A 53,761-nucleotide genomic window follows, 5' to 3' on the forward strand; every position below is an offset into this window, starting at 1 on the left:
GAACGCCGGCGAACACCCCGCCACCGCCCAGAGCTGCACCCCCCGCACCGAAATCACGGCCATGGGGAAGGGGCTTGCCTCCCGCCCACATCGGTGAACGCAGCGGTGTTGATTACCTCTGAGGTAATCGATCTTTCGCACGCCGCCCGGCAGGGTGATCACGCCAACGCAGGGATCACGATGAGGAGTCGGCATGACGGCAGGTCAGCACATACGGCGCGCCACCACGGTGCTCGGGCGGAGCACTCTGGTCATGGCAGCGCTCGCCACCGCGACGGTGAGCGCCACGGCGATGGCGAACGCCACGGCGACAGCCGGACCGGGCGCGCAGGGCGCCGCGCGTGCGGCGGCCGCGACGGTGCCGGACGCGGAGACGCAGGGGAGCGAGTGCGCCGACGTACGGGAGAAGGTCGAGCGCCTGGAGGGCCGCATCACCCCGAACGCCTGCGCGTTCATCAAGCGGCAGATCGCCTTCGGTGAGACGCCGACCGGGACGCCGCCGGAGCCGGGCGAGTCCAGCCACCCCCGGGTCCGGGCGTACCTGGACATCTTCGACCCGGAGGCGACGCTGTGGGAGGCGGGCGGTGCCCCGCAGCGCGGGCACACCACGATCGGCAACTCCATCATCGGCTCCCTGCGCCTGGTCCCCGACCTGCGCTACCGGGGGACGGAGGTGGTCGCCGACGGTGCGGTGGCGATGTTCGGGCAGTGGAACGAGGTCACGATCAAGGGGCAGCAGGTGGCCTACCCCCAGATCGCGCGCAACGTACTGTCCGACGACGGCAAGAGCATCCAGGCACGGCGCTACTACGACCGCTACACCGTGTTCCGCTCCGCCGCCCCCGAGCTGCGCAACCTGTTCGAGGGCATCACCGACGCGGGCTCGGCGACAGGCGGCGCCCCGGAGCGCTTCCGCGCCGACGAGATCACGGCCCGCCTCGCGGCGTGGAACAACGAGGACACCGCCGCGCTGACCGAGCGGATGGGCGGCGCCCGACTGACGGCCCCCGGCCTGCCCCGGCCGCTGGCCACCGCCGCGGGCAAGACCGCCTACCTCCAGCGCCTCTTCGACCACGCCGACGTCCAACTCACGGCGGGCCAGGTCGCGTTCGGCGAGACCACCACCTACGTGGAGTGGCACGGCACGGCAACCAGCGCGAAGGGGACGGACGTACCGTTCGGGATCGTCGAGCGCTTCGGCCCCGGCGGCGAGTGGGAGCTGTCCTTTGACACACTCCCGCTGATCGCCGACAAGACCGAGATCGCCGCGCTCTTCCAGAGGCTGGCGCAGCCCTGACCGCCGGCGGTGCGGCGCCCCGCAGAGGCGCCGCACCGCTGCGGGAGGGGGCGGCCTCTGCGCCGTCCCGGTGCGTGTCACCCCAGAGGATCGCTCTGCGCGGGGTGGTAGGGGAGCGCGAAGGGCAGCCCGAGGTCGGCGGGCAGGAGGGCGCCGACCCAGGCGTCCCTCAGGCTGCCCCCGTTGGTCTGCGCCGCACGCAGGGTGCCCTCCCGGACGAAGCCGACCTTCTCCGCCACGGCCCAGGAGGCACTGTTCCCGGCCTCCGCCCGCCACTCCAGGCGCTGGACTCCCCGCTCGCTGAACGACCAGGCGGCCAGGGCGAGTACCGCCTCCGTCGCATAACCCCGGCCCCGGTGCTCCGCCACGGTCCAGTACCCGACTCCCCAGGTGTCGGCATGACGGTGCACATTGACCGACGCCACCAGCACTTTGCTGTCCCGGCCCTCCACCGCGAAGTGGTACATCGTGTCGTCGCGCCAGCCGCGCGGCACCACCTCGCGCAGGTAGAAGGCGGCGTGCTGGCGTTCGTACGGCGCGGGAAGGTCCGTCCACCGCCGAATGTCGGGATCCTGGCAGGCCGCGAGGACCGCGTCCTCGTCACCGGGATCATGCGGGCGTACAAGCAGGCGCTGCGTCGTCAGGGAAACAGGTTCCATGGGCGGTGATTCTGACGCCCACTCACCCGCCCGGCCATCGATTTGTGACGTACCCGGGCCCGCTGCCTAAGCGGATCTCGACGGCGAAACGATCACGGCCGTGGCCGCACGCTACGAGGAACTCGCCCTCCGCCGCGAAGCGACCGTCCTGGTCGCAGCCGTCAGCGGTGGCCCAGCACGTTGACCACCCGTCCGCTGGGATCGCGGACGAAGAACGGCCGCACGCCCCATTCCCCGTCCTGCAAGGGGTGGATGATCTCCCCCCTCACCGCACGCCGGCCCGCACCTCGCGCAGGAAGGGCCCGACCACGTCGAGGAACGCGCCCGGCGCGGAGGAGAACGGCAGGTGCCCGGTGTCCAGCACCGCGAGCCGCGCCCCCGGGACGAGACGGTGCGCGACCCTCCCGTAGTGCAGGGGGGAGACCAGATCGCGCCGCCCCCACACGACCAGCGTCGGCGCCGCGATCGCGTCCGCGCGCCCGCTCAGGTCGAAGTCGGGGGAGGCGAAGCTGCGCCACATCGAGCGGTACGTGGCCCGCCCGGCCGCCGTCGCCCCGGTGCGCAGGACCCGCTCGGCGACGGCGCGGTCGTGCTCCCCGGCGGGGCGCAGATAGGCGCGCACGACGTACGGCAGCAGCCGCCCGGCGGCCGGCGAGGAGGCGCACATCCGGTAGTAGGCCCGGGTGAGCGCGCTACGCCGCGCGAAGCCGCCGGAGTTGACCAGGACCAGGGCGGCCACGTGCTCGGGCCGCTCCACGGCGAGACGGGCCGCCGCATAGCCGCCGACGGAGTTGCCGATGAACACGGCCGGCCCCAGCCCGAGTTGGTCGACGAACTCGCCGAGCGCGCGTGCCAGGCGATCGGCGCCGACCGTGGTGTCCGTCCCGGAGGCCCCGTGCCCCGGCCAGTCGACGGCGAGCACCCGGTGCTCGCGGGCGAGGGCGCCCAGGACCGGATCGAAGTCGCGGTGGTCGTGCAGGTTGGCGTGGAGCAGCACGAGCGGCGGCCCCTCGCCCACCTCGCGCCAGGCCACCGTGCCGGCCGCGGTTTGCACCGTACGCATGCGGGACTCCCTGCTCGACGGGCGACCGGAGCGTTCACTGACCGTCCGGTCGGTCAACTAGTACGGTAAACTAGCCCAGTTGGCGACGGCAAGCACACGCAGGAGGGGAGCCCCCGGTTGAACCTCAGGCAGCAGGCCGCGGCCCGTACCCGCGCGGCCCTGATCGACACCGGTCTGCGCCTGACCGAGCGGGTCGGCCTGGCGGCCCTGAGCGTCAACGCCCTCGTAGCCGAACTCGGCGTCTCCAAAGGGGTGTTCTTCCACCACTTCGGCACCCGCGCCGGCTACCTCCTGGCCCTCCACCGCGAGTTCCACGACCGCCTCGAAACGGCGCTCGAGGCGGCGATCGCCGACCACCGGCCCGGCCCCGACCGCCTCCTCGCCGGCTCGTACGCCTACCTCGACGCCTGCCTGCGCGACCGCGGCGTCAAAGCCCTCCTCCTGGAAGCCCGCGCCGAACCGGCCATCGTCGAGGAGGTCCAGTCCCGCAACGCCCGCAGCGCCACCCTCGCGGAGGCGGACTTCCGTGCGATGGGCTGGCGCCACCCCGCGGACGGCGCCCGCCTGTGGGTCGCCATGGTCGCCGAAACGGCCCTCCTCGAACTCACCACCGGCCCCCGCCCCCAAACCCGCGACGCCCTGCGGCAGTTCACCATCCGTCCCGCCCACTGACGCCGGCGGGCGAGCCGACAGCAGCGACCCAAGCGACCGTCCACAGACCTACGCAGCCCTACACGGCCGTACGCAGCCGTACGCAGCCGTACGCAGCCGTACGCAGCCGTACGCAGCCGTACGCGAGCCGTACGCGAGCCGTACGCGAGCCGACGGGGAAAGGAGCGGACCGGATGGACCTGTCGGGGGATACCCCATGGCCGCGGCCCTGATCCAGGAGGGGACGCCGCCCCAGGAGGCCGCGTACCGCCTGGGCTACTTCGACCAGCCCCACCTGGCCCGCTCCCTGAAGCGCTACGCCGGCCGCACCGCCACGCAGCTGGCCGCCCCGGACCCGGCGCGCCCCTGCCGCTTCTGTACAAGACCGCGCTCCCGCCGCCCACTTAGAGTTCACGTCATAGCCGACGGGCCCGGGGCGAAGCCCCCGGACCGACACATCACGGAGGAATCATGCGCAAGGTTGTCGCGGGTCTGTTCGTCTCGCTCGACGGTGTCGCACAGGCGCCCAACGAGTGGCAGTTCGCCTTCGACGAGGAGATGGGCGCCGCGATGGCCGCGACCCTGGAGGCGGCGGACACGATCCTGCTGGGCCGGGTGACGTTCACCGAGTGGGCCGGGTACTGGCCGACGGTCACCGAGGGCGAGGACGCCGGCTTCGCGACGTGGATCAACGAGTCGCCCAAGTACGTCGTCTCCTCGACGCTGGACAGCGTCGACGACTGGTCGAACAGCACCCTGGTCACGGGCGACCTGGCCGAGGCGGTGGAGGAGCTCAAGGCCGGCGAGGGCAAGGACATCACGGTCGCGGGCAGCCCGACCCTGGTGCGCTCGCTGCTGGAGGCGGACCTGCTGGACGAACTGGTGCTGCTGATCCACCCGGTGGTGGCCGGCGAGGGCCGCGCGAAGCTCTTCACCGACGACACCCCCCTGAAGAAGCTGGAGCTGGTGAGCGCCCAGCCCACCAGCAGCGGCGTCATCATCGCCACCTACCGCCCGGCGCGCTGACCTACGCGGAGGCCCCCGGCCCACCCCGTAGAAGGGGTGATCCGGGGGCCGCCGCGCGCCTGCTACGGGCCGTCCCTACGGCTGCGTCGCGATCTGGATGAGATTGCCGCAGGTGTCATCGAAGACGGCGGTGGTCACGGGCCCCGTCACCACCGGCTCCTGGGTGAAGCGCACCCCCAGGCCGCGCAGCCGCTCGTACTCCGCCTCCACGTCCTCCACGGCGAACTGGGCGATCGGAATCCCGTCCTGGACGAGCGCGTCACGATAGGGCCTGACGGCGGGATGCCCGGCGGGCTCCAGCAGCAGCTCCGCACCCCCCGCCTCCTCGGGCGCCACGACGGTCAGCCACCGGTCCTGCCCGCCCACCGGGACGTCGTGCTTCTTCACGAAGCCGAGAACGCGGGTGTAGAAATCCAGGGCCTTGGCCTGGTCATCGACGAAGACGCTGGTCAGACGAATCCTCATGAGGTGCTCTCCTGCGGTCCAAAGGTGTCGGGTACGGGCCGCCGCTCGACGATCAGCCGCAGCGGAGCCGTATCCAGCGGATTCTGGCCCGAAAAGCAGAGCATCCAAGGGCGTGCGGGGGCGCGTGTCTACTTCCAGACGGCGAACGCCTCGTCGTCGCTGCTTCGCAGCAGGCCGCCCTTGACCCACTCGACCTTCTCGGGGGCCGCGCTGGAGCCCGCGTCGGAGAGGTAGATGGAGCAGGCCTCGTAGCTCTCGCCCGCCGGGGCCTTGTCGAACGTGCTGGAGTCGTGCTTGTCGAGGCACTTGTCGAACGTGGGCGCGTCCTTGTAGGTGAGCTGCCCGTCCTCGCCCACGACCGGCTCCGGGAAGGCGCTCATGATGTTCAGCCGGGTCAGCAGGCCGCTGTCCGCCGTGAGGTCGAAGGAGGGCCCCCGCACGCTCCCGGCCTCGGTCTTGGTCACCCGGTAGTGGACGTAGTACGGCGTACGGCCCTGGTACTGGTCGGCGTCCTTGAGGCCGGACAGGTCAGCGGAGGTGCCGGCGTCCACGCGCAGCACGCTGACCTCCAGGTTGTCCTTCTTCGCCGGGTCGCCGTAGGACAGCTCCTGGGTGTCGCCGGAGCAGCCGGTGAGCGCGAGCGCGGCGGCAGCGGCGGTGAGGGCGGCGAGTGCGGTACGGGTGGTCAAGGTTCCCCCTGGAGATGGTGGTCGTAAGGATCGGCCGGCGGTCAGTACGGGCCGCTGCCGGGCTGGTGGAGCGGGTGGGACCGGCCGGCCTCGGCTGTACGGGCCGCGCCGCGGGCGAGCGTCAGGTCCATGGCGGCGAACGCCGCCAGCCCCGCGAACGCGCCCAGGTGCAGCAGCCACCAGCCGCTTTCGTAGGTGCCCAGGGGCTGGCCGTCGAAGGCGTCGTTGCCCAGGAGCACCAGCGGGAAGGAGCCGGCGCACAGCAGGCCCACGACCCGCGGCGCGCGCGAGGGCGCGTACGGCGTGAGGGCGCGGTAGCCGACGGTGAGTGCGGCCAGGAGGAAGAGCAGCGACGGCCAGGTCACCAGGCCGCCCGGGGGGCCGCCGGGCGGGAGGTCGGACAGCGCGAGGACGTCCTCCGTCCTCAGGGCGATGCCGCCTGTCGCGCCCTCGCCCTCGTAGGGGAAGACCATGGCGATGTGCGGCAGTGCGGCGGCGAGCACCGCCCCGACCGCGAGGCATGCCAGCCCGGCGCCCAGCACGATGCCCCAGCGCGGGCCCGGTCCGGCGGGCGGCGCGGTCGGCACCATCCGTGGGCCCGCGCCGGGGTGCCCGGTCGCCGCGTAGGGGTTGCCGGCGAGCGGCTGCCCGGCGCTGTCCGCCGCGTTGACGATCTGCACGTGCCCCGGCGCGTACCGCCGGGCCTTCGCGGTCAGCTTGGCCAGGTGGAACTTCCGCCGCTCGACCGCCACATGGAGCTGCGCGGGCATCGCCGGATCGGCGGGCAGCGCCTCGGCGCCCGCGGGGATGAGCGCGCCGTCGCGCAGCCGCGTACCGAGGAGGACCTGCGGGCCGAGCGCGGGGGAGTCGGCGACGACGAGGGCGGTGACGTCGGCCCACGGCAGCCGGACGTTGCCGATGCGCACACCGGAGGGGTCGAACTGGAAGAGGACGCGCCGCGCGTCGAACCACAGGAAGACGTACGGTGCGGCCACCACGAGAACGGTGCCGCCCTTCACGTCCAGCACCCAGCCGCACAGCAGCGCGAAGCCCACGAGCGCGCCGATCAGACCCCAGAGCTTCGCGAGGTCGGCGGGGGAGAACGGGCCCGTCACCCGGTATCGCTCCCACCGCGCTCGGCGGCGCCGAACGGGCGCCCCCAGTACGGGAGTCGGCGGCGGATAGCTCACGGTCGGATCCCCTGGTGGACGTCGCGGACCAGCACGGCACGTCACCCCGTACAGGAGCCCCCGCCGCAACGAGCCCTGGTCGGCTCGCGGAACGTTTGTACCGCACCCGGGTGACAGATCATCTACCCGGCCCCCAACCGGAGATGAAGATCACACAGCGGAAGGCCGCCTGACGGGGACCCCCGGGCGTGGGGAGCGCGGCCTGCTTCGCGTACTGACGCGGGCACGGCCACGGGTCCCCGACCGGCCACGCGAGGCGGCCGGTCGGGGACCCGTGGACGTGGGGGCTGTCCGCTGCACCCGGCTGGGGGTCAGCGGCGCAGGTCGAAGCGGTCGGCGTCCATCACCTTGTTCCAGGTGCGGACGAAGTCGCGCAGGAACTTCGGCGTCGCGTCGTCGGCCGCGTACACCTCGGCGACGGCGCGCAGTTGGGCGTTCCAGCCGAAGGCGAGATCGACGCGCCCGGCCGTCCAGCGCTGCTTCCCGGTGGCGCGGTCGGTGCCGACATAGGTGCCGTCATCGGCCGATGACGGCTCCCACGACGTACGCATGTCCAGCAGGTTGACGAAGAAGTCGTTCGTCAACTGCCCCGGCTTGTCGGTGAGTACGCCCAGCGGCGAGTGCTGGTAGTTCACGTCGAGCACCCGCATGCCGCCGAGGAGCACGGTCATCTCGGGGGCGCTGAGGCCGAGTTGGTTGGCCCGGTCGAGCAGCATGTACTCGGGCGCCAGCGGGGCGCTCTTGGCGGCGTAGTGCCGGAACCCGTCGGCCTTGGGCTCCAGTACGTCGAAGGCCTCGGGGTCGGTCCACTCCTGGAGTGCGTCACCGCGCCCCGGCGTGAAGGGCACGCTCACCTCGTGGCCCGCCGCGCGCGCCGCCGCCTCGATCGCCGCGCAGCCGCCGAGCACGACCAGGTCGGCGAACGACACCCGCACATCCCCGCTCTGCGCGGCGTTGAACCGCTCCCCGACAGCCTCGATCGCCTGGATGACGTGCGCCAGGTCGCCGGGTTCGTTGGGGGCCCAGTCGCGTTGCGGCTCCAGGCGGATCCGGCCGCCGTTGGCCCCGCCGCGCATGTCGCTGCAGCGATACGTCGACGCCGCCGACCAGGCGGTGTAGATCAGCTGCCGGGGGGTGAGGCCGCAGGCGAGCAGGTCGGCCTTGAGCGAGGCGATGTCCTCCTCGCCGACCAGCGCGTGCACCACCGGCTCGATCGGGTCCTGGAACAGCTGCGGGGTGGTGGGCACCATGGAGCCCCGGTAGCGCACGAGCGGACCCAGGTCGCGGTGGATGAGCTTGAACCACGCCTTGCGGAACTCCTCCTGCATCTCCTGCGGGTTCTCCAGCCAGCGCCGGGTGATCTGCTCGTAGATCGGGTCGACGCGCAGCGCGATGTCGGAGGTGAGCATGCCCGGCTGGTGCTTCTTGGCCGGGTCGTCGGGAGAGGGGGTGGTGTCGGCGCCCGCGTTGTCCTTGGGCCGCCACTGCCACAGCCCGCCGGGGCCGCGCCACTTCTCCCACTCGTAGCCGTAGAGGTTCTCCAGGAAGGTGTTGTCGAAGGTGGTCGGGGTCGGGGTCCAGGTCACCTCGAGGCCGCTGCTCGTCGCGTCGGCGCCGACCCCGGTGCCGTAGGAGTTCTTCCAGCCCAGGTCCTGCTCCTGAAGCGGCGCCGCGGCCGGGGGCGGCCCCACCATGTCCTGCGGGCCGGCGCCGTGGGTCTTGCCGATGGTGTGGCCGCCGACGATCAGCGCGGCGGTCTCGATGTCGTTCATCGCCATCCGCTTGAACGTCTCACGGATGTCGGCCGCGGAGGCGAGCGGGTCGGGATTGCCGTCCGGGCCTTCGGGGTTGACGTAGATGAGGCCCATCTGCGCGGCGGCGAGCGGCTGTTCGAGCACGTGCGTGGACGAGAAGCGCTCGCTCTCCGGCGCCATCCAGGTGTGCTCGGGACCCCAGTACGTCTCGTCGCCCTGCCACCAGTCGATACGCCCCCCGCCGAAGCCCATCGTCTTGAAGCCCATCGACTCCAGCGCGCAGTTGCCGGCGAACTCCATCAGGTCCGCCCACGACAGCTTCCTGCCGTACTTCTTCTTCACCGGCCACAGCAGCCGCCGCGCCTTGTCGAGGTTGGCGTTGTCGGGCCAGCTGTTGATGGGGGCGAAGCGCTGCATGGCGTGGCCGGCGCCCCCGCGCCCGTCCTCGGTGCGGTAGGTGCCGGCGGCGTGCCAGGCCATGCGGATGAAGAAGGGGCCGTAGTTGCCGAAGTCGGCGGGCCACCAGTCCTGGGAGTCGAGCATGAGGGCCTCGAGGTCGCGCCGCACCTCGTCCAGGTCGAGGGTGTCGAACGCGGCGCCGTAGTCGAAATCCTCATCCATCGGATCGATGGCCGGAGGATTCTGCTGCAGCAGCTTCAGATTCAGCTGATCGGGCCACCAGTCGCGCACCCCGCCGACAGCCTCGGGGCGATTGATTCGACCGGCGTTGACGGGACAACCATCTGCGGATTGGGAGGACACGGCATTCCCTTCGAGAAACGAACTGCACACCGCTGGAATATCGCCCGGCCTCGCAGCGGCCGACGACAGTCCGATACGACGAAGAGTCTTACCCGAACCACTGAACAGACCCGGCATTTCCACGGCGCGCGGCTCCACGAACCCCCGACCACCCGACCGCACCGGGCACAGGATGTCGGGTCCGGCACAGTGGGACGCCCATAGCGTGAAGCCCAGTGAGGGAAGGACGGCCAGGAATGCTGGAACGGCTGAACCAGGCCATGGGCCACATCGAGGAGCATCTCGACGAGCCCATCGACGTAGCCGAGCTGGCCCGTATCGCCATGACGTCGGAGTACCACTTCCGGCGGATGTTCTCCGCACTGGCGGGCATCCCGCTCTCCGAGTACGTCCGCCGCCGGCGGCTGACGCTCTCCGGAGCCGAGGTGCTCGCCGGGGAGCGGACGCTGCTCGAGGTCGCGGTGCGGTACGGATACAGCTCGGGCGAGGCCTTCGCGCGTGCTTTCCGCGCCGTGCACGGGGTCGGCCCCGGCGAGGCGCGGCGCACGGGCGCGGCGCTGCGATCCCAGCCGCGGATGTCCTTCCGGTTGATCGTCGAAGGGAGCAGCAGCATGCGGTACCGGTTGGTGGAGAAGGACGCGTTCCGGATCGTGGGCAGGGGGACGCGGGTCCCGCTGGTCTACGAGGGGATGAATCCGGCCATCGTGGAGTTCGTCAAGGGCATCGGCAGGCAGACGCTGGGGCGGTGGGAGGAGTACGCGGACGGGGAGCCCGGCGGTGTCGTGGCCGCGGTGAGCAACCACTTTGCCGACGATGCGGAAGGCACCGAGATCGACTACTTCCACGGAGTGGTGAGCGACGCGGAGGTGCCCGGGGCCTCGGAGAGCCTCGACGTCGAGCCGGGGACGTGGGCGGTGTTCGAGTCCTCGGGGGAGTTTCCGCTGGCTGTCCAGCACCTCTGGCGGGATGTGTACACGCAGTGGTTCCCGTCCAACCCCTACCGGAGCCGGCCGGGTCCGTCGCTCTCGCGCACGCGGGTGTCCCAGGACGGTACGCACGCGGACGCGGAGGTGTGGATTGCGGTGGAGCGGACCGGCGGTTGAACCCACGGCCTGCGGTCGTACGGCCGCTTGTCCTGCCCTACGGCCCCGCGCAGCCGGGCTCGGCGGGCGTGAGCGCGAGGGTCACGGCCGCCTCGCAGTGCAGGAGGGTGGTCGCGAACACCGGGACCGGGCTGTCGTCACCACCGATGAGCAGCTCGATCTCGGTGCAGCCCAGCACGACGCCCTCGGCGCCCGCCGCGACGAGGTCGGCGATGACGTCCCGGAAGTACCGCCGGGACTCCTCCCGTACGACGCCGAGGCACAACTCCTCGTAGATGACCTCATGGACCCGCCGGCGCCCGTCGGCGCCGGGAGTGAGCACCTGGAGTCCATGGGCGGCGAGGCGGCCGCGGTAGAAGTCCTGCTCCATCGTGAAGGCGGTGCCCAGCAGTCCGACGCGCCGCAGGCCCTGCGCCCGTACGGCCGCCGCGGTGGTGTCGGCCAGGTGCACGAGCGGGATCCGCACCGCGGCTGCCACCTGGTCGGCGACCTTGTGCATGGTGTTGGTGCAGATCAGCAGCAGGTCCGCGCCGGCCGCCTGGACCGCGACCGCCGCCTCGGCCAGCACCGTGCCGGCCTCCTCCCAGCGGCCCGCCACCTGGAGCTGCTCGATCCGCGCGAAATCCACGGAGTACAGCACGCACGGCGCGGAGTGCAGCCCGCCCCGCCGCTCACGCGTCAACTCGTTGAGCAGCCGGTAGTACTCGGCCGTGGACTCCCAACTCATGCCCCCGAGCAACCCGATGGTCTTCATCACGCCACACTCTCACGACCGCCGATCCCGGGTGCCGGCCGCGCCCCCGTACCCGGCCCCTGCCTCCCTCCCGCTGTGCCGCCCCTCCTGCTGTATCGCCGCGCGGTCCTGCCGCGGCCGTACGGCGCCTCGGCACCGAGGTCGACGCCGATCCGGGCCACCCCTATTCCGAACCGATGGTGACAGCTATGGTGCGTAAATTGTTTCCACTGCTGAGACCGGAGGACCCGGATGAGCCGCGACGCACGTGCCGTGCTGACGGCCGGGGTGGGCGGCGCGCTCATAGCCGGCTGCACCATGGGCAACGTCGGCAGCAACGTGATGCCGGTGCTCCTCGCCGGGTTCGGGCAGCGGTTCGACCTGTCCGACACCGCGTCGGGCGTGGTCGCCGCCGCCCAGCTGCTGGCCACGGCCGCGGCCGCGCTGCTCCTGTCGCGGCGGGCGATGCGGGCGGGACGGGTGCGGATGGCCCGCTGGGGCCTGATCGCCGCCGCCGCGGGCCTGGGCGGTGCCGCGCTGGCGGACAGCATGGCGGCCCTGCTCGTAGCGAACGTGGTCGCCGGCGCGGGGCTGGGGGCCACGTTCGCGGTGGCGGCGGCCGCGCTGGCCGGGGCACGTGACAGCGAACGGGCCGCGGTGGTGGCCGTGTTCGGCAGCGCCGTGGTCATCGCGCTGCTGCTGATCGCGGTCCCGCAGGCGAACGCGCTGTGGGGCGGCGCCGCCGGGTTCGCGGTGGTCGCCGCGTGCTGCGCGCCTGCGTGGTGGCTGGTACGGGCCCTGCCCGAGGGCGGCGCGACACCGTTGGAGTCCGAGGCCCGCAGCGCGCCGCCGCGGTGGTTCCTGGCGGCGATCGCCCTGCTCGCCGTCACCGACCAGGGCGCCTGGTCCTACGCCGGGGTCCTGGGCGAGGACCATGCGGGGCTGTCCGCCGGCGCGGTCTCCGTGGTGCTCGCGCTCGCCGGTGTCGCGGCGCTGGCCGGGGTGGGTGCGAGCGCGGTGGCGGCCCGGCGGGTGGGGCGGGCGGCGACGTTGCTGCTCCTCCTGTGCCTGGCGGGGGCGGCCAAGTTCCTGGTCGCGTCCTGCCCGTACGCACCGGTGTACACGGCGGCGACGATCGTCTGGCAGGTGTGCTACCTGGGTCTGCTGGTGCAGATGCTGGCGATGGTGACCTGCGCGGACCGCAGCGGCCGGTGGGCGGCGGCGGCCGGCGGCGCGCTGGCGATCGGCGCGGGCGTGGGTCCGGCCGTGTGCGGATGGCTGCTGGACGTGAGCGGTGAGCCTGCGCTCGGCGTGTTCCTGGCGGCGGCCACCGCGGCGGCCGCGGTGCCGCTGGTGGCCACCGCGCGGCGAGTGGAGGCCGGGGTGGAGGAGGCTGCGAGCGAGGCGCACCAGCCGGGTTGAGCGCGTCAGGCGCTCAGACCGCGCGGGCCCGCAGGGCGATCGCGTCCAGGAGCAGCCCGAGCGTCGTCTCGAACTGGTCGTCCTCGTCGGCCTCGGCCAGGTACGGCGCCACCGCGGCCAGATCCGGATAGCGGCTCGGGGAGACCGCCAGGTACTCGCGCCGCCAGGCCCTGCGATCACCCTCCCGCGAGGCGCTGCCCAGCGCGACGACCGAGGCCTCGTAGGAGGACACGGCCAGGGCGGTGTCGACCAGGGACCGGTAGTAGCGGGCCGCGTCGCGGTCGGCGAACCCGGCCCCGCGCAGGGCCGCGATGACCACGTCCGCCCCGTGGAACTCCGCCTCGCGGCGCGCGACACGGGTGGCGACGAGGACCGCGACCTGCGGGTGGGCGACGCAGACCGCGCGCACCCGGCGGGCCAGCGCCTCCAGCGTGGGGCGCCACTCCTTGGACGGGGCGAAGCCGTCCATCGCCTTCTGGAGCAGCCGCTCGGCGAGCCCGAGCAGGATCTCGTCCTTGCCCGCGAAGTGCCGCAGCACCGCCGTGTGGTTGACGCCCAGCTCCGAGCCCAGGCGGCGCAGCGTGAGGGCGTCGGCGCCCTCCCGGTCCACCAGGGCCAGCGCCGTGTCCAGGATCAGGTCGGGGTTGAGCGAGGTGGACGGCGGACGACCGCGCCGCGGCCTGCTCCGCGGCGCCGCCTTCGCCCGGGGTGCGGTCATGCCCGTCATCCTATCGAGGGCCGCCGCATCTCCCGGGGGCGGAGAATCCGGCCTCAGCCGCCCGTCTCCAGGTACGTGACGAGGGCCGTCAGCGCGGCCACCGTCTCGGCGTCGCGGCCCTCGTCCTCCGCCGTGTCCCAGGCGCTCGTCTTGACCACCACCACGTCCGCCTGCGGATCGACCCAGAGGTACTGCCCGTGGATACCGATCCCGGTGAACGCACGCCGCGCGCCGCCCAGCGTCCACCACTGGTTCGCGTACCCGTAGTGCCTGGGGGCGTCCGCGCCGAGCGCGCCCACCGCCAGGTGCGCCAGATCCGCGCCGCGGCTGCGCTCGACCCACCGCGCGGGCACGATCTGCCGCCCGTCGAGCTGCCCGCCGCGCGCCATCACCAGGCCCAGGCGCGCCAGATCCCGTACGGCCGCGTTGAACGAACCGCCGCCCAGCGCGGTGCGCGGCCGGCCGCGGGTGAGGAAGTAGTACGCGTCGCGCTCCGCCCCGACGCGGCTCCACAGGCGGCTGTGCGCGTACTGCGCGAGCGCCGTGCCCGTCGCGGCCTCCAGGACCCAGCCGAGGACCTGGGAGTCCACGGTCGAGTAGGTGAACGTGGTGCCCGGCCGCGCCGCGCGCGGCAGCGAGCGCACCACCTCCAGCAGCGATCCGCCGCCCGACACCGCCCGTTCGAAGCGCGCGAACGACGAGGCGGGGTCCGCGTAGTCCTCCGTGAACTCCACACCGCTGCTCATGTGCAGCAGGTCCCCGACCGTCGGCCCGTCGTACGCGCTGCCCGCCAGGTCCGGCAGGTAGCCGGCCGCCTTGTCGTCCAGCGATCCCAGGGCGCCCTCCTCCAGGGCGATCCCGACGAGCATCGACGTGACCGACTTGGTCAGGGAGAACAGCTGGAACCTGGCCCGCGGCGAGGCGAACCGCCCCGGGTACTCCTCACGCACCAGCGCCCCGCGGTGCAGCACGGCGAAGCCCGTGGTGTGGGTGCGCGCGTGCAGCTGGGCGAGGGTGCGCCGCTCGCCGTCGTGCTCGTACGTGAACGCGCGCAGCGCCGGCCCGTACGGCAGCGGCCGGGGCACTGCCGCCCGGGCCACCGGCCGGGTCGGCAGTACGGCGGACATGTGCGTGAACGTCCACTCGTTCAGCGGCCGGGAGAACGCGAGGTCGGCCTGGTGGCGCCACAGCCAGCCGGCCCCGGCGCCCAGGCCGGCGACCGCCGCCCCGAGCGCCAGGGCGCCGCCCGCTCGTCTCGTGCCCGTGCCCATCGCGACCTCCAGCATCCCGCCGACCATAATTTCGGACCAATGGTGACACCAGAGTTCGCAACGAGCAAGGACGCGGCCCGCAGCGAGGCCGCCGTGCCCGTCCAGCGGCTGAACCACGCCCGGGACCGACCCCCGTACAGCCCCCGATCACCTCGGCCCGCGGCGCCCGGGCCGCCTCCTCCCGCCAGGCCACCAGGCCACCAGGCGCGGGCAGGCCCGGCACGTGATCAGCGCCTGGTCCAGCCCGCGCAGGGAACCCGTCCGCGATGCGGTCGCGGCGGGGAAGGCGTGCGCGTCCGGCACGGGGTGATCGCCGTCGTGCATGCCACGTTCCTTGCCGGCGAAGTCGGGGCGTGCGATGAGGTCGAAGCCCGAGCCGTGCCAGAAGCCCGCCGGCTCGCCGAGCAGGCCCGCCTTCCGCCGCACGCCGTCGCTGTCGGGGCTGCAGCGGGCCGATGAAGCCGGCACTGGGGTTCTCCCGCGCGGTCGTGCGGTGCGTTACGAGAGCCCCGTGCCGCGGCGCCCACGCCGGACGGGGACGGCCCCGGCCCGGGTGCTCGCGGCGGCGCGCTCAGGACGGGGTGGAGCGGACCGCGACGCGGTCGTCGGTGAGCTTCACTTCCCAGGACGGCTCGGTCACCGAGGCCGGGCCCCGGACCGGCTGGCCGTCCGTCAGGCGGAACTCGCTGCCGTGCCACGGGCACTTGATGCACCCGTCGCCGACGATCTCGCCCTTGTCCAGGGGGCCGCCCTCGTGGGTGCAGGTCGCCGAGAGCGCGTAGACGGTGCCCTGGTACCGCACCAGCACCACCGGTACGCCGCCCGGCGTGACCCGCGTCGGCTTGCCCTCGGTCAGATCCGACAGCGCGGCTACGTCCGTCCAGTCGGTGACCGGCTCCTGGAAGGCGGTGTGGTTGACGCCGATGCCCCGTACGAGCGACAGGTGGCCGCCCAGATAGGCCGCGCACGCGGCGCTGCCCAGGGCCGCCGCGCTCAGCGCGATGCCGGACCGGCGGCAGCCCCTGCGGCGTACCAGCCAGGAGGCCGCCTGCAGAGCGGTCGCCGTCAGGTTGCCCCACGCGTGGACCAGGCCGACCCGCTGGGTGGCGCCGATGGTGTCGGACCAGTCGCTGGCGCCGGTGGCCGCCGCCGGCAGCGCGGCGAGGACGCCCAGGCCCACCAGGCGGCGGGCCGCCGGGGCACCCGAGCGGCCCGCTGTGGCATCCAGCGCGCAGGCCATCGCCCAGGCGCCGATCGGCAGGGTGGTCGCGATGGGGTGCACGGGGTGCCCCAGCCACGTACCCGACAGCGCGTTCTTCACAGCGGTACGGGCCGTGACCTTGTGCACCCGGCCGGCGGCCAGGTGGCACAAGCGATCGAGCGCGTCGGCGTCGGCGATGCGTTCGATCGCGCTCTCGATCATCTTCGGCATGGTGCTCGCTCCTCGGCACAAAACGGCGGCCTGGCTCTGCCGCCCAGCGTCACACGCGCCTACGAAGTCGGCGACCGCACGCGCCGCCGCCTCCCGCCGACCGCACGCGGCGCCCGCTGCCCGACAGCGCGTCCGCTCCCGCGCGCCCGCCGCGCCTCCGCATCGTGAACCGTGCCGGCGGGTGCGGTACTCCAGCTCGGCGGTGGCCTTGAAGGGGAGCGGCGTGTGTCCGCCGTCGTTCTCCCCGACCCCTCAGGCGATCGCCAGGACGATGGCCAGTGTCGAGTCGTACTGGCGCTGGCGGCCCGCGAGGGATTCCAGCTGCTGGAGGGCGTGCTGCCACTGCTGGGGCTGCGCGGCGGCGAAGGCCGGCCAGCCGACGACCACGAGCAGCCGGCCGGGGACCTCGGGGCCCCAGCCCAGGGTGCCGCTCGCCTGCTGGAAGGCGTCCCAGTTGCGGGCCGCCGCCGGGGGCAGGCCCAGGGTGCTTGCGCACCGCTCCAGGAAGCCCTGCTCGTCGGTGACCGCGGCGAGGTCGAGGGCGAGGACCTTCCAGCCGGCGGACTGCACCGCCTGGGCGAGGGTGGCGTGCGACATGGGAGCACCGCTTTCAAGGTACGGAACGGGGTCGGGCGCCCGTACGGGACGGGGCGGTTCGTTCGTCCACCATGCCCCAGCGGCCGTGATCCCTCACGCCGAGCGCGGGCGGGCAGCGCCCCGATCCGCCGGCGCCCCTACGACGCCGCGTCGGCCGCCGGGCAGGGTTCGCCGGGTGATTCCGGCGAGGTGGCCGTCGTGGCTCTGGAGATCGCCATATGGATTTCACATTGGTTTCGTTGCGTGCTTGACCCGGTGGGCGCTAACGTCTCGGGCATGGCAGCTGGAATTGATCTGACTGCCCGGCGGCATGTCGATTTCGGTCGGCTCGCCAGCGGGCTCTGTAATAGCTGATCGCGCGTGATGGACGCGGGTTCTCCCCGCGCTTCCACGCCGTTTTCCTGTGGGATCCCCCTTCTCCGCCTCGGAACGGCGGCTCTGCTTCTGAGCTGCCGTTTTCGTGTGGTGAGTGGCTGCGGGCCGAGTTTCCCGTTTCTCTGCGCGCGGGTCCTCGGCTGCATAAGCGGCGCGTGCGCGCCCGCGTTTCCGAACGGCCCGCCTTTCTCGTTCCCTTGCGGCGTCCATGGCTTATTCGGGATGTCCGCGTACCTGAAAACAGGAGACAGTTCATGAGTGATCCCAGCCAGCCCTCCATCGGACGGCGTGGTGTGCTCGCCGGTGCTGCCGCGGTCGCCGCCGCGGCCGCGGTGCCCGCCGTCGGCGTCGGGCGAGCAGTCGCGGATACGGGCGCCGGCACGCGGCCCAACATCCTGCTGATCGTCACCGACGACCAGCCCAAGCACACCGAGTGGGCCCTGCAGAAGACCGTGGGGTGGATCGCGGACCAGGGCGTGCGCTTCACCCACGGGCACGTCACCACGCCGCTGTGCGCCCCGTCGCGCTCCTCGGTCTTCTCCGGGCGCTACGCCCACAACCACGGGGTGCGCAACAACGGCTCCTCGCGCGGACTCGACCAGCACACCACTGTGCAGCGCTATCTCCGCCAGGCCGGCTACCGTACCGGCCTGTTCGGGAAGTACCTCAACTCCTGGGCGCTCGCGGACAGTCCGCCGCACTTCGAGGAGTGGGCGCTGCTGCAGCCCGGGTACGTCGACAGCACGTACAACGTCAACGGGACCGTCCAGACGATCAACGGCTACTCCACCACCGTCATCAAGAACCGGACGCTGAAGTTCCTGGACAAGGCGGCCACCGACACGCGGCCGTGGTTCGCCTACGTCGCCCCGTACGCCTCCCACGGGCCCCGCACCCCCGAGGCCGCGTACGCCGGCACCGCGGTGCCGGAGTGGAACGGTCGCCCCTCCGTGCCGGAGGCCGACCGCAGCGACAAGCCCGGCTACGTCAAGAACGCCACCGGCACGCTGGCCGACGGCAAGCGCATCCGTGCCGAGCAGTTGCGGACGCTGCGGTCGGTGGACGACGCGGTGCAGGCGTTCAAGGACAGACTGCAGGCGCTCGGGCAGTTGGAGAACACCCTGGTCATCTACATCGGGGACAACGGTTTCGGTTGGGCCGACCACGGGTGGACGGCGAAGTCCGTGCCCTATTCCCCCGCCCACGAGGTGCCGTTCTACCTCTCCTGGCCGGCCGGCGGTCTGGGCGCGGGCGTCAACGACAACCGCCTCGTCGCGAACATCGACATCGCACCGACCATCCTGGACGCGGCGGGCATCACGCCGGACACCCCGCAGGACGGCCACTCGCTGCTGGGCCCGTACAGCCGCGATCACCTGCTGGTGGAGTGGTGGAAGCAGGGCAGCGCGGTGGGCGGGCCGCCCACCTGGTCGTCGTACGTGGCAAAGGACCGCCAGTACACGGAGTACTACGACCTCACCACCGACGCCGCGGGGGCCGTCTCCGGCAGCGGACAGGTGAAGTTCCGGGAGTACTACGACCTGGCCGGCGACCCCTACCAGCTCACCAACCGGCTCTACCAGGCGACGCCCGCCGACGAGGCCGCCCTGGGCGTTTCGGCGCTGGCCGCCGCGCTGGCGGCGGACCGCACCGCCTGAGGGGCACGCCGGCCGCGCTTCCCGAGCACGTGACCGCCTGACCGTCCGCGGCCGGGCGCCCCCTTCGCGGGCGCCCGGCCGCCGTGAAGGAGAGCAACCGATGCACTTCCGCGACTGCTGCGCCCCGGGCCGCGGCACGGACGGCGCCACCACCGCCGTGGCACTCACCGCCCCCGCCGCCGTACGCGCCGCGCGTGACCTCGTCCCCCTCCCCGCAGGGCGCTTCCTGATGGGGAGCGACGACCCCGAGGGCTTTCCCGCCGACGGGGAGGGCCCGGTACGGCAGGTCGAGGTCGGGGCGTTCTCCATCGCCGCCACCACCGTGACCAACGCCCGCTTCGCCTCCTTCGTCAAAGCCACCGGATACCGCACCCAGGCCGAGGAGTTCGGCTTCTCCTACGTCGCGGAGGCGTTCCTTCCCGCCGACCTCGCGCGCGTCTCGCCGCCGGTGGCGGGAACGCCGTGGTGGCGTGCGGTGGCGGGAGCGAGCTGGCGCCACCCTGCCGGGCCCGGCTCGCACTTCGCCTCCCGGCAGGACCACCCCGTCGTGCACGTCTCCTGGAAGGACGCGCGCGCCTACTGCGCCTGGTCGGGCACCCGCCTGCCCACCGAGGCCGAGTGGGAGTACGCCGCGCGCGGCGGGCTGGAGCAGCGCCGCTACCCCTGGGGGGACGAACTGCGCCCGCACGGGCGGGACATGTGCAACATCTGGCAGGGCGACTTCCCCCATCGCAACACCGGAGCGCACGCGCGGACCGGAACCGCGCCCGCCCGGTCCTACCGCCCCAACGGGTACGGCCTCTACCAGGCGGTGGGCAACGTGTGGGAGTGGTGCGAGGACCACTTCGGCGCCGATCACACCAAGGCACCCCGGGAGGGCAGACGGGTCATGCGCGGCGGGTCGCACATGTGCCACGACTCGTACTGCAACCGCTACCGGGTGGCCGCCCGCAGTTCCAACACCCCCGACAGCTCCACGGGCAACATCGGCTTCCGCGTAGCGGCCACCCGGGCATCCTCCCCCTCGTAAGAGGCTGTTGCCGGCCGGCGCCGCTCAGGCGCGACGGTGCGCGATCAAACGCCGTCGCCGGCAGGCTCCTACGGCAGCCGGTCGCGCCGCGCCGCCCGCACACCAGCCGCGTACGCGTCGACCCGCGGATCCTGCTCGGACCTGGGCTGTAAGGGTCGGCTCCGGACGCTGGGGGCCCGTCGGCCGGTCTTAGGGCTCCGCACCCCCTGATACTGGCGATCATGCGTATCGACTTCGATCCATCGGCCATGGGACGCGACGCCTTCTACCGGCTCCTCACCGCGGTGGTGGTCCCACGGCCGATCGCCTGGGTCTCCACCGTCTCCAAGGAACACCCCGACCGGCCGAATCTGGCACCGCACTCCTTCTTCTCCGTCGCCTGCGTGGAGCCGCCGATCGTGCAGTTCACCTCGGTGACGCGCAAGGACTCACTGCGCAACGTGGAGGAGACCGGGCAGTTCGTGGTCAATTTCGCACCGGAGGGGCTGTTCCGGGAGATCAACGACACCGCCACCGACTTCCCGGCCGAGGTGAGCGAGTTCGACGCGGTGGGCCTGGAGCCCGAGCCCTCCCAGCAGGTGAAACCCCCTCGGGTCGCGGCCTCGCCGGCAGCGCTGGAATGCGTACTGCACAGCCTGCTGACACTGGGCGACTCCACGGTGGTGTTCGGCCGGGTGGTGCATGCGGTGGTGAGCGATGGGGTGCTGGCGGAGGACGGACTCCCCGGCATCGGGCTGCTGCGGCCCCTGACGCGGCTGGGCCGCAACGAGTGGGGAACCCTCGGCGGGGTGCTGGACAAGCCGCGCATCCGCTGGAGCGACTGGCAGCGGGGCGAGCGCAGTTGACCCCTCCCCGTGCGCGTCGCTGCGACCAACTGATGGGCAGCCCTGCGGGTGGACGGGCATCGGGCGGTCGGTGGGCGCCGGCGGGGCGGCGACCGCATCGGCCGGGTGCTGCCGACTCCCCCGTAGCGGAAGACCGGATGGCCCGTACCCGACGCCGGGGATCCCTTCGCGCCCTCAGGCTTGGGCGAGGAGTTCCCTGACGCGCGGCACCACGCGCTCGCCGTAGAGCTCGACGCTCTTCAGCCGGGCGTCGGCCGGGAGCGGACCGAAGCCGTAGACGAGATCGAACCGGTTGACGTCGAGCTCGCGGACGGTGGAGGCGATCTTACGGGCGACGGTTTCGGGCGAGCCGACGTACAGCGAGCCGTGGGCGACCTCCTGATCGAACTGCTCGCGCGTCATCGGCGCCCAGCCGCGGTCCCGGCCGACACGGTCACGGTGGACCTTGAGCGCCGGCCAGTAGGTTTCGAACGCCTCCTCGTCGGTCTCGGCGATATGCCCCGGTGAGTGGATGCCGACCTCGCTGGGGTCCGTGCCGAACTCGGCCGCGGCGCGCCGGTAGAGCTCGACGAACGGCGCGAACCGCTCGGGCGGGCCGCCGATGACGGCGATCATCAGCGGGAATCCGTAGCGCGCCGCCCGGATCACCGACTCGGGCGAGCCCCCCACGCCGATGCTCGTGTGGATGCGGCCCGATGCGGTCTTGGGGTAGACGTCGGCGTCGCGCAGGGCCGCCCGGGTGCGCCCCTCCCACGTCACCGGCTCTTCCTTGAGGAGTTCGGCGAACAGGCCCACCTTCTCCTCGAACAGCTCGTCGTAGTCGGTGAGTTCGTATCCGAACAGCGGGAACGACTCGGTGAACGATCCACGACCGAGGATCACCTGGGCGCGGCCGTTGGACAGCGCGTCGACAGTCGCGAAGCGTTCGAACACGCGCACCGGGTCATCGGAGCTGAGCACGGTCACGCCGGAGGCCAGCTTGATGCGTTCGGTGCGGGTGGCGATGCCGGCCAGGACGGTTTCGGGGCTGGAGACCGCGAAGTCGGCCCGGTGGTGTTCGCCCAGGGCGATGACGTCGACGCCTCGTTCGTCGGCGGCGATCGCCTCGCGCACCACCTGGCGGATCGCCTCGGCGTGACTGAGGAGCTTTCCGTCCGGCCCGAGGGGCAGGTCCCCGAAGGAGTCGAGTCCGAAGGTCATGGGGGGTGTCGTGGAAGAAGTGGACATGGGGTGTCTCCTTCGATCGTCCGCTCCGGTCGTCAGCCCCGGTCCGCCGGCGGTGGCCTGCGAGGTGCTGTCATCGAACTGCCGCGGCCTTCCCCACCTCGCGCCTGGGCCGCACGGATCGCCGTGACGATGGGAACGGCTCCTTCGGGAGGGCGGCTATCGCGCCGTGGCCTCCGTCGCCGCCTTGTGCTCCTTCAGCTTCTGTACGTGCCTGTCGCGCCTGCGCACCACGAGTGCGGTTCCCGTGCCCACCGCGGCCAGTGCCACGGGGGCCATCCACGGGCGGTTGAGCACGTTGTGGAAGACGTGGTCGAGGGAGTAGCGGCCGGGGCCCGAGATGGCGAGGGCCGCGGCCGCGGTTCCCAGGACGGCCGAGAGTTCGAAGCCGCCGTTCTGGGCGAAGAAGCCGTTGGGCCAGGTCGTCGCGGTCGCGCCTGCCATGGAGCCGGTGGCCAGCGCACCGGCGGCGGGCGTGGCGAGGCCGAGGGTCAGCAGGGTGCCGCCGCCGCCTTCGGCGAGTCCGGCGGCGATCGCGCTCAGCTTGCCCGGCTCGAAGCCGACGGAGTCCATGAACGTGGCCGTGCTCTTGATACCGCCCCCGCCGCCCCAGCCGAACAGCTTGTGCGCGCCGTGCGCGGCCAGCGTGCCGCCGACCCCCAGGCGGAGCAGCAGTAGCCCCAGATCACGTCGTCGGTCGCTACTGGTCACGGTCACAGCGACTCTCCTAGGCGATGGCGGAAACAGGAAAGGCGGCAGGGAAGGAACCGCTCCCGCTGCCCGTACCCCCCACCTTCACACCGGAGGCATGGAACGGCATTCCAGCGCCCTTCCCGGGACACCGTTCGGATGATGCGCCGCGGCGGGCTGGGGGGCGGCGAAGGCGGTCGCCGAGGTGCTGGTCAAGGACCTGGAGCTGGACCTCTGCGAGAACGGCATCACGCACACCATGTGGGAGATGACGCCCAAGCGCACCACCCGCGAGTTCTTCGCCACGCACTCGGCCAGCGAGCTGTTCGAGTGGAACGACCACGATCCGGAGGCGCAGGGCCGGCTGGCGCAGCTCTACCGCGACGGCAAGAAGATCGTCCACATCAACCCGCTCATCGAGGCGGGCGCCACCCGCACGGTCATCCCGCACGAGATCCTGGCGATGGCGACCTTCCACTGGAAGAAGGGCCGTGTTGATCATCAGCATGAGGCCCCGGAGGAACACCTTGGTGCGTTCGCGCCCAGGACCGCGCGACCCTCGGCGAATGAGTACCGGCGCCCGTCCACCTGAGTACCCCGTACGGCGCGCGCTGCCCCGCGCTGCTGGTGGACTGCCGTCATGGACACGCAGATCCCGCGCCCCCTGCGCACCGCCACCGCCACCGCTACGGCCACCGGTTCGGCCCTCGCGGTCGTGCTGCTGCCGCTCGTGGTCGGCGCGCTCGTGGCGCGCAGCGCCGGCGGCGACCCGATGGCGTCGGTGAACGCCCTGATCGCGGGCGGCGGCCAGCGCGGCCGACTGTCCCGTACGCACCTGCGCGGCTGCGGGGGCCGGGCACTGGCGACGGCCCGGGGCACGTGGGCGCACTCCGCGCTCCGGAGGGGCGGCAAGGGGCCGCGCTGTCTCGCTGCGGCCCTCCCGGTCGCCCCTCGTGCGTCATTGACGCGCCGGCCGATCCCTCTGCGGTCGATCCCTCTGCGGTCGAACTGACGCTGCTCCAACACCCTCTCCGGGCGAGCCCCTTCCGATCGAATCGCCCAGCAAGCGGTCGACCTCTTCGAAGGCAGCGAGCTCAAGCAGCTGCGCGCCTGCCGCGTACCGGGCTGCGCCCTCTCCTGCCTCATGGACCGCCCCCGGCGGGAGTGGTGCCCGGCCGGCTGCGGAAACCGGGCCCGAGCGGCGCCCCCACCCGAAGGTGCCCCGCGTGAGCGAGGGTTGCCAGCTGACAATGAAAACGATTATCGTATCGTTTTGTGTCCGTGGGGACATGAACATGACCTGAGGGGGTTCGTTTTGCGTACCCGCAAACGACTGCTGACCGCTACCGCCATCACCGCCGCCGCGCTGACGACCGCCGGCCTCAACTCGGCGGCCTTCGCCGCCACCACCCTGAGCCGGGGACACGTCGACGTCCTGGACGCCGACTGGGACGGCGGCAACCTGCACCTGCACGCCCACGACGAGGAGACCGGCACCGAGTACGACCCCGCCGAGGTGACCCTGTCGGTGCCGGCGGCGGCGAAGACCGCCAACCCCGGCTACGGCTTCCTGGGCAGCGGCAGTCAGATCTGGCTGCTTCCCGAGAGCGAGGCCACCGCGAACGCGAAGGGCATCCTGTACCCGGGCATCTCCACCGAACACCTGACCAGCGGCGTCTTCGCGAACAACTCGGTGAAGTACACCCTCCTCCACGCCACCCGCAACGGCGCGGCCACCGAGGACTTCAGCGTCTACGCGGGCGCCGGCAGCCGCTGGTTCGACAGCAACACCGCCCTCACCGGCTACAAGTCCCGGACCTTCGGCGTCGGTACGCACAACCACGCCAACTGGGCCTTCGAGGAGGCCGGCACCTACAAGCTGACCTTCCGGGTCGAGGGCACGGCGAACAGCACCCTCGTGTCCGACACCGCGGTGTACACCGTCGTCGTCGCATGACGCGGGCCCTGACGCGCGGCAGGCGCGCCTTCACCGCCGCGGCCCTGACCGCTGTGACCGCGGTGCTCCTGGGCGCGGCAGGGCTCACCGCCGTCGCCGGCGGCGGCAGTGCCCGCGCCGCCGGCGCCGTCGTCCTGGACGGGGGCGAGCTGGACCTCGTCCCCCGACTGGTCGACGGAAAGCCGGAGTTGCAGATCGACGACCGCGGCGCGGGTGACCCGGTCGTACGCGAGCCCGGCGAGGTCGTCCTGCACGCGGACGCGACCACGCTGCAGCACACCTCCTCCCCGCTCGCCGAGGCGTTCGGGCTGGTCTCCCAGGACATGTGGCAGCTGGGCGGGCAGCGGGCCGCGGAGATCTTCGCCCCCGAGCCGGGGTGGAAGGACTCCCTGGCGGGCGGCGGCGAGGTGGCGCTGTCCGACTTCACGGGGCCGGGGGTCTTCGGCATGGCCGCCTTCACCCGCGACATGGAGATGGCGGACGAGCCGCCGGCCGTGTACCTGGGCAGCGGCGAGGGGGCCCCGCGGGCCTTCACCCTCGACGGCGGCGGCCAACGGCACACGCCCACCTGGCTGTTCAGCGCCGAGGGCGTCTACCGGCTCACCTTCACCGTCACCGCCGGCGCCCGCACCGACACCGAGGTCCTCGCCGTCGTGGTCGGAGACGACGTCGACCCGGCCACCGTGCTGCCCGGCGACGGCTCCACGCCGCCCGCCGAGCCCACCGCGACCGACACGCCGACCAGCCCGCCGGCGCCCACCCCGACGCCCGCGCCCACCGCCACCGCTCCGGCCGCGCACGTCATCGGCGAAGGGCACCTCGACCTCGCCCCGCGCCCCGTCGACGGCCGCTGGCAGTTCCAGGTCAAGGAGGGCTCACTGCTCGACCACCGGTGGTACGAGCCCGACGAGGTCGTCCTCCAGGTCAGGCCCGGCGCCAAGCGCAGGATCACCCAGCCGTACGACTTCCTGGGGGCGGTGGGGGAGCCCGTGTGGTGGCTGCCCGTCCAGCAGACGGCGGGCCTGGTGTGGCCCGGCTTCAGCACGGAGCAGTACGGGAAGGCGCAGATCGACGGGGACGTCGCGTACCGCCTCGACGAGGTCCGCGGTCCCGGCACCGTGGCGGTGTTCAGCACGGACGGACTGGGCGGCGTGGACGCCTGGTTCAACAGCGGCGACGGCCTGCCCGACACCTACGACCACAACTCCGGGGCGCACTCGCACGCCGACTGGGCCTTCACCAAGGAGGGCGTCTACCGCCTGACCTTCACCGTGAGCGCCACGCTCACCGACGGCACGAAGGTCAGCGACACCGAGACCCTGGCCTGGGCGGTGGGCGACGTCGACCCGGCGACGGTGCGGCCGGGCGCGGGCGGTGAGCCGACGGCCACCCCCAGCGCAGGCACCTCGTCCCCTGCCACGTCGCCCACCGCGTCGAGCCCCACGCCGCCCCCATCCGCACCGGCCGCCCCCACCCCGCCCGACCCCACCGCCACGGACGAAGGCCCAGCCCCCCGGGCGGCCACCCCCTCCGGCGCCCTCGCCTCCACCGGCGCGCAGCTCGCGGCCGTCGCGGGGATCGCCCTGGCGGCAGTCCTCGCGGGCGGCGCCGCCGTCCTTCTCGTACGGCACCGCCGGACGCCCCGGTGAGGCGCCGGGCGCGGCGCACCACCCCCCGATTCGCGCAAGGAGCCCCCATGCCCACCCCGATACGCACCACGGCCGCCCTGTGCGCGGCGGCCCTGCTCACCGGATGCGGCGGCGACACCGGCGCCGGCGAGGCCGGGCTGCGGGTGTCCACGACCACCGGGATCCTGGCCGACCTGGTCCGCCAGGTCGCCGGCGAGCGCGCGGAGGTCACCGCGATCGTGCCGCACCACGGCGATCCGCACTCCTACGAACCGAGCCCCGGTGACACGGCCGAGGTCGCCCGGGCCGACCTCGTCTTCAGCAACGGACTGCTGCTCGAAGAGCCCGGGATCATGAAGATGATCCACAGCAACGCCCGCAAGGGCACCCCGAAGATCGCCGTCAGCGAGAAGCTGGAGGAGTTCGGCGGCACGGTCATCAAGCTCCAGGAGGACCTCGGGCTCGACGTGCTGTGGCTGGGCTGGGCGGTGGAGGGCGCCGTCCCCGGCGAGGGCTCGCAGATCCGTATCACCGCCCGCGAACTGAGCGGACCGGGCGACCTGCACGTCTACCTGACGGACACCCTGGGCACCCCGCACAGCTACCTCGACTCCACGGACGGCCTGGACGCCGCGGACTCCTTCACCCTGCCGCCCGAGGCGCACACCCACGTCAACTGGGTGTTCACCGAGCCCGGCACCTACGAACTGACCGTCACGGGCGAGAGCGAGACGCTGGCCGGCAAGCGCAGGGAAGTGGCGAGGGGCACCGTCACCTTCGCCGTCGGCGGCCGGGGCGACCAGGGCGGCCGGGGCCGCGAACTGCTCGCCACCGGGCACGCCGACATCGCCCTGGACGCCGAGAAGGGCGAGGTCTTCGTACGGGCCGAGGAGGCGGCGACCGGCGAGAGCGTCCGCCACCCGCCCGGCTCGGTCGCGCTGTCCGTACCGGACAAGGCGCGCAAGACCGTGCCCAAGGAGGAGGCGTACCGCTTCCTCGGCGACGCCGGCGCGGACATCTGGGTGCTCCCGCAGGCCGTGCTCGGCAAGCACGTGCACGGCGAGACGGACCCGCACGCCTGGGAGGACGTAGCCAACGCCGAGGCGTATATCCGCCGGATCACGGCCGAGTTGACCCGGGCGGACCCCCAGGGCCGGGCGGTGTACGAGAAGAACGCCGCCGCGTACCTCGCCACGCTCCACGCACTCGACGCGGAGGTCGCCCGCACCCTCGCGACGATCCCCCAGGGCCACCGCAAGCTGATCACCACCCACGACGCCTTCGGCTACCTGGCGAAGGCGTACGGCATGGAGGTCGCCGGATTCGTCGTGCCCGTACCTAACCAGGAGCCCAGCGCCGCCGAGGTCGAGCACCTCGGCAGGACCATCCGCGAGACCGGGGTGCCCGCGGTGTTCCTGGAGCCGAACCTGGCCGCGCGGGCGGACGTGCTGCGCCGCGTGGCGCAGGACGAGGGGGTGCGGGTGTGCACCGTCTACGGCGACTCCTTCGACGAGAAGGTCCACGACTACGTGGCGATGATGCGCCACAACGCGAACGAACTCGCCCGCTGCCTGGGCGGGGAGGGGAGTTGAGCCCGATGAGGGACACACCGCGTACGTACAGGATCGCCGCGGCGGCGGCGCTCGCGGCAGCCGGGGTGCTGGCCGTGGGGGCGGCGCCACCGACGGCGCCACCAGCACCGACGACGGCGCAGGCCGGCCCGGGGGAGTGGGCCGGCGTCCCGAGGGCGGCCGGGGCGCCTGTCGAGATCGACGACACGCACCGCATCGCCGTCCCCGACGAGGAGGCGCTGCGCTTCCTCGGCGAAGCCGGCGCGCAGGTGTGGGTGGTGGCGCACGCCCCGTGGGACACGGGCACGGCGCCGGACGCCCCGGCGGACGGCGGCGGCGTACGCCGGTCGCTGACCGCCGTGGAGGGGCCGGGCGTGCTCACGGTGTACGACGTGGACGCCGACGGCGTACCGGCGGTGCGCTTCACCAGCGCCGACGGACAGGCGCAGGGCTACGAACTGCCCGCGGGCGGCCAAGGAGACGGCACCCGTTGGGCGTTCGGCGCCCCCGGCACGTACACGCTCACCGTCTCGGAGGAAGCCGGGCAGGTCCAGGACGCCACCTCGGGCACGCAGACGTCGTACACGGTGCTCGTCGGTGACGAAGCCATCGCCGCCGCGGCCGGTGCGACCCTGCCGCCGCAGCCCTCCGCCGCACCTGGCGCGCTGCCCTCGGCACCCGGGAACACGAGCGCTACGCCCGCATCGCCCGCACCCGCGTCCTCCCGTCCAACCGCCCGACCGCGCACCCTGATCGCACCCGCGACACGCTCCACCGCGGTGGAAACGGACCGGACGGTACTCGACGAGGGGCACCTCGACCTCGCGGCCCGGGTCGTCGACGGGCGGATGCAGATCCACCTCAAGGACGGCACGGTCGCCGGGAGGACGACGTGGCGCGAGCCGTCGTCCGTGGTGCTGCACGTCAAGCCGGCGGCGAAGCGGAAGATCCCCGCCAACGCGGACTTCGCGTTCCTGGGTAAGAGCGGCGATCCGCTCTGGCTGCTGGACCAGGTCCAGCAGGATGGCCTGCTGTGGCCGGGCTGGTCCACGGAGAACATCCCGGCCGGACAGACCAGGGGCGGTGTGGAGTTCTCCCTCACCAAGGTGGCGGGCCCCGGCAGGTGCGCACTGTTCACCTACGACGGACTGTCGGGCGCCGCGGTCCTCTTCAACAGCGGCGACGGCCTGCCCGACTCCCTCACGGTGGCGCAGAACACGCACGCGCACGGCGGCTGGGCGTTCACCAGGGAGGGCACCTACCGGCTGACCTTCCGGATGAGCGCCACACTGGCGGACGGCACCAGGGTCTCCGACACCGAAACGGTGGCGTTCGCGGTGGGCGCGGCCGACGCGGGCCCGGCCGCGCCGGGCGACGGCTCGGGTACGGGGCCGGCGGGCGGCGACGGCGGCTCGGACCCCGCAGGCTCCGCGGACCGGGGCTCGCAGGGCGGGTCGGACGCCCAGGACGACACCCCACCCGGCGGATCGATGGCGTCCACCGGCGCCGGAGCGGGCCCGGCCCTGGGTGCGGCGGCTGCCGCGCTGACCGCCGCGGGCCTCGGCTTCGTCCTGGCGGCCCGACGCAGGAGGCGCGCCCGTGACTGACAGGACCGGCCCTGCACCGGGCTCTGTACCGGCCCCTGCACCGGCCCCTTCGCGCGGGGGAGAGCCACTGCTGCGGGTGAGCGGCGCGACCGTCGTCCTCGGTGGCCGCACCGCTGTGGAGCGGGCGGATCTGAGCGTCGGGGCGGGCGAACTGGTCGGCCTCATCGGACCCAACGGGGCGGGGAAGACCACGCTGCTGCGGGCCGTACTCGACCTGGTGCCCCTGACCGCGGGCGAGGTGTTCGTCGCAGGTCCCGACGGACGGCGCCCGGGGCGCGGCATCGGCTACGTACCCCAACGGCACGAGTTCGCCTGGGACTTCCCCATCGACATCGCCGGCGCCGTCCTCGCGGGCCGCACCCGCCAGATCGGCTGGCTGCGCCGGCCGCGCCGGGCGGATCGGGACGCGGCCCAGGAGGCGCTGGAGCTGACCGGGCTGGCGGACCTGCGCCGGCGCCCGGTGGGGGAGCTGTCGGGCGGGCAGCGCCAGCGGGTCCTGGTGGCCCGGGCACTGGCGGCCCAGCCGCGCGTCCTGCTGCTGGACGAGCCGTTCGCGGGGGTCGACGTACCCACCCAGGAACTGCTCAACGACCTGTTCGGACGGTTGGCCCGGGAGGGCAGAGGACTGCTGATGACCACGCACGACCTGGCGGCGGCCGCCCGCACCTGCGACCGGGTGGTCCTGATCAACCGCACGGTGGTCGCCGAAGGCGGCCCCGCGCTCCTGGCCGACGCGGAGCAGATGCTGCGGGCGTTCGGCCTGGACCGGGCGACCGGCGCGGTCGGTGCGGTCGGCGCGGCGAGGGCGGCGGGCGCGGTGGGCGCGGTGGGCGCGTCATGACCGACCTCCTCGCCTTCCTCACCGAACCCTGGCAACTGCCCTTCATGCAGCGGGCGTTCGCCGTATCCGCCGTCATCGGCCTGGTATGCGGGGTGATCGGCGTGTACGTGGTGCTGCGCGGCATGGCGTTCATCGGCGACGCGGTGGCGCACTCGGCCTTTCCGGGCGTGGCCCTGGCCTACGCCTTCGAGGGCAACCTCCTCCTGGGCGGCGCCACGGCCGGCGTCACCACCGCCGTACTCATCGCGTTCGTCTCGCAGAACCGCCGACTGAAGGAGGACACCGTCATCGGCGTCTTCTTCGCCTTCGCCTTCGGCCTGGGCATCGTGCTGGTCTCCACCCGCGACAGCTGGACGACCGACCTGTCGTCGTTCCTGTTCGGCCAGATCCTCGCGGTCAGCGCGGGCGACGTGTGGACCGTGGCCGCCATCGGTTCCGCCCTGGTCCTCGCCGTCCTGGCCCTGGGCAAGGAACTCCTCGCCGTCAGCCTGGACCGCGAGGCGGCGCGCGCGGCGGGACTGCCGGTCCTGCGCCTCGACGTGACGCTGTACGTCATCGTGACCGCCACGATCGTGATGTCCCTGGAGGCCGTCGGCAACATCCTCGTCCTGGCCTTGCTGATCACCCCCGCGGCCACCGCGCGACTGCTCACCGAACGCCTGTGGACGATGACCCTGCTGGCCTCACTCATCGGCGCCGCGGGCGGCGTGGCGGGCCTGTACGTCTCCTACCACCACAACCTGGCCGCCGGCGGCTCCGTCGTGGTGGTCCTCACCGCGCTCTTCGCCCTGACCTGGTGCCTGTCCCCCCGCCACGGCCTCCTGACCAAACTCCTCCACCGCCGACCACCCCTCCCCCGACCGCACCCCGCCACCGCCCCCGGCGACGGTGGCGCCGGCAGATCCCTCCAGCCCCTCAGGCGCTGACCTCACCGAGGTAGTCCGTCGCGGCGGCCGGGTCCATGAACCAGTGGAAGTAGTCGCGCGGGTCGTCGAAGCCGTTGACGAAGCGGGCGGCGATACGGGCGTTGGTGCTCGCGGCGCCGAAGAGCTCCAGGACGTGCTGCGGCGGGGCGCCGAGCATCGCGTTGGTCCAGGTCGTCGCGCACTGCGCGGTGTCCCAGAAGCGGCCGAAGGCCAGCTCCATGAACGCGGCGTCGTACGGGCGCTCGCCGTGGTCCAGGATGGTGGCGAGGTAGGAGGCCGCGCACTTCGAGGCGCTGTTGGAACCCTGGCCGGTGATCGGGTCGTTGAGGACGACGACGTCGGCGAGGCCCAGCACCGGCGCGCCGGAGGGCAGCACGGCGACGGGCTTGCGGACGACCGGCGCGAAACGGCCCGTAAGGGTGGCGCCCGCGTCGGTCAGCGCGACATCGGTGCAGCGCTCGGCCTCCCACGGCACGTACGCCCCCAGCAGCTCCTGCGACTTCGCCAGCTGCTCGTCGGGGGTGAGCTTGTCGAAGCAGTCGAGCGGGCCGCCCGGGACGCCCTCGAAGAACATGATGTCGCAGGGGCCGCTGGTGGTGAGGCTGGGCATGGTGAAGTACTCACCCACACCCGGGACGACGTTGAAGCTGACGCCGGGCCGGTCGGGCAGCGGCGCCATACCGGTGACGTAGGCCATGGCCAGCGCGCGCTGCGGGGCGTCGTACGGGGAACGCGCGGCGTCACGCTCGAACAGCCCGGCGATCTCGCCCTTGCCGGCCGCGACGATCACCAGATCGGACTCGGCGGCGTAGCGCTCCAGGTCCTCGACGCCGGCCTCGTGGATGACCAGCCGGCCACCGCGGCGCGTGAACTCGGCCATCCAGAGCGGCATTTTGACCCGCTGGTCGACCGAGCGGGCGGCGGCGTCCAGGCGCGCACCGAAGGCGAGCGCCAGGCCGCCCTGCCCGTCGGCGATGTTCACGCCGAGCCCGGCGATGGGCGGGCAGTCCTCGCCCCAGAAGTCGAGGCCGAGACCGCGCTCGTGGGCCAGCGCGGTGGCGAACATGGCCTGGCTGGACATGACCCGGCCCTCGCGGATCTCCTCCGCGGTGCGGTTGGACACGACGGTGACGTCGTAACCGTGACCGAGCAGACCGAGGCCGAGCTGCAGACCGGCCTGACCGGCTCCGACGATGGTGATCTTTCGCATGGGGGGACCTCCGAGGTCGCGTGGCGGGGTGGCGAGCGGGGTTTCAGCGACGGGGCGGCGTCAACGAGCCGGTACCTTCCGCATCGTTGAGTCCCTGGTTCCTCTCGGTTCCGGGACGGCCGGGAACCAACCCTGGCACGAAAAGATGATCTGCGCTAACCGGGTCACACGAGCTGCTTTCCCGCAACGCACCTTTCGACGGCGGGGGTTCACCGGGTGCCCGGCGGAGGTCTGCTCTTCGACGTCGGCCGCCGGCGGATCGGGGCGCTGCCCGCCCGCGCTCGGCGTGAGGGATCACGGCCGCTGGGGCATCGTGGACGAACGGACCGCCCCGTCCCGTACGGGCGCCCGACCCCGTTCCGTACCTCGAAAGCGGTGCTCCCATGTCGCACGCCACCCTCGCCCAGGCGGTGCAGTCCGCCGGCTGGAAGGCCCTCGCCCTCGACCTCGCCGCGGTCACCGACGAGCAGGGCTTCCTGGAGCGGTGCGCAAGCACCCTGGGCCTGCCCCCGGCGGCGGCCAGTACGACTCGGCACCGGCCATCGTCCTGGCGATCGCCTGAGGAGACGGACAGCACGCAGTTCGAACAACGACAGCCGGCCCCGGCTCCCCACGCGGACCCGTGACTACCCGACGTACCTCTGCTGGAGCTGACTGCTCACGTTGTCCTCGAACAGCTGCGGGACGTACCCCCACTGGGCGGACACGCTGCTCGGCCGTGGCAGCATTCGGATGCCGGTAGGGAGCGCGGAGAGTGGGGGCATCGTGTCGCAGACGCGGTATTTCGAGAAGGAAAGCGGCGGCGGCGTGCGGCGCTGGCAGATCCGCCGCGACGGCATCCGCTGCCACCTGGCCTGGGGACGAGCCGGAGGCCGCACCCAGGGGCTGACCATGACTCTCGACGACGAGGAGCACGCCGCGCGCCACTTCGACAGGAAGATCCGCGAGAAGAAGCGGCAGGGGTACGTCGAGGTCGCCTCGGGCGCTGAGTCTGCGGCGGCCACCGACGGCACGGCGGACGCGACGCTGCTCGACGTGATGCGGGCGCAGGAGGACAAGCGCTACGCAGGCGCCTGGGACTTCTACTGGGGCGGCTACGAGCCGGTCGGGGGGCACGCGGGAACGTACGTCAAGTTCCACAACCTCCAGGGCGGGCCCGGCCCCTTCTACGACTACCTCGTCCTGAGCGAGGACGAGCGACGGGGTCTGGGCTTCGTCGTCAAGAAGCCCGGACACGACCCTGCCGCCACGGCGGCCTTCCTCGACTTCGTCCGCCCCCGCCTGGAGTTGGCCTTCGACGGCCGGTCCCACCGCAAGGTGCCCCTGCCGTCCCCCATCGGCCAGTTCGACCACGTACTGTTCTGCGCCCCCTCCCTGAACCATGACCGCTACGGCGGCCGGCTCGGCAAGGCCCTCCCGATCCTCGACTGCGAGATCGCCGACGAGGACACCGAAGTGCTGGTCGCGGCGCGGCTCCAGGGACGCGACGCCATGCCCTCGACCACCTGGGACCGCGAGCCGTTCCCCGTCATCGACCTGACCTTCGACCTGCGCGACCCGAACGGCTTCGCCGAACTCGGCGGCCGGCAGGACGTGCGGGAGAAGAAGTACAGGGTCTACCCCCGCACGATGGTGGAGCGGGGGCTGCGGCTGCTGACACAGGCGCAGCCCGGCAGCTGGCTGAGGATCCGCAACTACCGACGCGAGGTCCTGACCCTCACGCCGGCCGACCTCACGCACGCGACCCCGGCCCAGGTCGACCGGTTCCTGCGCGGAGACTGCGCCGCACCCTGACGGCTACGGGGGCGGCCGCATTCGTGGAATCAAGTTGACTGCCTTCATGGCCGAAAGGGGGGCCCCAAGGGCGGACATGATTTTTGAGCATGTTCAAATAAGAGCGCCCGGTCGAAGGGCCGGGCGTCCAGCCTTCTGGGGAGGGGTCTGTGAACATGCGCGCTGGGGCCGTGGTGCACAAAAGGACGAGTGTGGGGTGGCTTGGTGTCGTCCTGGCCGCATCCGTGATGCTGATCTCGGGGTGTATGGGCTCGATCGACCCCGACGAGGTGCCCGGCGTGTACCGCAACGACAAGATGGGCAGTGAGTTGCGGCTGGAGTCCGATGGGACGTTCGCCGCCACCAGCGTAACGACAGATGAGAACCCCGCCGACTTCCATGGCACGTGGGAGTACGTCGACAGTGGAGCGGGCGGCGACTTCATCTACCTGACGGTCGAAGACGATGGACTCGGGATGATCGCCGGTATCCAGCTCTACCCAAGCGGATCGGACACGGTGGAGTTCCGTCCCGATCCGGACGGCCCGCCGACCCCGAAGCTCACCAAAGTGGCCGCACCGTAGAGACCGACGCCAGCGGTAGGCCGTGCCGTCGACGACGATCCGACGTGAGCCCTTGCAGGCCGACCGGTACTGCCACCGACGCCTGCACGGCGAGACAGGCCACGTCCCACCCGTCGAGTACGAAACCAACCTCTACACGACAACCACGAAACCCCAGGCCACAACCACAAACTGAGATCTCTCCCGAACCCGGAACGGTTCAAGCTCTGAGAGGTCGGCCGGCCCCTTCCTAATCCTGGATCGGTTCCAGTGTCCAGTTGAGGTGGCGGGGAGGTCCTTCGTCCAGTTGGGGAACGCGCGAGTACATGCGCGAGTACGGCATAGGGGCGCTGGACTCCAGGGATTGGGCCATCAGGCCGATCATCTCTCCCAGGTCCTTCCAGCGCGGCGCTGCGCAGCACCCCGCCCGGCCTCTCGGCGGCGGTGGCCCGGGGCCCGGCGCCCGCGGGCAGCTGCATTCCGAGCAGCACGGCGACGGAGACCAACTGGAGGGCGGCGTTGGCGAGGACCGTGGCGTACAGGGCGGTCGAGGTGCCGGCCGCGAGATCGGCTCCGCCGCCCTGGTCGCCGACGGGTTGCACGCCCGCACCGACGGCTTCACCCCGTACCGAAGCTCACCGCCGCGCTCGTCCATGCCGACCCGGCCCCGCTGCCCGGCGCCCCGGACCCGCACGCGGAGCTTGCCCACCATGCGGCCTGGCAGGGATCCTGGCGCCGCGCGGCCGTGTACGCCTCGTACTGGGCGCGCAGGGCCGCGTTCGCGTCGGCGCGGTTGGCGGCGGCGCCAGAGCGAGGTGGCGGGCGAGCGGCTTGACGTACTGAGCGGCGAGGAGGTGCTGGCCCGGGCACGCGGACCGCTGCCGCGTGTGCCGCACAGTTCGTCGACACAATGTCGACACAATAAGGTCATTGCCCGGGAGGTCCGGGTGCGCCCTTGGTCGGCGCAGCGACGGCGCCGTGAGGGGAGCCGGCCGGGCCGAGGGGCCCGCCGCTACCGCACCATCGGGCTCCGCGTTCCGTCGCCGCCTCGGCGAGTGTGTGCACCAGTGGGGTCGCGCGGTCTGTGCGCCAGATCAGGCCCCATTGGACGGGCGGGGCATCGTGGATGGCCAGAAAGTCGATGTCGGGCTGTGAGTGGTAGCGCCGCCCCTCGTCAGGGACAGTGCACACCACATCTCCTGTCGCGACGAGGGCGAGGACCTCGTAGAAGGTGGCGACGGACGGGCCGCGGCGGATCGGGCGTCCCGCCGGTGTGTAGAGCGGCAGGACGGCGCTCACCCAGTAGGCGGGAAGGGAACCGGCCAGGCTCGGCACCTTGTGGTCGCCGAGCACTTCCATGCTCACCGTCGACTGCCCGGCGAGCGGATGGTCCGCGGCCACCATCAGGCGAAGCGGTTCCTCGCGCAGCACCACGCCGACGGTGAGGTCCGGCTCGCGCACCGGCAGCCAGGCGGCCACGGTGTCGACCTCGCCTGCCCGCAGTGCTCCGAACGGGTCGCTGAAGAACACCTCCCTGAACCGGAGTTCGACGGCGGGATGCCGGGATCGGAAGTGGTCGAGGACCGAGCGCATCTCATGCATCTGTGCACCCATCACCCCCACTGTCAGCGTGGCGGGAGGCCGACGGGCGATGGCCGTCACCTCGGCCATGGCCGTCTGGATGCCCTCATAGGCCGGCTTCAGCCTCTGGTGCAACTCTTCGCCAAGGGGAGTCATGCGTACATGCCGGCTGGTCCGCTCGAAAAGCTGTGCTCCGATGCGACGTTCCTGCTTCTTGATCGCCTGGCTGACGCGAGCCGGGGAGACCTTCAGACGTTCGGCGCTGCGGCCGAAGTGGAGCTCCTCCGCGAGCGTCAGAAAGATCTCTATGTCCCGCAGTTCCATCCCGCCCCGATCTCTCCGCGCAGCTCCGGATCCGGTCGCCGCATGCCCCCGGATCATGAACCTCTGAGTTAACAACCTTAACAAGATCGGCTGTTGTTCCCGAGCCTGGCGCTCCGCATGCTGGGACGGAGCCAGTTCGGCGGCTTCGGCCTCCCACGCCCTGCGCTGCCTGCCCCTTAGGAACCCACAGGGAGGGATTCCCGCGTGACGTATGACCGCAATTCTGTGCGCACACCCGATCCGGACACGCTCCATCCATTGCCGGAGCACGAACGGGTCGTTTTCCTCAAGCCGCTGGTCGCAGGGACCCATGTCGTGGCGGGCGACTTCACTTACTACGACGACCCCGACGGCGCGACGGACTTCGTGACCCGCAATGTGCTGTACGCCTACGGTCCAGAGCGCTTGGTCATCGGCAAGTACTGTGCGATCGCGACCGGCACGAGGTTTCTGATGGCGGGCGCCGACCATCCGTCGATGGGGACGTCCACCTTCCCTTTCACCATGTTCGGAGGCCGGTGGGCCGAGGAGACCCTCGACATCGTCACGGGCATGCCGAGCCGCGGCGACACGGTAGTCGGCAACGACGTGTGGTTCGGATACGGGGCCACGGTGATGCCGGGAGTACGGATCGGCGACGGTGCCGTGATTGCGGCGGGTGCGGTGGTCACGACGGATGTGCCGCCTTACACCATCGTGGGCGGGAACCCGGCCAGGGCGATCAGACGGCGCTTCGACGATCAGGCCGTCGAGCAGCTCCTGCGCGCCGCCTGGTGGGACTGGCCCGTCGACGTGGTGAGCGCCAACGCGCGCACCATCATGGCCGGTTCCCCCCAGGACATCGCCTGCATCGCCGCCACCGAAGGTCTGGGACAACAATGACGGAACGGACCTTCGTGGAGTACATGGTGTCCGATCCCGCCAGCGGCCCGTACGCGATCACCACCGGTCCGGACAGCGCCTTGTGGTTCACCTTGGTGCACAGCGGCCGGATCGGACGACTCGTCCATGGGCAGGAACCGATTCATCATCAACTGGCCCGGGACAGCGGTCCGACCGTCATCTGCACCGGTCCGGACGGCGCCTTGTGGTTCACCCAGTACCGTGCGCACCGGATCGGCCGGATCACCACCGCCGGCGAGGTGACCGAGTTCCCCCTGCCCACCGAGGAGTGCGGTCCCTTCGGTATCGCGGTCGGGCCGGACGGGGCCTTGTGGTTCACCGAAACCGCCGCCGACCGCATCGGCCGGATCACCACGCAGGGCTCGGTCACCGAATACCCGCTGCCACGCACCGGCGCGTTCCCCTCCGCGATCGCCGCGGCCCAGGACGCGATGTGGTTCACGATGAACCAGGCGGGCGCCATCGGCCGCATCGCCATGGACGGCCGCATCACCGTCCACGAGCTGCCCACCGATGCGGCCGCACCGGTAGGCATCACCGTGGCCCAGGACGACACCGTCTGGTTCACCGAGATCGCGGCAGGCCAGATCGGCCGCAGAACACCTGACGGCCAGATCATCGAGTACCCGCTGCCCGACCGGAAGGCCCGGCCGCACGCCATCACCACCGACGCCGACGGCAGCGCGTGGTTCACCGAGTGGGGCGGGAACCGAGTCAGCTCGATCACCGGTGACGGCATCATCACCATCCACGACCTGCCCACCCCGGCCTCCGAACCGCACGGCATCACCGTGGGCCCGGACGGCGCGCTGTGGACCGCGCTCGAGACAGGTGCACTGGCACGCCTCGCCCCGGCCCCCGCCGTTACCGAAACCACCAATTCCGCTGTACCCACCGAGAAGAGGAACCTGTCATGAAGTACGCCCTCGTCATCTTCGAGACCGACGCGTCACGCGCCCGCATCCAGGCCGACCGCGACGCCCACCGCGCGGCCTATGAGAAGTGGATCGGCGAGCTGGCGGCCGCGGGCAAACTCGCGGGCGGCGACGCCCTCGACACCGAGCAGAAGGGCCCTGTCACCGTGCGCACGGCGACCGACGGAACCGTATCGGTGACCGACGGGCCCGTACACGCCGGCGAGGAAACCCTCGGCGGCTGGTTCCTGTTGGAAGTGACCGACCATGCCGAAGCCATCGAACTGGCCCGCAGCTTCCCCACCCCAGAGGCACTCGAACTCCGACCGGTCCTCGAATCGGCCTGATCAGCGTCTCTCTGCCCACAGGTTGGGGCACGGGTCACTAGTGCATATACCGAATGTGCTGGTCGCAGTCGCTCGTCGCGTGGGCCGTACGGACGTAAGGCCGAGCACTTCCTTGTCCCCTCATCAACTACCGTGCCTTCGGAGGCATTCCTTGTCAGTCGAGTTGAACCACACGATCGTCCACGCCCGGGACAACCGGGAGTCCGCGGAGTTCTTCGCGAACCTGCTCAACCTTGAGATCACCGCCGAGTGGGGCCCGTTCATCGCGGTCGGCCTGGGCAATGACGTCACGCTGGACTTCGCCACCGTCCCCGCGGACAGCATCACCCCCCAGCACTACGCCTTCCTGATCTCCGAGGAGGAGTTCGACGCGGCGTACGCGCAGATCAGACAGCGCGGCATCGAGCACTACGCCGACCCCCAACGGAAGCAGCCCGGCACGATCAACCACAACGACGGTGGCCGCGGCGTGTACTTCATGGACCCGGCGGGCCACGCCATGGAACTCATCACCGTGCCGTACGGCGGCTGGAGCTCCTCTCTCCGCCGGCACGGGACTGTAAAAAATGATCCGCGCTAACCGGGTCACGCGAGCTGCTTTCCCGCAACACGCCTGCCAGCGGCACAGGTTCACCGGATGCCCGGCGGCGCCCCGCAACTGGGACGCCTTCCAGCAGGCGAGCGGCACCCTGGGCTGGGGCCCCGAGGTCCCCGGTCGCCTGCATGTCCGGCCCCTGGCTTCCTCCTCGTTTAACGAAGCGTGAAAGGTCCTGGCCCTTCTGCGGGGGTGCTGGGCGACCGCCTTCCGGCCCCGTGGCGGCCTGCCGCACCAGGCATGCCACCCGCTTGCCCCAGTACCCCCGCCCAGCCCCCGCCGCTGCCCTGTGCGACCACCGCGCCACCTACCCCCCACCACGAATCGACGCAGGCAGCATTGCGGTTGGCGAAGAAGTGACGCTCACGGGCTCGTGCCTCAGCGGCGCCGCAGTGACGGGACGAGCAGCGCGGGCGGTGTGTCGTTCTTCTCGTGAGCGGCGAGGTCGGTGCCGGGGGCGACGATCGCGTCGATCGCGTCGAGTACGTCGGCGGAGAGCACGGTGTCTGCGGCGGCGAGTTGCGAGTGCAGGTGGTCCAGTGTGCGGGGGCCGATGATCGCGCTGGTCACGGCGGGATGCGCGGTCGCGAAGCCGAGCGCGAGCTGGATCATCGTGAGGCCGGCCTCGTCGGCGACCTTGGCCAGTTGTTCGACGGCGTCGAGCTTGGCGCGGTTGGAGGGGATGGTGGTGTCGAAGCGTTGCGGCATGAACGTTGAGCGGCTGGTGGTGATGTCCCGGCCCGCGCGGATCGCACCGGACAGCCAGCCCGAGGCCAGCGGGCTCCATACCAGCACGCCGAGCCCGTACTCCTCGGTCACGGGCAGGACGTGGGTCTCGATTCCCCGCTGCAGGATCGAGTAGCTGGGCTGTTCGGTGGTGTAGCGGCCCAGGCGGTGCTCGCGGGCGGCCCACTGGGCCTGCACAATGCGGTATGCGGGGAAGGTCGAGGAGCCGAAGTAGCGGATCTTGCCCGCGCGTTGCAGATCGGTCAACGCCGACAGCGTCTCCTCGTCGCTGGTGCTCGGGTCCCACCGGTGGATCTGGTAGAGATCTACGTGGTCGACGCCGAGGCGGCGAAGGCTGTCGTCCAGCGCGGTGACCAGCCAGCGGCGCGAACTGCCCTGGTGGTTGCGCTCGTCGCTCACGGGCATGCTCGCCTTCGTGGCCAGCACGATGTCGTCACGGCGGCCGGCGATGGCCCTGCCGACCATCTCCTCCGACTCACCGCCGCTGTACACGTCGGCGGTGTCGATGACGTTGATCCCGCCTTCGAGAGCGGCGTCGACGATGGCGGTGACCTCGTCCTGGGTGGTACGCCCGATCCTGCCGAAGTTCATCGCGCCGAGTGTGAGGGAGCTGGCCCGCACACCGGTGCGGCCCATGGTGCGGTACTGCATGACTGTGTTCCTCCATCGCGGGTGGAGCGTCGGTGGCGATACGTGGCTTGGTTGCCGGTCCCTGCTCTGGCATCATGAAGAAGCGGAACCTTGTTCCGTTAACGATACGGAACGATGTTCCGCTTTGGCAAGCCCGGTAGCGGAAGGGAACGGCGCGGTGAAGGACAGCGACGAGAGAGCGGGGCACGCGGCCCAGTCCAAGCGAAAGGACGCCCGGCGCAACAAGGAGACCCTGCTCGACGCGGCCGCCGCGGTCTTCGTCACGTCAGGCGTCGAAGCGCCCGTACGCGACATCGCGACCAAGGCCGGCGTCGGGCTGGGCACGATCTACCGCCACTTCCCCACCCGGGCGGATCTCATCATCGCCGTCTACCAACACCAGGTAGACGCCTGCGCCGAGGCCGGTCCAGCCCTGCTGGCGACCAGCGCGACCCCTTACGCCGCACTAGCGCAATGGATCGACCTCTTCGTCGATTTCCTGGTCACCAAACACGGACTCGCCGCCGTGCTGCAGTCCGACAACGCCGGCTTCGACACCTTGCACACCTACTTCCTCGACCGCCTCGTGCCCGTCTGCGCCCACCTGCTCGAAGCCGCGGCGATCTCCGGCGAGATCCGCCCCGCCATCGACGCCTACGAGCTCATGCGCGGCGTCGGGAACCTCTGCATCGGCGCGGACAGCGATCCCCGCTACCACGCACGCCGACTCGTCGAACTCCTCATCGCAGGACTACGCGACCGCACCGGTTGATGCCTTTTCCGCCGAGATACTGCGCTGCAGGGCGAGTTGCTCACCAGAGCGCTCTGGCAGTGCCGGCCCCAGCCGGATCACCAGAAGCAAGGCACAGTCCCGTACCCCTCACCTCAATGGCCGGTTCGCTGTGGTGGCGCGTCCAACGCGCAGTGGCTGAGGTGCGCCTTTGCCGGTGGCTGCGGACCCGCGGCGCGGCGCGGATCGCGGATCAGCGCCGCGGCCATCAGGCCACCGAGGACGCACAAAACCCCCGACACCAGCGAAGCCTTGTGGAACCCGGCCGAGAACTGCGCCGGGTGCAGGTACGCGCTCCCGGTGATGCCGGCGATCGCCGGAAGGACCGCCACCGCGATCAGTGAGGCTGTACGGGCGACGTCGTTGTTCACGGCCGAGGCCACCCCGGCCTCGCTGGCCGGCGCCGAGGACAGCGCCGTCGCGGTCAACGGCGCCACCGTCGTGGCCAGCCCCAGGCCGAAGACCAGCACCGCCGGCAGCACCTCGGTCAGGTAGGTTCCGGTGGCGTCGATGCGGACCAGCATCATCAGGCCCAGGCCGACCAGGCACGGGCCCACGCTCATCTGCAACCGGGGGCCGATGCGCGCGGCCAGCGCGCCGGAGCGGGCCGACAGCGCGAGCATCACCACGGTCAGCGGCAGCAGCGCGATGCCCGCCTCCAGCGCGGAGTAGCCGCAGACCTGCTGCAACTGGATCGGCAGCAGGAACAGCTCGCCGCCCAGCGCGCCGTACAGCACGAAGGTGACCGCGTTGGTCGCCGAGAACTGCCGCGAGGAGAACAGCGACAGCGGCAGCATCGGCGCGCGGACCCGCCCCTCCCACAGCACGAACCCGACCAGCAGCAGCGCCCCGGTGATCAGCGCCGTGAGCGCGCCCGCGCCCCAGTGGCTGGGCGGCCCCTCGATCAGGCCGTAGGTCAAGCCCACCAGGCCGAGGGTGACCAGCGCCCCGCCGGTCACATCGATGCGGGTTCCCACGGTCGCCGGGTCGCGGGACTCCGGGACGTGACGCACCGCGAGTACGACGACCAGCGCCGCCAGCGGCAGGTTGATCGCGAAGATCAGCCGCCAGGAGAGGGCCTGCACCAGCCAGCCGCCCAGGAACGGCCCGATCGCGCTGGCCACGCCGCCCAGTCCGGACCAGGCGCCGATCGCCTTGGCGCGGTCCTGCGGGGCGAAAGACGCCTGCAGGATCGCCAGACTCCCCGGCGTCAGCAGCGCCGCGCCCACCCCCTGCAGCGCGCGGGCGGCGATGAGCACGGGCGCGCTGGGGGCCACCCCGCACAGCCCGGACGCGACGGCGAACCAGACCACGCCGATGACGAAGCAGCGCTTGCGCCCGTAGCGGTCTCCCAGCGAACCGGCGACCAGCAGCAGTCCCGCGAGCGTCAGAATGTAGGCGGTGACCACCCACTGCAGCCCGGACACCCCCACACCGAAGTCCCGCCCGATCGCCGGCAGCGCGATCCCGACGACGGTGGCGTCGATCGACGCCAGCGCCGACCCGAGCACGGTCGCCGCCAGCACCCACCGTCCCCGGCCGGTGCCGTAGTGCAGGGTGCCGCCACTGCCGCCACCGGAAGCAGGCGGCGACGGCGGACCGATCGGCGCATCAGAAGACTGAGACGATCCCATAGGAGCAACTTAGCCGCGGGCCGCGATGAGGGGACTCGTTGAAAACCGGCCGTCCCCTGCCCCGGGGTACCCCCACGACTGCTCAGTGGACCTCTCCGCCCATCCGGCACCTGACCTGCGGACAGGCACCACAGGGAGAGGCCACCCGATAGCACGGCCGGCTGCTCGCCCGTTGGGCGGCGAAGGAGGAGGCAGGGCAATCCCCGGTGGCAGCCGAGGGCACGCAGGCGGGTGCACCTTGCCGAGGCGTTCGCCCGGGGTGCTGGACACCGGGTGAAGGGTTATAACGGCCCTGTTTACCGGGGCCTTGTACCCCTGATTGACAGTCAGCTGGCTCAGCCCCGATGTGGTGCTGATGCCAAGGCGGGCTCGGTGCGCTCGCAGCCTGGATCGCGACCGCTGCGGCACGAAGCCCTCCGGAACTTACCGGCGGGTAAGTATGGCTGGATTACGGCTGGTTGGAGCCTGCGCGGCGCCCGTACGGTGATGTGCCTGTGCCGTCCACGCACGAACGAGGGGTTTTCCATGCGCAGAAGACTCGCCGGGGTGCTTACTGCCCTGGCAGTGTCAGCGGGGCTGCTCGCGGCCACCGCGCCCACCGCTTCAGCGACGTCGGCACCGCCGCCGCTGCCCGACGCCGCCTCGTACGGCATCACCGTCACCGGGTACACCCAGGTCGATCCGTCCAGGCCCGCGAGTGAGCCGCGGCTGCTCGACGTCACCATGCGTACCGCGGCGATCTACCGCGACGGGGCCGAGCACGACGTACGGGTCCGCATCCGCATCCCGGGCGGTTACCAGACCAACCCCCAGCAGCCGTACAAGACGCTCTACCTGCTGCACGGCGGCGCGGGCGACTACGACGACTGGACCAACGACGGCAGGTTCGAGGAGCAGATCAAGGACCGCTTCAACGGCATCGTCGTGATGCCCGACGCGGGCATGGCCGGCTACTACACCGACTGGGCGGGCAACGCCGACGGCGGCTTCCGCCCCCTGTGGGAGACCTTCCACATCGGGCAGCTGCTGCCGTGGATCGACGCCAACTTCAACACGACCGCCTCGCGCTCCGGACGGATGATCGCCGGCCCCTCCATGGGCGGCTTCGGCGCGCTGAAGTACGCGGGACAGCACCCGGACCTGTTCTCCGCCGCCGCCAGCTTCTCCGGGGGCACGGACATCAAGTACCGCGACGCCCAGGGGCACAGCGCCCAGGACACCTTCAGCGGGCACATGTACCAGGCAGGCGCCTCCTTCCTCGACAACTGGGGCGACGGCACGACGAGGGTCAACCTCTACCAGCCGGGCCAGCTCTTCCCCGACCCCGACCAGGACAAGCAGCGCGAGTACCGCATCCGCACTGTCTTCGGCGCCTCCCCCGACACCCCCGGCGACCCGCGCTGGGCGACCGTCAACCCGTACGACATGGCGGCCCGCTACGCGCAGTACGGCGGCAAGCTCGCCCTGTACACGGGCGGCATGCCGGACGACTGGTGGGACCGGGGCGAGGAGGAGATCTACGCCTACAACACGTGGTTCCACGCAAGGCTCCAGGCACTCGATGTCCCCCACGGATGGTGCGCCGGCCAGGGCAAGCACGAGTGGACGCACTGGCAGAAGGACCTGGTGGACTTCCTCAACTTCACCAACGGCAACCCGACCTGCCACTACTGAGACCGCGCGCACGACGCGCACCGTCCCGGGCCCTTCCCCGAGCCCGGGACGGTACGCGTGCTTCGGCCTCCGCGTCAGATGTGGATCTGGGAGGCGGTCCAGTCGGCGGAGCCGGTGGCGATGGCGCCCTGGTCGGCCCAGCCGTTCTGGTTGAGGAAGGCGCGCAGGCTGCCGTTGGCGCCGACGACGAGGTAGTCGGCGCGGCCGTCGGCGTCGAGGTCGGACATCCGGATCTGCGGGGCCGTCCAGGAGGACGAACCGGTCGCGACGACCCCGAGGTCGGACCAGCCGCCGTTGCCGTCGCCGCCCTTGTTGAGCAGTACCCGGACGCTGCCGTTGTCGCCGATCACGAGGTAGTCGGCCTTGCGGTCGCCGTCGTAGTCGGCGAAACGGATCCGGGAGTCGGTCCAGCCGGTCGAGCCGGCGGCGATGAAGCCGAGGTCCTCCCAGGTCACGGTCGCTCCGGTGCCCGAGTTGCGGTAGGCGTGGACGCTGCCGTTGGAGCCGACGGCGAGGTAGTCGCTGCGGCCGTCGCCGTCGAGGTCGGCGAAGCGGATCTGGCCGCCGGTCCAGGCGGGCGAACCGGTTGCGATGTAGCCGAGGTCGGACCAGGTGATCGCGCCGTTCGCGCCCGCGCGGTTGAGCAGCGCCTGGGTGGCGCCGTTGGCGCCGACGACGAGGTAGTCGCTGCGGCCGTCGCCGTCGAGGTCGGCGAAGCGGATCTGACTGCCGGTCCAGGCGGGCGAACCGGTCGCGATGTAGCCGAGGTCGGACCAGGTGACCGCCCCGTTCGCGCCCGCCTTGTTGAGGAAGGCGCGCAGGCTGCCGTTGGCGCCGACGACGAGGTAGTCGGCGCGGCCGTCGGCGTCGAGGTCGACGTCGGAGTCGGCCACGGTGGTCGACTCCGGCAGGGCGGGCTTGACGATGACGTTCTCGGCGATCCAGCCCTTGCCCGCGGCCCGGGTGAGGGCGTCGTAGAACGCGGTCGCGATCTTGGCGTAGCCGGCGTTGTTGGGATGCAGGCCGTCGCTCAGGTCGGCCGTGGTCACCGCGGAGGTGTCGGCCAACTCGACGTGCGCGCCCTGGGCCTGGTAGGCCGACACCAGGGTGCGGACCGCGTTGTTGTACGTCACGACGCGGGCCTGCGCGGCGTTGTCGGCGTTGGGGACGATGGTGGCGACCGCCACGGTGATCGCGGGGGCGGAGGCGCGTATCCGGTCGATGAGCTGCTTGAGCCGGGCCGGTGCGTTGGCGACGTCGATGTTCTTGTTGATGTCGTTGGTGCCGATCTTCAACGTCACCGCGTTGGGCCGGGCCCGGTAGAGCCAGGACCCGATGTTGTCGTGGATGCCGCCGATGAACCAGCCCGAATGGCCCTCGTGGTCGGTGTCCGGGAGGTTGCCGCTGCTCAGCGAGCCCACGAAGTCGACGTTCTCCCCGTGGCCCTGGAGTCTGCTCCACAGGCCCGGGCGGTATCCGTCGCCGGTGCTGCTGCCGACGCCCAGGGTGATCGAGTCGCCCAGCGGCATGACCGCCAGCCGCGGGACCTTCCACTGCGGGTCGCCGGGCGTCGGGGTGGGCAGGGGAGCGGGGCCGGGCGAGGGAGGGGGGCTTGAGGCGTCGACGGGCTCACCGCGGTAGGTGTAGGCGTTGAGGGCGGTGACGGCCGCCATCGGATTGCCGTCGCGGTACTGGTCGACGGCCAGGAAGGTGGGCTTCTTGCGGGCGGCCGGCATGCAGAACCGCTCCGCCCGGTCCTGCAGCTTCTCGTTGTCGCGCCTGTAGGTCGGGTCCATCGGTACGTCGTGGAAGTGGTTCATGACGAACAGGGGCCGGAAGTTCTTCGGCGCCCCCGACACGCCGTCGGCATACTCCTGGGTGCTCAACGGGACGGGGCCCCAACGGGTCCGGCACGTCCAGTCGGAGGACCCGAGGGTCGGGCCCATGGACCAGTAGTTCTCGACCGTCCAGTCCTGGTCGTGCATGATGCCCAGCGACTCCTTGTCGTCGCCCTGGCTGAACATCACCAGCCGATTGCCCGCGTCGATCATGTCCTGCACCTTGGGCCAGCCGTTGTCCTTCACCTTCCACTTGCGGGGGTCGAAGACGAGGTCGGAGATGCTTCCGGCCGTCTTGACGCTGCCGGCGGGGTGCTTCGTGACGCTGCCGTCGGGGTTCTTCGTTTCGGTGTCCTCGGAGTAGCGCTCACCGAGCAGGCCGCCGAGCGCCGTGCTCAGCTGGTCTCCGCTGACGTGGTCCTCCATGAAGATCGTCACGATCTCCCGGGGATTGCTCCTCAGGAACGAGCCGATCTGCCCCATCGGGACCGTCATGGCCTGCCGGGTCGCGGTCGAGCAGTCGGGCTTGTGGCAGAGGACGATCCGGCCCTCCTGGTCGTAGACGTCGACCATCAGACCCCGGACGCCGTCGTTCAGCTGGGTGAGGATGCTGTGCGGCTGGTTGGGAAAGATGATGTGCCCGGCGTCCTGCTCGGTGTTGCTCATGGAGTTGTGCGTCGTCAGATAGGTCATCTGATCGAACGTCCGCTCCGAGTCCGACGGCATCGGGCTTCGCGCCGGCTCGGTCGGCGTGAGGTACCAGACCGTGTCACTGCCCTTTCCGGTCGTGACGGTGAGCTCCTGGTGGAGGGTGGTGGTGTCCACCCTCAGGCGCTGGCCGTCCGAGGGGCGGTAGATCGCGTACCGGTCGCCGCCGATGTGCTCCAGGAACCACTGGGCGTCCGCGTCGCCGCAGCCGCCCAGCATGATGAGGTCCCGGACGCGGCTCACGCACGGCCCGCCACCGGCGAGGGCGATCTCGTAGCCGCCGCCGGACAGGGCCTGGAACTCCCACTGCTGGTTGTCCTCGTCGCCCTTCGGGGGGCGGGTGGTCAACACGTCGTCCAGCGGGACGTCGATGGGGTAGGTCGGCGTCCCCGACATGTTGCTGCCGTTCGCCAGGCTCTGAACGTAGTAGCGCACGTTCGAAGCAGGGGCGGCGGACGCGGCAGAGGCGGGGAGCGGATCGACGGCGGCGGAGACGGCGCTCAGCGCGCCGGCGGCCATGACGACGGCGAGGAGCCAGGCGAGCCGGCCGCGTAGCCAGACCCCCCTGCTCGTCGGCCGGGGGACGGAGGAGATGGGCACGGCGGATCCTTCTCGCGACAGGGCTTGCTGGGGCGGCACAAGCCAAGCCGAGGACGGGGTAAGCGGACCAGGAAGTTCCACCGGCAGGACTTATTTCTGCCCATCCCGCATCTGACGGCGATACGGAAGCGCCGCGTCCGGGAGCCGGCACCGCCGCGTCCCCGGGTGTGCACCGGGGCGACGCGGCCGGACCGGCAGAAGTTCACTCCTGCATACTTCACTCGGACCACAGCGCACACGTCGCACCGGCCGCGCGCCGCATGGGAGACCCGCACGATGAGCACCACCGCTTTCGCCCGCGGAGAGTTCGCCGCGCTGCTGCGCACCCATCGGTCCCGGGCGGGCCTCAGCCAGGAGGACGTCGCCCACCGGGCCGGGGTGAGCGTGCGGGCGCTGGCCGACATGGAACGCGGGCGCACCCGCGGCCCGCAACGCCGTACGGTCGCCGCACTGATCGCAGCGCTCGCACTGCCCGGCCCCGACGCCGCGGCCCTGGAGCGGGCCGCCGCCACCGGCCGGCCCCGCCCGCGCCCGACCCCGGCGGTCCAGGCGGGGCTCGGACTGCCCCGCGATGTAGGGGACTTCACCGCCCGCCGGGTGGATCTCGCACGGCTGCGGGCGCTGGTGGCGCAGGCCGATGACGGCTACCCGCTGGTGGTGCTGGTCACGGGGCAGCCGGGGCTGGGCAAGACGACCTTCGCGGTACGGGCCGCGCACAGCCTCGCAGAGTGCTACCCCGACGGGCAGTTCTCCGTCGACCTGCACGGTACGCAGGAGCAGCCGGCCGAACCGCGTGAGGTCCTGCGCCGGCTGCTGCGGGCCCTCGGCGTCGCCGAGAGCGCCGTACCGCAGGACACCGAGAGCCGGGCGGCCCTGCTGCGGGCGATGGTCGACGGCCGGCGGGTACTGCTCGTCTTGGACAACGCCGCCGACGAGGAGCAGGTCCGCCGGCTGCTGCCCGCCACCGGACCCGCGCTGACCCTGGTCACCAGCCGCAACGCGCTCACCGGACTGGAGGGCGTGCACCGCATCGCGCTCGGAGTGCTGCGCCGCGAGGAGTCCGTCACCCTGATCAGCCGGGTCGTCGGCGCCCACCGGGTGGCGGCCGAGCCGCAGGCGGCCCGCGATCTGGCCGACCTCTGCGGGCAGTTGCCCCTCGCGGTGCGCATCGCCGCGCAGCGGCTGGCGGCCCGACCCCAGGAGCGGCTCGCCAAACTGGCAGCCCAACTCGCCGACGAGGGACGCCGCCTCGACGCCCTCCAGGCCGGCGACCTCCAGGTCCGGGCCGCCTTCGCACTGTCCTACCGGCGACTGGACCCGACCGCCCAGCGGGTGCTGCGGCGCGCCACGCTGGCCGCGGGAGGCGACTTCTCCCCGCAGACCGCCGCGCTGCTCGCGGGCATCACGCTGCGCCAGGCCCAGCTGTGCACCCAGGACCTGGCCGACCGCGGGCTCCTCCAACCCGACCCGGCCGCGGAACGCTACCGCTTCCACGACCTGCTCCGACTGTTCGCCGCCGAGCAGCTGGCCCAGGACGACCCGGCGGACCTCGCCCGCGCCCAGGACCGCACCGCCCACTGGACGCGGGCCAGGGCCCGCGCCGCCGCGCTTCACTTCGACACGGAGCGCTCCCCGGCCGGCGACCCGCATCCGGCCACCGCGCCCCGCGGACCCGAGCAGGCGCGGGAGTGGCTGGAGGCGGAGCGGGCCCAGTGGCTGGACGCGCTGCGCCAGGCGCTCGCGGCCGGGCAGCACCAGCAGGCCCTGGACCTGGCGGAGGCCATGCACTGGTTCTCGGACCGCACCCAGCACTGGGAGCAGTGGGTGGAGGTCTTCGCCTGCTCGGTGTCCGCGGCACGGGCGCTGGGCAGCCGCCGCGAGGAGGCCGTCCACCTCAACTACCTGGCCTGGGCCAACAACCTGTGCGTCCACGACTATCCGGCCGGCCTGGCAGCGGCCCGCGAGGCACTGGTCGCGGCCCGCGAGGCCGGGGACCTGCTCCAGACCGGCTGGGCCTACGGCTACGGAGCCGGCGCACTGCACCACCTGGGGCAGCGTGAGGAGGCGGCGGCGTGGCTGGAGAACGCCGCGGCCTGCCACCGGCGAAACCCCACACCGCAGGGCAGGCTGGCAGAGCTGTCGACGCTCAACGCACTGGGCGGACACCTGCGTTCGATGGGACGCCCCGAGGAGGCGCTGGCCGTCCACCGGCAGAGCGAAGAGCTGTGTCGGGCCGGCAGCTTCCCCGGCCCCTCGCAGCACCTCCTGACCGTGTTCCAGGCCGCCACCTCGCAGCACCTCGGCCGGGACCTGGCCGAGATGGGCCGCTGGGCGCAGGCCGAGCCGCTGCTGCGCCGGGCCCTCGAGGCCTTCACCGCCGCCGCCATGACCGCGTGGAGCGAACCGGCCCGCCTCGACCTCGCCCTCGTGCTGCGTCGGCTCGGCCGGACCACCGAGGCCCGCACCATGCTGGAGGCGGCCTGTCGCGGCCTTGCCGAACAAAACCACCCCCGGCAGGCGGAGGCCGACCGCGAACTGGCGGCATCCGGCAGCTGACCGTGGTCTTGGACCCCCAACGATGGATGGAGCTTCGAGGTTTCCGCGGGCTGTTCGAGTCCGGGGCGATGAGCCTGCCGGAGCTCGCGAAGGAGACCGGACTCGCGTTCAGCGGTCTGGCCCGCCGAGCCGAGCGAACAGCCTGCCATCCCGCTGAGCATGTGACGCTGTCGAGGATCTTGGAGATGTGGAGCTCAGTGTGCGTGGCCGCACTTTGATCCCGCGGCTTGCGTACGACTCCGACCGACACCTTGACGGCGGCGCCCCCGCCAGCCCGCCAGCCAGCCAGCCTGCCAGCGCGTGGCACTGGCGGGCGTTGATCTGCATGCCGGGAATCGGATCGCCATCCACGGGGTTGGTGGGGGATGTGAGCCGGAACTGGAGAGTCATGCGAGCGATTCAGGTATACGAAGTGGGCGGCCCCGAGGTGCTGCAGGAGGTCGATGTGGACCAGCCGCAGCCGGGTCCGGGCCAGGCGGTCGTGGAGGTCGCCGCATCCGGGGTCAACTTCCTCGACGTCTACCACCGCGAGGGCCGGTACACCCTCCCGCTGCCCTTCACCCCGGGCACTGAGGGCGCGGGCACGGTCGTCCAAGTCGGACCCGACGTCGCCGACGTCGCAGTGGGGGACCGGGTCGGTTGGGTGGAGATTCCCGGCACTTATGCCGAGCGGGCCGTCGTGGACTCCACCCGGCTGGTGCCGCTGCCCGACGATATCGGCTTCGAGACCGCCGCCGCCGTGCTCCTGCAAGGTATGACCGCGCACTATCTCGTCAAGGACGCCTACCCGGTCCAGTCGGGCGACACGGTGCTCGTGCATGCGGCTGCTGGCGGCGTGGGGCTACTTCTGACCCAGCTCATCACCCACCTCGGCGGCAGGGTGATCGGCACGACGTCGACCACGGCGAAGGCCGAACTGGCGAAGCGTGCCGGGGCCGCTGAGGTGATCCTCTACTCCGCAGTCGACGATCTCGCAGCCGAGGTGAGGCGCCTCAACGGCGGTCAGGGACTACCGGTTGTCTTCGACGGCGTCGGCGCACACACCTTCGACGCGAGCCTCGCCAGCCTGCGAACTCGCGGCCATCTCGTACTCTTCGGCGCCGCAAGCGGTGCCGTGCCGCCGTTTGATCCGATTCGGCTCGCCCACGGCGGTTCGCTGACCCTGATCCGGCCCAGCCTCGGGGACTTCATCGCCGATCGGTCCGAACTGCTCCAACGCGCCACCGATGTGTTCGAGTGGGTGCGCTCCAAGGCGCTTGAGGTCACAGTAACGGCCCGCTACCCTCTGGCCGAGGCCGCCCGGGCCCACAGCGATCTGGAGGCTCGGCGTACCACCGGCAAGCTGCTCGTTGTACCCGATGCAGCCGTTGCGGAACTCCCTCTGCAAGGGAAGGCATGACCGACCGGCGGGCCACTCCCCCTGAACTACCCCGTGGACGATGGAGACCCCCCGATTCGCAGACGGCCTGGGTCGACGGGCTATGAGGGCGATCATCGCGAGGTGCATTATCTCTGCGGCAGCCACTCGGCCATAGTGCCCCGTCTAGGCCCGGCCTGGTCTTGTCCGCTCACCTACCTCGTGACCGCTGATCTCGGAAATCCCCGACAACGTCAGGTACTGACGCTCATGCCTCCAGTGCGAGCAGTCCTGCTCCCGTACCGAGCTGGCGCTGAGCGGACTGCTGGACGAAGTCCTCGACCCGCTCGGCGAGTTCGGCGGCGCGCGGCGAGTTGTGGAAGTGCTCGTGCGCCAGCACCCGGCATAGTCCGGCGGCCTGTGCGAGGAGCCCGGTCATCTGCTGGTCGCGGGGGGCGGCCCACATGGGGTCCAGTGCCGGGGCGGCGTCCAGGTGGGCTTTGCCCGAGCCGGCTTGCGTCTGTGAGCCGGTCTGCGCGTGGCCCTTCTCGCTGGTCTTGCTGTAGCCGGGGGCCGGGGATCTGCATTGTTTCCTTGTTTCCTCCACCGCTGGTGTCGGGCACTGCATCAGCCGGGCCGTGGTCTCACCACCCCAAGTCGCCGCTTTGATCGTCCTGCTGTGCACCGGAGCCGTTACTGACCGCCTCGTCATGACCACTATCAACGATGTGGAGCATGACGGTGGCCGATTGGCCGTTCCTGAATCCCCGAGCGGCACCTACGACCAAGGCCACCCCTCCCACCCTCCCCCGCGTCTGGTGCACGATCCCGCCCCACGCCTGGCCCTACCTGCAAGCCGCACACTTCTTCTGCCAACTTCAGGGAGCACCAGGCTACTTCTACCTTTTCAGCACATGCTTCGGGTACCGCTTCAAAGCCCTTACGAAGGATGCTAACCACCCCCTTCCCGTCCTTCATCACCCACATCCCCAACCCCCCTGGCGCGTTGAGATCTGTCGGCGGGCGTCAGTTTCCCTGTGAAGCAAGTCGCAGCGGTGACGTACGGATCCGAAGTGTTGGGATTCCGGACGGGTCGGCGACAGCCTTGTCGTGGACCGCGGGAGTGGTTGTCAGTGGTGGCGAGAGGAGCGTCCTGGGTCCGTGGGCTGGTCGGCAGCATGCTGAGGACGCCGCTCCTTGCTGGCGGCCGCGAAGGCCGCTCGCATCGCTGCCAACGGGTCGGGAGTCTGCTTCCCGCGTCTCGTGTCGCTCGTCGTGACGTGAGTGGTGCTATTGCGATGCGGGGGTGTGTCAGTGGCATGCGGAGTGCACCACGATCTCCCGAATTACATGAGCATGCCAACAATTGGTCTAGTCATGTTAGTGATCATGAAATGGTTTCGTACAGTAGCAACCAGCACCACCCCACCCCGTCCCACCCACCTCGCGCCCCGTGCACCCGGTCACCCCCGGACCCCGGCGCCCGACCGGCGCCGCGCAGCCGCACCGGACCAGCGCCGTCGTCTTTCCCGCCCTCACCCACGGCCCGGTGCGGTGGAGGCACCAAGCACGAAAGCAGACGGCCGCAGCAGACCATGGAACAGCATCCGAAAGAGCACCCGAACAAGGAAGTCGAGCCATCCTCGGCCCCCAGCCCGCCGTATCCGCAACGGAGTTGCGGATACCAGCGCCCGACCACGCTCTGAAGCGGAGCTTCAGAGCGTGGAGGACGGAGTCCTCCACCAGGCGGCGGAGCCGCCGGCCTCGCGGAGCGAGGCCAATGCCAACGCCGCACCACCGGGCGACCCGCTGGTCGTCCTCGACGACGTCAAC

The 53,761-nt window shown here is 71.6% G+C and carries 46 protein-coding genes and 2 pseudogenes; 27 read left to right on the forward strand and 21 right to left on the reverse strand.

Annotated features, from left to right (window positions below):
- Positions 1-193: 193 nt before the first annotated feature.
- Positions 194-1,297 carry a hypothetical protein gene (locus ACFQLX_RS15050; RefSeq protein WP_386415218.1) on the forward strand — a complete coding sequence of 368 codons (1,104 nt, stop codon included), beginning with the start codon at positions 194-196 and terminating at the stop codon, positions 1,295-1,297.
- Positions 1,298-1,374: 77 nt separating this feature from the next.
- Here ACFQLX_RS15050 and ACFQLX_RS15055 read toward each other — a convergent pair whose 3' ends face one another.
- The 3 genes and pseudogenes from ACFQLX_RS15055 to ACFQLX_RS15065 all read right to left on the reverse strand — a co-directional run bounded on the left by ACFQLX_RS15055 (position 1,375) and on the right by ACFQLX_RS15065 (position 3,019).
- Positions 1,375-1,956: a GNAT family N-acetyltransferase gene (locus tag ACFQLX_RS15055; RefSeq protein WP_386415219.1), complete on the reverse strand. Its 582-nt coding sequence runs from the start codon at positions 1,954-1,956 to the stop codon at positions 1,375-1,377.
- A 161-nt stretch (positions 1,957-2,117) separates the two neighbouring features.
- A pseudogene (locus ACFQLX_RS15060) lies at positions 2,118-2,216 on the reverse strand (VOC family protein); the annotation flags it as partial.
- Between the two features lie 5 nt (positions 2,217-2,221).
- Positions 2,222-3,019, reverse strand: a complete 798-nt coding sequence (locus tag ACFQLX_RS15065) for an alpha/beta fold hydrolase (RefSeq protein WP_386415221.1) — start codon at positions 3,017-3,019, stop codon at positions 2,222-2,224.
- Between the two features lie 117 nt (positions 3,020-3,136).
- Between ACFQLX_RS15065 and ACFQLX_RS15070 the strand changes: the two genes are divergently transcribed.
- Entirely contained in the window at positions 3,137-3,691 is a 555-nt protein-coding gene (locus tag ACFQLX_RS15070; RefSeq protein ID WP_386415223.1) for a TetR/AcrR family transcriptional regulator, read from the forward strand.
- A gap of 450 nt (positions 3,692-4,141) precedes the next feature.
- The gene (locus tag ACFQLX_RS15075) at positions 4,142-4,696 is read left to right on the forward strand and encodes a dihydrofolate reductase family protein (protein WP_386415224.1); all 555 of its coding nucleotides are present in this window, start codon (positions 4,142-4,144) and stop codon (positions 4,694-4,696) included.
- 75 nt (positions 4,697-4,771) lie between these two features.
- Here ACFQLX_RS15075 and ACFQLX_RS15080 read toward each other — a convergent pair whose 3' ends face one another.
- From ACFQLX_RS15080 to katG, 4 genes are all read right to left on the reverse strand, one after another.
- Positions 4,772-5,161: a VOC family protein gene (locus tag ACFQLX_RS15080; RefSeq protein WP_386415226.1), complete on the reverse strand. Its 390-nt coding sequence runs from the start codon at positions 5,159-5,161 to the stop codon at positions 4,772-4,774.
- A 128-nt stretch (positions 5,162-5,289) separates the two neighbouring features.
- Positions 5,290-5,850, reverse strand: a complete 561-nt coding sequence (locus ACFQLX_RS15085; protein ID WP_386415228.1) for a hypothetical protein — start codon at positions 5,848-5,850, stop codon at positions 5,290-5,292.
- Positions 5,851-5,891: 41 nt separating this feature from the next.
- The gene (locus ACFQLX_RS15090; RefSeq protein WP_386415231.1) at positions 5,892-6,965 is read right to left on the reverse strand and encodes a hypothetical protein; all 1,074 of its coding nucleotides are present in this window, start codon (positions 6,963-6,965) and stop codon (positions 5,892-5,894) included.
- 386 nt (positions 6,966-7,351) lie between these two features.
- Positions 7,352-9,586: a catalase/peroxidase HPI gene (katG, locus tag ACFQLX_RS15095; protein ID WP_386415232.1), complete on the reverse strand. Its 2,235-nt coding sequence runs from the start codon at positions 9,584-9,586 to the stop codon at positions 7,352-7,354.
- 206 nt (positions 9,587-9,792) lie between these two features.
- Here katG and ACFQLX_RS15100 point away from each other — a divergent pair, with 206 nt between their 5' ends.
- A complete protein-coding gene (locus ACFQLX_RS15100) occupies positions 9,793-10,659 on the forward strand; it encodes an effector binding domain-containing protein (protein WP_386415233.1) in 867 nt (288 codons plus the stop codon).
- Between the two features lie 37 nt (positions 10,660-10,696).
- Here ACFQLX_RS15100 and ACFQLX_RS15105 read toward each other — a convergent pair whose 3' ends face one another.
- Entirely contained in the window at positions 10,697-11,413 is a 717-nt protein-coding gene (locus ACFQLX_RS15105; RefSeq protein ID WP_386415235.1) for an aspartate/glutamate racemase family protein, read from the reverse strand.
- Positions 11,414-11,644: 231 nt separating this feature from the next.
- On the opposite strand from ACFQLX_RS15105, the gene ACFQLX_RS15110 reads away from it, so the two are divergent.
- A complete protein-coding gene (locus ACFQLX_RS15110; RefSeq protein ID WP_386415236.1) occupies positions 11,645-12,814 on the forward strand; it encodes an MFS transporter in 1,170 nt (389 codons plus the stop codon).
- A gap of 13 nt (positions 12,815-12,827) precedes the next feature.
- Here ACFQLX_RS15110 and ACFQLX_RS15115 read toward each other — a convergent pair whose 3' ends face one another.
- The 5 genes from ACFQLX_RS15115 to ACFQLX_RS15135 all read right to left on the reverse strand — a co-directional run bounded on the left by ACFQLX_RS15115 (position 12,828) and on the right by ACFQLX_RS15135 (position 16,832).
- Positions 12,828-13,532 (reverse strand): TetR/AcrR family transcriptional regulator, encoded by a 705-nt coding sequence (locus ACFQLX_RS15115; RefSeq protein ID WP_386415238.1) that lies wholly within the window; start codon positions 13,530-13,532, stop codon positions 12,828-12,830.
- A gap of 53 nt (positions 13,533-13,585) precedes the next feature.
- Positions 13,586-14,818: a serine hydrolase domain-containing protein gene (locus ACFQLX_RS15120; protein ID WP_386415240.1), complete on the reverse strand. Its 1,233-nt coding sequence runs from the start codon at positions 14,816-14,818 to the stop codon at positions 13,586-13,588.
- A 132-nt stretch (positions 14,819-14,950) separates the two neighbouring features.
- Positions 14,951-15,271 carry a hypothetical protein gene (locus tag ACFQLX_RS15125; RefSeq protein WP_386415242.1) on the reverse strand — a complete coding sequence of 107 codons (321 nt, stop codon included), beginning with the start codon at positions 15,269-15,271 and terminating at the stop codon, positions 14,951-14,953.
- A 103-nt stretch (positions 15,272-15,374) separates the two neighbouring features.
- Positions 15,375-16,235, reverse strand: coding sequence for a Rieske (2Fe-2S) protein (locus ACFQLX_RS15130; protein ID WP_386415244.1), 861 nt, complete (start codon positions 16,233-16,235; stop codon positions 15,375-15,377).
- A 252-nt stretch (positions 16,236-16,487) separates the two neighbouring features.
- Positions 16,488-16,832 (reverse strand): barstar family protein, encoded by a 345-nt coding sequence (locus ACFQLX_RS15135; RefSeq protein ID WP_386415247.1) that lies wholly within the window; start codon positions 16,830-16,832, stop codon positions 16,488-16,490.
- Positions 16,833-17,461: 629 nt separating this feature from the next.
- Here ACFQLX_RS15135 and ACFQLX_RS15140 point away from each other — a divergent pair.
- The 3 genes from ACFQLX_RS15140 (at position 17,462) to ACFQLX_RS15150 (ending at position 20,740) form a co-directional block, all read left to right on the forward strand.
- On the forward strand, positions 17,462-18,865 hold the full coding sequence (locus ACFQLX_RS15140) for a sulfatase family protein (protein ID WP_386415249.1): 1,404 nt from the start codon (positions 17,462-17,464) through the stop codon (positions 18,863-18,865).
- A 100-nt stretch (positions 18,866-18,965) separates the two neighbouring features.
- Positions 18,966-19,895 (forward strand): formylglycine-generating enzyme family protein, encoded by a 930-nt coding sequence (locus ACFQLX_RS15145; protein WP_386415252.1) that lies wholly within the window; start codon positions 18,966-18,968, stop codon positions 19,893-19,895.
- A 221-nt stretch (positions 19,896-20,116) separates the two neighbouring features.
- Positions 20,117-20,740, forward strand: a complete 624-nt coding sequence (locus ACFQLX_RS15150) for a flavin reductase family protein (RefSeq protein WP_386415254.1) — start codon at positions 20,117-20,119, stop codon at positions 20,738-20,740.
- A 174-nt stretch (positions 20,741-20,914) separates the two neighbouring features.
- On the opposite strand, the gene ACFQLX_RS15155 is transcribed toward ACFQLX_RS15150, so the two are convergent.
- Both ACFQLX_RS15155 and ACFQLX_RS15160 read right to left on the reverse strand, forming a co-directional pair.
- Complete coding sequence (locus tag ACFQLX_RS15155) at positions 20,915-21,967, reverse strand: LLM class flavin-dependent oxidoreductase (protein WP_386415256.1); 1,053 nt, start codon at positions 21,965-21,967, stop codon at positions 20,915-20,917.
- 156 nt (positions 21,968-22,123) lie between these two features.
- Positions 22,124-22,675 (reverse strand): DoxX family protein, encoded by a 552-nt coding sequence (locus tag ACFQLX_RS15160; protein ID WP_386415305.1) that lies wholly within the window; start codon positions 22,673-22,675, stop codon positions 22,124-22,126.
- 148 nt (positions 22,676-22,823) lie between these two features.
- Here ACFQLX_RS15160 and ACFQLX_RS15165 point away from each other — a divergent pair.
- The 8 genes and pseudogenes from ACFQLX_RS15165 to ACFQLX_RS15200 all read left to right on the forward strand — a co-directional run.
- A pseudogene (locus ACFQLX_RS15165) lies at positions 22,824-23,129 on the forward strand (hypothetical protein); the annotation flags it as partial.
- A 165-nt stretch (positions 23,130-23,294) separates the two neighbouring features.
- A complete protein-coding gene (locus tag ACFQLX_RS15170) occupies positions 23,295-23,666 on the forward strand; it encodes a hypothetical protein (protein WP_386415258.1) in 372 nt (123 codons plus the stop codon).
- A gap of 303 nt (positions 23,667-23,969) precedes the next feature.
- Entirely contained in the window at positions 23,970-24,611 is a 642-nt protein-coding gene (locus ACFQLX_RS15175) for a choice-of-anchor M domain-containing protein (protein WP_386415260.1), read from the forward strand.
- Positions 24,608-26,260 carry a choice-of-anchor M domain-containing protein gene (locus tag ACFQLX_RS15180; RefSeq protein ID WP_386415262.1) on the forward strand — a complete coding sequence of 551 codons (1,653 nt, stop codon included), beginning with the start codon at positions 24,608-24,610 and terminating at the stop codon, positions 26,258-26,260. Before ACFQLX_RS15175 ends, ACFQLX_RS15180 begins: the two co-directional genes overlap by 4 nt.
- Before the next feature lie 47 nt (positions 26,261-26,307).
- The gene (locus ACFQLX_RS15185; RefSeq protein ID WP_386415264.1) at positions 26,308-27,831 is read left to right on the forward strand and encodes an anchored repeat ABC transporter, substrate-binding protein; all 1,524 of its coding nucleotides are present in this window, start codon (positions 26,308-26,310) and stop codon (positions 27,829-27,831) included.
- Between the two features lie 5 nt (positions 27,832-27,836).
- On the forward strand, positions 27,837-29,417 hold the full coding sequence (locus ACFQLX_RS15190; RefSeq protein WP_386415266.1) for a TIGR03773 family transporter-associated surface protein: 1,581 nt from the start codon (positions 27,837-27,839) through the stop codon (positions 29,415-29,417).
- Between the two features lie 76 nt (positions 29,418-29,493).
- Positions 29,494-30,258: an anchored repeat-type ABC transporter ATP-binding subunit gene (locus ACFQLX_RS15195; RefSeq protein ID WP_386415268.1), complete on the forward strand. Its 765-nt coding sequence runs from the start codon at positions 29,494-29,496 to the stop codon at positions 30,256-30,258.
- On the forward strand, positions 30,255-31,184 hold the full coding sequence (locus ACFQLX_RS15200) for an anchored repeat-type ABC transporter permease subunit (RefSeq protein WP_386415270.1): 930 nt from the start codon (positions 30,255-30,257) through the stop codon (positions 31,182-31,184). Before ACFQLX_RS15195 ends, ACFQLX_RS15200 begins: the two co-directional genes overlap by 4 nt.
- Here ACFQLX_RS15200 and ACFQLX_RS15205 read toward each other — a convergent pair.
- Positions 31,174-32,394, reverse strand: coding sequence for a styrene monooxygenase/indole monooxygenase family protein (locus tag ACFQLX_RS15205; RefSeq protein WP_386415273.1), 1,221 nt, complete (start codon positions 32,392-32,394; stop codon positions 31,174-31,176). The genes ACFQLX_RS15200 and ACFQLX_RS15205 overlap by 11 nt on opposite strands.
- A gap of 383 nt (positions 32,395-32,777) precedes the next feature.
- On the opposite strand from ACFQLX_RS15205, the gene ACFQLX_RS15210 reads away from it, so the two are divergent.
- From ACFQLX_RS15210 to ACFQLX_RS15220, 3 genes are all read left to right on the forward strand, one after another.
- Complete coding sequence (locus tag ACFQLX_RS15210) at positions 32,778-33,020, forward strand: hypothetical protein (protein ID WP_386415275.1); 243 nt, start codon at positions 32,778-32,780, stop codon at positions 33,018-33,020.
- A 139-nt stretch (positions 33,021-33,159) separates the two neighbouring features.
- On the forward strand, positions 33,160-34,188 hold the full coding sequence (locus ACFQLX_RS15215; protein ID WP_386415277.1) for a WGR domain-containing protein: 1,029 nt from the start codon (positions 33,160-33,162) through the stop codon (positions 34,186-34,188).
- Positions 34,189-34,343: 155 nt separating this feature from the next.
- Positions 34,344-34,751, forward strand: coding sequence for a hypothetical protein (locus tag ACFQLX_RS15220; protein ID WP_386415308.1), 408 nt, complete (start codon positions 34,344-34,346; stop codon positions 34,749-34,751).
- Between the two features lie 906 nt (positions 34,752-35,657).
- Here ACFQLX_RS15220 and ACFQLX_RS15225 read toward each other — a convergent pair.
- A complete protein-coding gene (locus ACFQLX_RS15225) occupies positions 35,658-36,635 on the reverse strand; it encodes a LysR family transcriptional regulator (protein ID WP_386415279.1) in 978 nt (325 codons plus the stop codon).
- A gap of 204 nt (positions 36,636-36,839) precedes the next feature.
- On the opposite strand from ACFQLX_RS15225, the gene ACFQLX_RS15230 reads away from it, so the two are divergent.
- The 4 genes from ACFQLX_RS15230 (at position 36,840) to ACFQLX_RS15245 (ending at position 39,379) form a co-directional block, all read left to right on the forward strand.
- Positions 36,840-37,517, forward strand: a complete 678-nt coding sequence (locus ACFQLX_RS15230; RefSeq protein WP_386415280.1) for a CatB-related O-acetyltransferase — start codon at positions 36,840-36,842, stop codon at positions 37,515-37,517.
- Positions 37,514-38,455, forward strand: coding sequence for a Vgb family protein (locus tag ACFQLX_RS15235; protein ID WP_386415281.1), 942 nt, complete (start codon positions 37,514-37,516; stop codon positions 38,453-38,455). Before ACFQLX_RS15230 ends, ACFQLX_RS15235 begins: the two co-directional genes overlap by 4 nt.
- On the forward strand, positions 38,452-38,799 hold the full coding sequence (locus ACFQLX_RS15240; protein ID WP_386415283.1) for a YciI family protein: 348 nt from the start codon (positions 38,452-38,454) through the stop codon (positions 38,797-38,799). Before ACFQLX_RS15235 ends, ACFQLX_RS15240 begins: the two co-directional genes overlap by 4 nt.
- A 151-nt stretch (positions 38,800-38,950) precedes the next feature.
- A complete protein-coding gene (locus ACFQLX_RS15245; protein WP_386415285.1) occupies positions 38,951-39,379 on the forward strand; it encodes a VOC family protein in 429 nt (142 codons plus the stop codon).
- A 393-nt stretch (positions 39,380-39,772) separates the two neighbouring features.
- On the opposite strand, the gene ACFQLX_RS15250 is transcribed toward ACFQLX_RS15245, so the two are convergent.
- Positions 39,773-40,792: an aldo/keto reductase gene (locus ACFQLX_RS15250; RefSeq protein ID WP_386415287.1), complete on the reverse strand. Its 1,020-nt coding sequence runs from the start codon at positions 40,790-40,792 to the stop codon at positions 39,773-39,775.
- Between the two features lie 157 nt (positions 40,793-40,949).
- Here ACFQLX_RS15250 and ACFQLX_RS15255 point away from each other — a divergent pair, with 157 nt between their 5' ends.
- A complete protein-coding gene (locus ACFQLX_RS15255) occupies positions 40,950-41,543 on the forward strand; it encodes a TetR/AcrR family transcriptional regulator (protein WP_386415289.1) in 594 nt (197 codons plus the stop codon).
- Between the two features lie 113 nt (positions 41,544-41,656).
- On the opposite strand, the gene ACFQLX_RS15260 is transcribed toward ACFQLX_RS15255, so the two are convergent.
- On the reverse strand, positions 41,657-43,195 hold the full coding sequence (locus ACFQLX_RS15260) for an MFS transporter (protein ID WP_386415291.1): 1,539 nt from the start codon (positions 43,193-43,195) through the stop codon (positions 41,657-41,659).
- Between the two features lie 525 nt (positions 43,196-43,720).
- Here ACFQLX_RS15260 and ACFQLX_RS15265 point away from each other — a divergent pair.
- Positions 43,721-44,869 carry an alpha/beta hydrolase gene (locus ACFQLX_RS15265; RefSeq protein ID WP_386415293.1) on the forward strand — a complete coding sequence of 383 codons (1,149 nt, stop codon included), beginning with the start codon at positions 43,721-43,723 and terminating at the stop codon, positions 44,867-44,869.
- 74 nt (positions 44,870-44,943) lie between these two features.
- On the opposite strand, the gene ACFQLX_RS15270 is transcribed toward ACFQLX_RS15265, so the two are convergent.
- Positions 44,944-48,015, reverse strand: a complete 3,072-nt coding sequence (locus ACFQLX_RS15270) for a phosphoinositide-specific phospholipase C-related protein (RefSeq protein WP_386415295.1) — start codon at positions 48,013-48,015, stop codon at positions 44,944-44,946.
- Between the two features lie 276 nt (positions 48,016-48,291).
- On the opposite strand from ACFQLX_RS15270, the gene ACFQLX_RS15275 reads away from it, so the two are divergent.
- Together ACFQLX_RS15275 and ACFQLX_RS15280 are read left to right on the forward strand one after the other, a co-directional pair.
- Positions 48,292-50,571 (forward strand): ATP-binding protein, encoded by a 2,280-nt coding sequence (locus tag ACFQLX_RS15275; RefSeq protein WP_386415297.1) that lies wholly within the window; start codon positions 48,292-48,294, stop codon positions 50,569-50,571.
- A gap of 388 nt (positions 50,572-50,959) precedes the next feature.
- Complete coding sequence (locus tag ACFQLX_RS15280; RefSeq protein WP_386415299.1) at positions 50,960-51,970, forward strand: quinone oxidoreductase family protein; 1,011 nt, start codon at positions 50,960-50,962, stop codon at positions 51,968-51,970.
- 226 nt (positions 51,971-52,196) lie between these two features.
- Here the strand turns inward: ACFQLX_RS15280 and ACFQLX_RS15285 are convergent, their stop codons facing one another.
- Positions 52,197-52,394, reverse strand: coding sequence for a hypothetical protein (locus ACFQLX_RS15285; protein WP_386415300.1), 198 nt, complete (start codon positions 52,392-52,394; stop codon positions 52,197-52,199).
- Between the last annotated feature and the right edge of the window lie 1,367 nt (positions 52,395-53,761).

Origin of the sequence: Streptomyces polyrhachis, from assembly GCF_042663125.1 — a bacterium.
In the GTDB taxonomy this organism is placed as follows: Bacteria; Actinomycetota; Actinomycetes; order Streptomycetales; family Streptomycetaceae; genus Streptomyces; species Streptomyces polyrhachii.

Excerpts from the sequence above, each read along its gene's own strand:
- ACFQLX_RS15115 (WP_386415238.1), bottom strand. The coding sequence starts at position 13,532 with ATGACCGCACCCCGGGCGAAGGCGGCGCCGCGGAGCAGGCCGCGGCGC.
- ACFQLX_RS15170 (WP_386415258.1), top strand. The coding sequence starts at position 23,295 with ATGGACACGCAGATCCCGCGCCCCCTGCGCACCGCCACCGCCACCGCT.
- ACFQLX_RS15150 (WP_386415254.1), top strand. The coding sequence starts at position 20,117 with ATGCGTATCGACTTCGATCCATCGGCCATGGGACGCGACGCCTTCTAC.
- ACFQLX_RS15185 (WP_386415264.1), top strand. The coding sequence starts at position 26,308 with ATGCCCACCCCGATACGCACCACGGCCGCCCTGTGCGCGGCGGCCCTG.
- ACFQLX_RS15285 (WP_386415300.1), bottom strand. The coding sequence starts at position 52,394 with ATGTGGGCCGCCCCCCGCGACCAGCAGATGACCGGGCTCCTCGCACAG.
- ACFQLX_RS15220 (WP_386415308.1), top strand. The coding sequence starts at position 34,344 with ATGCGCGCTGGGGCCGTGGTGCACAAAAGGACGAGTGTGGGGTGGCTT.
- ACFQLX_RS15055 (WP_386415219.1), bottom strand. The coding sequence starts at position 1,956 with ATGGAACCTGTTTCCCTGACGACGCAGCGCCTGCTTGTACGCCCGCAT.
- ACFQLX_RS15130 (WP_386415244.1), bottom strand. The coding sequence starts at position 16,235 with ATGCCGAAGATGATCGAGAGCGCGATCGAACGCATCGCCGACGCCGAC.
- ACFQLX_RS15275 (WP_386415297.1), top strand. The coding sequence starts at position 48,292 with ATGAGCACCACCGCTTTCGCCCGCGGAGAGTTCGCCGCGCTGCTGCGC.
- ACFQLX_RS15065 (WP_386415221.1), bottom strand. The coding sequence starts at position 3,019 with ATGCGTACGGTGCAAACCGCGGCCGGCACGGTGGCCTGGCGCGAGGTG.
- ACFQLX_RS15110 (WP_386415236.1), top strand. The coding sequence starts at position 11,645 with ATGAGCCGCGACGCACGTGCCGTGCTGACGGCCGGGGTGGGCGGCGCG.
- ACFQLX_RS15180 (WP_386415262.1), top strand. The coding sequence starts at position 24,608 with ATGACGCGGGCCCTGACGCGCGGCAGGCGCGCCTTCACCGCCGCGGCC.
- ACFQLX_RS15200 (WP_386415270.1), top strand. The coding sequence starts at position 30,255 with ATGACCGACCTCCTCGCCTTCCTCACCGAACCCTGGCAACTGCCCTTC.
- ACFQLX_RS15155 (WP_386415256.1), bottom strand. The coding sequence starts at position 21,967 with ATGTCCACTTCTTCCACGACACCCCCCATGACCTTCGGACTCGACTCC.
- ACFQLX_RS15105 (WP_386415235.1), bottom strand. The coding sequence starts at position 11,413 with ATGAAGACCATCGGGTTGCTCGGGGGCATGAGTTGGGAGTCCACGGCC.
- ACFQLX_RS15240 (WP_386415283.1), top strand. The coding sequence starts at position 38,452 with ATGAAGTACGCCCTCGTCATCTTCGAGACCGACGCGTCACGCGCCCGC.
- ACFQLX_RS15100 (WP_386415233.1), top strand. The coding sequence starts at position 9,793 with ATGCTGGAACGGCTGAACCAGGCCATGGGCCACATCGAGGAGCATCTC.
- ACFQLX_RS15225 (WP_386415279.1), bottom strand. The coding sequence starts at position 36,635 with ATGGAACTGCGGGACATAGAGATCTTTCTGACGCTCGCGGAGGAGCTC.
- ACFQLX_RS15260 (WP_386415291.1), bottom strand. The coding sequence starts at position 43,195 with ATGGGATCGTCTCAGTCTTCTGATGCGCCGATCGGTCCGCCGTCGCCG.
- ACFQLX_RS15205 (WP_386415273.1), bottom strand. The coding sequence starts at position 32,394 with ATGCGAAAGATCACCATCGTCGGAGCCGGTCAGGCCGGTCTGCAGCTC.
- ACFQLX_RS15235 (WP_386415281.1), top strand. The coding sequence starts at position 37,514 with ATGACGGAACGGACCTTCGTGGAGTACATGGTGTCCGATCCCGCCAGC.
- ACFQLX_RS15120 (WP_386415240.1), bottom strand. The coding sequence starts at position 14,818 with ATGCTGGAGGTCGCGATGGGCACGGGCACGAGACGAGCGGGCGGCGCC.
- ACFQLX_RS15210 (WP_386415275.1), top strand. The coding sequence starts at position 32,778 with ATGTCGCACGCCACCCTCGCCCAGGCGGTGCAGTCCGCCGGCTGGAAG.
- ACFQLX_RS15080 (WP_386415226.1), bottom strand. The coding sequence starts at position 5,161 with ATGAGGATTCGTCTGACCAGCGTCTTCGTCGATGACCAGGCCAAGGCC.
- ACFQLX_RS15265 (WP_386415293.1), top strand. The coding sequence starts at position 43,721 with ATGCGCAGAAGACTCGCCGGGGTGCTTACTGCCCTGGCAGTGTCAGCG.
- ACFQLX_RS15190 (WP_386415266.1), top strand. The coding sequence starts at position 27,837 with ATGAGGGACACACCGCGTACGTACAGGATCGCCGCGGCGGCGGCGCTC.
- ACFQLX_RS15145 (WP_386415252.1), top strand. The coding sequence starts at position 18,966 with ATGCACTTCCGCGACTGCTGCGCCCCGGGCCGCGGCACGGACGGCGCC.
- ACFQLX_RS15135 (WP_386415247.1), bottom strand. The coding sequence starts at position 16,832 with ATGTCGCACGCCACCCTCGCCCAGGCGGTGCAGTCCGCCGGCTGGAAG.
- ACFQLX_RS15050 (WP_386415218.1), top strand. The coding sequence starts at position 194 with ATGACGGCAGGTCAGCACATACGGCGCGCCACCACGGTGCTCGGGCGG.
- ACFQLX_RS15250 (WP_386415287.1), bottom strand. The coding sequence starts at position 40,792 with ATGCAGTACCGCACCATGGGCCGCACCGGTGTGCGGGCCAGCTCCCTC.
- ACFQLX_RS15075 (WP_386415224.1), top strand. The coding sequence starts at position 4,142 with ATGCGCAAGGTTGTCGCGGGTCTGTTCGTCTCGCTCGACGGTGTCGCA.
- ACFQLX_RS15280 (WP_386415299.1), top strand. The coding sequence starts at position 50,960 with ATGCGAGCGATTCAGGTATACGAAGTGGGCGGCCCCGAGGTGCTGCAG.
- ACFQLX_RS15140 (WP_386415249.1), top strand. The coding sequence starts at position 17,462 with ATGAGTGATCCCAGCCAGCCCTCCATCGGACGGCGTGGTGTGCTCGCC.